The 55,475-nt window shown below is 67.3% G+C and carries 57 protein-coding genes and 1 tRNA gene (1 of these 58 running past the window's edge); 30 read left to right on the top strand and 28 right to left on the bottom strand.

Translation table 11 applies throughout. The features are described 5' to 3' along the window. On the bottom strand, positions 1-1,864 hold the 5' portion of the coding sequence (gene tkt, locus LIG30_RS01665; RefSeq protein WP_038709200.1) for a transketolase. It extends 158 nt beyond the left edge of the window; 1,864 of the gene's 2,022 nt are visible here — the first part of the coding sequence; it begins with the start codon at positions 1,862-1,864; the stop codon falls past the left edge of the window. A 257-nt stretch (positions 1,865-2,121) separates the two neighbouring features. Here tkt and speE point away from each other — a divergent pair, with 257 nt between their 5' ends. From speE to LIG30_RS01650, 3 genes are read left to right on the top strand one after another with little or no spacing between them, the layout of a single operon-like run. After that, on the top strand, positions 2,122-2,979 hold the full coding sequence (gene speE, locus LIG30_RS01660) for a polyamine aminopropyltransferase (RefSeq protein ID WP_038709102.1): 858 nt from the start codon (positions 2,122-2,124) through the stop codon (positions 2,977-2,979). Positions 2,980-3,036: 57 nt separating this feature from the next. Beyond that, a complete protein-coding gene (locus LIG30_RS01655) occupies positions 3,037-3,450 on the top strand; it encodes a VOC family protein (protein ID WP_038709100.1) in 414 nt (137 codons plus the stop codon). Beyond that, positions 3,447-4,214, top strand: coding sequence for a 16S rRNA (uracil(1498)-N(3))-methyltransferase (locus LIG30_RS01650; RefSeq protein ID WP_038709098.1), 768 nt, complete (start codon positions 3,447-3,449; stop codon positions 4,212-4,214). Before LIG30_RS01655 ends, LIG30_RS01650 begins: the two co-directional genes overlap by 4 nt. A 136-nt stretch (positions 4,215-4,350) precedes the next feature. On the opposite strand, the gene LIG30_RS01645 is transcribed toward LIG30_RS01650, so the two are convergent. The 3 genes from LIG30_RS01645 to LIG30_RS01635 form a co-directional block, all read right to left on the bottom strand. Next, positions 4,351-4,914, bottom strand: a complete 564-nt coding sequence (locus tag LIG30_RS01645) for a barstar family protein (RefSeq protein WP_038709198.1) — start codon at positions 4,912-4,914, stop codon at positions 4,351-4,353. A gap of 16 nt (positions 4,915-4,930) precedes the next feature. Continuing rightward, positions 4,931-5,362: a ribonuclease gene (locus tag LIG30_RS01640; RefSeq protein WP_038709096.1), complete on the bottom strand. Its 432-nt coding sequence runs from the start codon at positions 5,360-5,362 to the stop codon at positions 4,931-4,933. Between the two features lie 328 nt (positions 5,363-5,690). Beyond that, complete coding sequence (locus LIG30_RS01635; RefSeq protein ID WP_038709095.1) at positions 5,691-7,991, bottom strand: NADP-dependent malic enzyme; 2,301 nt, start codon at positions 7,989-7,991, stop codon at positions 5,691-5,693. 140 nt (positions 7,992-8,131) lie between these two features. Between LIG30_RS01635 and thiL the strand changes: the two genes are divergently transcribed. The 3 genes from thiL to LIG30_RS01620 are packed head-to-tail and all read left to right on the top strand — an operon-like array spanning position 8,132 to position 10,232. Further along, positions 8,132-9,169, top strand: a complete 1,038-nt coding sequence (thiL, locus tag LIG30_RS01630) for a thiamine-phosphate kinase (protein WP_152985965.1) — start codon at positions 8,132-8,134, stop codon at positions 9,167-9,169. Continuing rightward, positions 9,159-9,701, top strand: coding sequence for a phosphatidylglycerophosphatase A family protein (locus LIG30_RS01625; protein ID WP_038709093.1), 543 nt, complete (start codon positions 9,159-9,161; stop codon positions 9,699-9,701). The genes thiL and LIG30_RS01625 overlap by 11 nt, the downstream gene beginning before the upstream one ends. Positions 9,702-9,731: 30 nt before the next feature. Further along, complete coding sequence (locus tag LIG30_RS01620; RefSeq protein WP_038709091.1) at positions 9,732-10,232, top strand: CinA family protein; 501 nt, start codon at positions 9,732-9,734, stop codon at positions 10,230-10,232. A gap of 48 nt (positions 10,233-10,280) precedes the next feature. On the opposite strand, the gene LIG30_RS01615 is transcribed toward LIG30_RS01620, so the two are convergent. Beyond that, positions 10,281-11,339 carry a hypothetical protein gene (locus LIG30_RS01615; protein WP_038709090.1) on the bottom strand — a complete coding sequence of 353 codons (1,059 nt, stop codon included), beginning with the start codon at positions 11,337-11,339 and terminating at the stop codon, positions 10,281-10,283. 146 nt (positions 11,340-11,485) lie between these two features. On the opposite strand from LIG30_RS01615, the gene LIG30_RS26910 reads away from it, so the two are divergent. Further along, positions 11,486-11,716 carry a hypothetical protein gene (locus LIG30_RS26910; protein WP_162491943.1) on the top strand — a complete coding sequence of 77 codons (231 nt, stop codon included), beginning with the start codon at positions 11,486-11,488 and terminating at the stop codon, positions 11,714-11,716. Here LIG30_RS26910 and pyrF read toward each other — a convergent pair. From pyrF to mpl, 6 genes are all read right to left on the bottom strand, one after another. Continuing rightward, entirely contained in the window at positions 11,700-12,527 is an 828-nt protein-coding gene (pyrF, locus tag LIG30_RS01610) for an orotidine-5'-phosphate decarboxylase (protein ID WP_038709087.1), read from the bottom strand. The two genes, LIG30_RS26910 and pyrF, sit on opposite strands and share 17 nt — an antisense overlap. 81 nt (positions 12,528-12,608) lie before the next feature. After that, positions 12,609-13,373, bottom strand: a complete 765-nt coding sequence (gene mtgA, locus LIG30_RS01605) for a monofunctional biosynthetic peptidoglycan transglycosylase (RefSeq protein ID WP_038709086.1) — start codon at positions 13,371-13,373, stop codon at positions 12,609-12,611. 19 nt (positions 13,374-13,392) lie between these two features. Beyond that, positions 13,393-14,259, bottom strand: coding sequence for a shikimate dehydrogenase (aroE, locus tag LIG30_RS01600; RefSeq protein WP_038709084.1), 867 nt, complete (start codon positions 14,257-14,259; stop codon positions 13,393-13,395). Beyond that, positions 14,256-16,343: a ribonuclease catalytic domain-containing protein gene (locus LIG30_RS01595; protein ID WP_038709082.1), complete on the bottom strand. Its 2,088-nt coding sequence runs from the start codon at positions 16,341-16,343 to the stop codon at positions 14,256-14,258. The genes aroE and LIG30_RS01595 overlap by 4 nt, the downstream gene beginning before the upstream one ends. A gap of 87 nt (positions 16,344-16,430) precedes the next feature. After that, positions 16,431-17,000: a YqiA/YcfP family alpha/beta fold hydrolase gene (locus LIG30_RS01590; protein ID WP_038709080.1), complete on the bottom strand. Its 570-nt coding sequence runs from the start codon at positions 16,998-17,000 to the stop codon at positions 16,431-16,433. Next, positions 16,997-18,550, bottom strand: a complete 1,554-nt coding sequence (gene mpl, locus LIG30_RS01585) for a UDP-N-acetylmuramate:L-alanyl-gamma-D-glutamyl-meso-diaminopimelate ligase (RefSeq protein ID WP_442856834.1) — start codon at positions 18,548-18,550, stop codon at positions 16,997-16,999. Before mpl ends, LIG30_RS01590 begins: the two co-directional genes overlap by 4 nt. A gap of 36 nt (positions 18,551-18,586) precedes the next feature. Here mpl and LIG30_RS01580 point away from each other — a divergent pair, with 36 nt between their 5' ends. From LIG30_RS01580 to LIG30_RS01530, 10 genes are all read left to right on the top strand, one after another. Continuing rightward, complete coding sequence (locus tag LIG30_RS01580; RefSeq protein WP_038709194.1) at positions 18,587-19,231, top strand: hypothetical protein; 645 nt, start codon at positions 18,587-18,589, stop codon at positions 19,229-19,231. 7 nt (positions 19,232-19,238) lie between these two features. Then, positions 19,239-19,787, top strand: coding sequence for a TlpA family protein disulfide reductase (locus LIG30_RS01575; RefSeq protein ID WP_038709192.1), 549 nt, complete (start codon positions 19,239-19,241; stop codon positions 19,785-19,787). Positions 19,788-19,981: 194 nt separating this feature from the next. After that, positions 19,982-20,434: a type II 3-dehydroquinate dehydratase gene (aroQ, locus tag LIG30_RS01570; RefSeq protein WP_038709079.1), complete on the top strand. Its 453-nt coding sequence runs from the start codon at positions 19,982-19,984 to the stop codon at positions 20,432-20,434. Positions 20,435-20,499: 65 nt separating this feature from the next. Beyond that, the gene (gene accB, locus LIG30_RS01565) at positions 20,500-20,979 is read left to right on the top strand and encodes an acetyl-CoA carboxylase biotin carboxyl carrier protein (RefSeq protein WP_038709077.1); all 480 of its coding nucleotides are present in this window, start codon (positions 20,500-20,502) and stop codon (positions 20,977-20,979) included. Between the two features lie 85 nt (positions 20,980-21,064). Then, positions 21,065-22,432 carry an acetyl-CoA carboxylase biotin carboxylase subunit gene (gene accC / locus LIG30_RS01560; protein ID WP_038709076.1) on the top strand — a complete coding sequence of 456 codons (1,368 nt, stop codon included), beginning with the start codon at positions 21,065-21,067 and terminating at the stop codon, positions 22,430-22,432. Between the two features lie 3 nt (positions 22,433-22,435). Further along, complete coding sequence (gene prmA / locus LIG30_RS01555; protein WP_038709075.1) at positions 22,436-23,338, top strand: 50S ribosomal protein L11 methyltransferase; 903 nt, start codon at positions 22,436-22,438, stop codon at positions 23,336-23,338. Between the two features lie 45 nt (positions 23,339-23,383). Beyond that, positions 23,384-24,913 carry a DUF3426 domain-containing protein gene (locus LIG30_RS24810; protein ID WP_038709074.1) on the top strand — a complete coding sequence of 510 codons (1,530 nt, stop codon included), beginning with the start codon at positions 23,384-23,386 and terminating at the stop codon, positions 24,911-24,913. Between the two features lie 74 nt (positions 24,914-24,987). After that, positions 24,988-25,491, top strand: coding sequence for a thiol peroxidase (gene tpx, locus LIG30_RS01540; RefSeq protein WP_038709073.1), 504 nt, complete (start codon positions 24,988-24,990; stop codon positions 25,489-25,491). A gap of 85 nt (positions 25,492-25,576) precedes the next feature. After that, positions 25,577-26,515 carry a carbohydrate kinase family protein gene (locus LIG30_RS01535; protein WP_038709071.1) on the top strand — a complete coding sequence of 313 codons (939 nt, stop codon included), beginning with the start codon at positions 25,577-25,579 and terminating at the stop codon, positions 26,513-26,515. Positions 26,516-26,534: 19 nt separating this feature from the next. Further along, positions 26,535-27,008 carry a glycine zipper 2TM domain-containing protein gene (locus LIG30_RS01530; protein ID WP_038709070.1) on the top strand — a complete coding sequence of 158 codons (474 nt, stop codon included), beginning with the start codon at positions 26,535-26,537 and terminating at the stop codon, positions 27,006-27,008. A gap of 187 nt (positions 27,009-27,195) precedes the next feature. On the opposite strand, the gene LIG30_RS01525 is transcribed toward LIG30_RS01530, so the two are convergent. The 7 genes from LIG30_RS01525 to LIG30_RS01500 form a co-directional block, all read right to left on the bottom strand. Then, positions 27,196-27,999, bottom strand: a complete 804-nt coding sequence (locus LIG30_RS01525) for a histone H1-like DNA-binding protein (protein WP_038709069.1) — start codon at positions 27,997-27,999, stop codon at positions 27,196-27,198. Positions 28,000-28,027: 28 nt separating this feature from the next. Then, complete coding sequence (locus LIG30_RS24805; protein ID WP_083493847.1) at positions 28,028-28,354, bottom strand: hypothetical protein; 327 nt, start codon at positions 28,352-28,354, stop codon at positions 28,028-28,030. Between the two features lie 82 nt (positions 28,355-28,436). Continuing rightward, positions 28,437-29,648, bottom strand: coding sequence for a ribonucleotide-diphosphate reductase subunit beta (locus tag LIG30_RS01520; RefSeq protein ID WP_038709066.1), 1,212 nt, complete (start codon positions 29,646-29,648; stop codon positions 28,437-28,439). 363 nt (positions 29,649-30,011) lie between these two features. Then, complete coding sequence (locus LIG30_RS01515) at positions 30,012-32,984, bottom strand: ribonucleoside-diphosphate reductase subunit alpha (RefSeq protein ID WP_038709065.1); 2,973 nt, start codon at positions 32,982-32,984, stop codon at positions 30,012-30,014. Positions 32,985-33,430: 446 nt separating this feature from the next. After that, positions 33,431-34,021: a 1,6-anhydro-N-acetylmuramyl-L-alanine amidase AmpD gene (gene ampD / locus LIG30_RS01510; protein WP_038709064.1), complete on the bottom strand. Its 591-nt coding sequence runs from the start codon at positions 34,019-34,021 to the stop codon at positions 33,431-33,433. Further along, complete coding sequence (locus tag LIG30_RS01505; protein WP_038709063.1) at positions 34,021-34,326, bottom strand: PP0621 family protein; 306 nt, start codon at positions 34,324-34,326, stop codon at positions 34,021-34,023. Before LIG30_RS01505 ends, ampD begins: the two co-directional genes overlap by 1 nt. A 13-nt stretch (positions 34,327-34,339) precedes the next feature. Next, positions 34,340-35,242, bottom strand: a complete 903-nt coding sequence (locus LIG30_RS01500) for a cytochrome C assembly family protein (RefSeq protein ID WP_038709062.1) — start codon at positions 35,240-35,242, stop codon at positions 34,340-34,342. Between the two features lie 87 nt (positions 35,243-35,329). Between LIG30_RS01500 and ffh the strand changes: the two genes are divergently transcribed. Both ffh and LIG30_RS01490 read left to right on the top strand, forming a co-directional pair. Beyond that, the gene (ffh, locus tag LIG30_RS01495) at positions 35,330-36,697 is read left to right on the top strand and encodes a signal recognition particle protein (RefSeq protein ID WP_038709061.1); all 1,368 of its coding nucleotides are present in this window, start codon (positions 35,330-35,332) and stop codon (positions 36,695-36,697) included. A gap of 93 nt (positions 36,698-36,790) precedes the next feature. Then, on the top strand, positions 36,791-37,342 hold the full coding sequence (locus tag LIG30_RS01490; protein ID WP_038709060.1) for a hypoxanthine-guanine phosphoribosyltransferase: 552 nt from the start codon (positions 36,791-36,793) through the stop codon (positions 37,340-37,342). 77 nt (positions 37,343-37,419) lie between these two features. Here the strand turns inward: LIG30_RS01490 and LIG30_RS01485 are convergent, their stop codons facing one another. Then, positions 37,420-38,022, bottom strand: a complete 603-nt coding sequence (locus tag LIG30_RS01485) for a MarC family protein (RefSeq protein ID WP_038709058.1) — start codon at positions 38,020-38,022, stop codon at positions 37,420-37,422. Positions 38,023-38,046: 24 nt separating this feature from the next. Continuing rightward, positions 38,047-39,783: a proline--tRNA ligase gene (locus LIG30_RS01480; RefSeq protein WP_038709057.1), complete on the bottom strand. Its 1,737-nt coding sequence runs from the start codon at positions 39,781-39,783 to the stop codon at positions 38,047-38,049. A gap of 219 nt (positions 39,784-40,002) precedes the next feature. On the opposite strand from LIG30_RS01480, the gene LIG30_RS01475 reads away from it, so the two are divergent. Both LIG30_RS01475 and LIG30_RS01470 read left to right on the top strand, forming a co-directional pair. Next, on the top strand, positions 40,003-40,650 hold the full coding sequence (locus tag LIG30_RS01475; RefSeq protein WP_038709056.1) for an RNA pyrophosphohydrolase: 648 nt from the start codon (positions 40,003-40,005) through the stop codon (positions 40,648-40,650). 64 nt (positions 40,651-40,714) lie between these two features. Next, positions 40,715-41,275, top strand: coding sequence for a CNP1-like family protein (locus LIG30_RS01470; RefSeq protein ID WP_200929626.1), 561 nt, complete (start codon positions 40,715-40,717; stop codon positions 41,273-41,275). Between the two features lie 82 nt (positions 41,276-41,357). Here the strand turns inward: LIG30_RS01470 and proB are convergent, their stop codons facing one another. From proB to rplU, 4 genes are all read right to left on the bottom strand, one after another. Further along, positions 41,358-42,476 (bottom strand): glutamate 5-kinase, encoded by a 1,119-nt coding sequence (gene proB, locus LIG30_RS01465; RefSeq protein ID WP_038709052.1) that lies wholly within the window; start codon positions 42,474-42,476, stop codon positions 41,358-41,360. A gap of 77 nt (positions 42,477-42,553) precedes the next feature. Beyond that, on the bottom strand, positions 42,554-43,669 hold the full coding sequence (obgE, locus tag LIG30_RS01460) for a GTPase ObgE (RefSeq protein WP_038709051.1): 1,116 nt from the start codon (positions 43,667-43,669) through the stop codon (positions 42,554-42,556). 175 nt (positions 43,670-43,844) lie between these two features. Next, a complete protein-coding gene (gene rpmA, locus LIG30_RS01455) occupies positions 43,845-44,108 on the bottom strand; it encodes a 50S ribosomal protein L27 (RefSeq protein ID WP_038709050.1) in 264 nt (87 codons plus the stop codon). A gap of 24 nt (positions 44,109-44,132) precedes the next feature. Beyond that, the gene (gene rplU, locus LIG30_RS01450) at positions 44,133-44,444 is read right to left on the bottom strand and encodes a 50S ribosomal protein L21 (RefSeq protein ID WP_006025184.1); all 312 of its coding nucleotides are present in this window, start codon (positions 44,442-44,444) and stop codon (positions 44,133-44,135) included. Between the two features lie 210 nt (positions 44,445-44,654). Between rplU and LIG30_RS01445 the strand changes: the two genes are divergently transcribed. The 9 genes from LIG30_RS01445 (at position 44,655) to LIG30_RS01405 (ending at position 52,545) form a co-directional block, all read left to right on the top strand. Further along, positions 44,655-45,647, top strand: coding sequence for a polyprenyl synthetase family protein (locus LIG30_RS01445; RefSeq protein WP_038709190.1), 993 nt, complete (start codon positions 44,655-44,657; stop codon positions 45,645-45,647). Positions 45,648-45,827: 180 nt separating this feature from the next. After that, a tRNA-Pro gene (locus LIG30_RS01440) sits at positions 45,828-45,904 on the top strand. A gap of 140 nt (positions 45,905-46,044) precedes the next feature. Then, positions 46,045-47,337, top strand: coding sequence for an HlyC/CorC family transporter (locus tag LIG30_RS01435; RefSeq protein ID WP_038709048.1), 1,293 nt, complete (start codon positions 46,045-46,047; stop codon positions 47,335-47,337). A gap of 83 nt (positions 47,338-47,420) precedes the next feature. Continuing rightward, positions 47,421-48,674: a GspE/PulE family protein gene (locus LIG30_RS01430; RefSeq protein ID WP_038709046.1), complete on the top strand. Its 1,254-nt coding sequence runs from the start codon at positions 47,421-47,423 to the stop codon at positions 48,672-48,674. Beyond that, positions 48,671-49,882 carry a type II secretion system F family protein gene (locus LIG30_RS01425; protein ID WP_038709045.1) on the top strand — a complete coding sequence of 404 codons (1,212 nt, stop codon included), beginning with the start codon at positions 48,671-48,673 and terminating at the stop codon, positions 49,880-49,882. The genes LIG30_RS01430 and LIG30_RS01425 overlap by 4 nt, the downstream gene beginning before the upstream one ends. A 45-nt stretch (positions 49,883-49,927) precedes the next feature. Next, a complete protein-coding gene (locus LIG30_RS01420) occupies positions 49,928-50,836 on the top strand; it encodes a prepilin peptidase (RefSeq protein ID WP_038709043.1) in 909 nt (302 codons plus the stop codon). Between the two features lie 3 nt (positions 50,837-50,839). Continuing rightward, on the top strand, positions 50,840-51,448 hold the full coding sequence (gene coaE, locus LIG30_RS01415) for a dephospho-CoA kinase (protein WP_038709042.1): 609 nt from the start codon (positions 50,840-50,842) through the stop codon (positions 51,446-51,448). A 118-nt stretch (positions 51,449-51,566) separates the two neighbouring features. Next, positions 51,567-52,322, top strand: coding sequence for a cell division protein ZapD (gene zapD, locus LIG30_RS01410; protein ID WP_038709040.1), 756 nt, complete (start codon positions 51,567-51,569; stop codon positions 52,320-52,322). 25 nt (positions 52,323-52,347) lie between these two features. Beyond that, the gene (locus LIG30_RS01405; RefSeq protein WP_038709038.1) at positions 52,348-52,545 is read left to right on the top strand and encodes a DNA gyrase inhibitor YacG; all 198 of its coding nucleotides are present in this window, start codon (positions 52,348-52,350) and stop codon (positions 52,543-52,545) included. Positions 52,546-52,637: 92 nt separating this feature from the next. Here LIG30_RS01405 and LIG30_RS01400 read toward each other — a convergent pair whose 3' ends face one another. The 4 genes from LIG30_RS01400 to LIG30_RS27580 all read right to left on the bottom strand — a co-directional run. Then, positions 52,638-53,084, bottom strand: coding sequence for an NUDIX domain-containing protein (locus LIG30_RS01400; RefSeq protein ID WP_038709036.1), 447 nt, complete (start codon positions 53,082-53,084; stop codon positions 52,638-52,640). After that, complete coding sequence (locus tag LIG30_RS01395; RefSeq protein WP_038709034.1) at positions 53,081-53,950, bottom strand: ATP-binding protein; 870 nt, start codon at positions 53,948-53,950, stop codon at positions 53,081-53,083. Before LIG30_RS01395 ends, LIG30_RS01400 begins: the two co-directional genes overlap by 4 nt. Positions 53,951-53,969: 19 nt before the next feature. Next, positions 53,970-55,211: a bifunctional glutamate N-acetyltransferase/amino-acid acetyltransferase ArgJ gene (gene argJ / locus LIG30_RS01390; protein WP_038709032.1), complete on the bottom strand. Its 1,242-nt coding sequence runs from the start codon at positions 55,209-55,211 to the stop codon at positions 53,970-53,972. A 144-nt stretch (positions 55,212-55,355) separates the two neighbouring features. After that, positions 55,356-55,475, bottom strand: a 120-nt coding sequence (locus LIG30_RS27580) for an SEC-C metal-binding domain-containing protein (protein WP_152985963.1), incomplete at its 5' end; no start/stop codon positions are given.

Genomic DNA, 55,475 nt, shown 5'->3' with positions numbered 1-55,475 from the left:
CCTCGATCGCGATGCGGCGCACGCCGTGCGGCAGCACGCGCTCGCGGTATTCGGCATCCTGACGGTCGAACACCGTCGTCGCCGGCATCGACACCACGCGCGCCGCGATGCCCTGCCGCGCGAGCGGCTCGACCGCCTTCATCGCCAGCTCGACTTCCGAGCCGGTCGCGATCAGGATGATCTTGCGCGCGACGATTTCCTCGTCCCAGTCGCGCAACACGTAGCCACCCTTCTCGATGTTCGCGATCTGCGTGTCGGTGCGCTCGTTGAACTGCAGGTTCTGGCGGCTGAAGATCAGGCTCGACGGGCCTTGATGCGCGACCGCGTAGGTCCATGCGACCGCCGTCTCGACCGTGTCGGCCGGACGCCAGACATCGTGGCCCGGAATCAGGCGCAGGCTCGCGACGTGCTCGATCGACTGGTGCGTCGGGCCGTCCTCGCCGAGGCCGATCGAATCGTGCGTGAACACGAAGATCGACGGCACCTTCATCAGCGCCGCGACGCGCAGCGCGTTGCGGCTGTAGTCGGAGAACGTCAGGAACGTGCCGCCGAACGGCTTGTAGCCGCCGTGCAGCACGAGGCCGTTGATCGCGGCGCTCATGCCGAATTCGCGCACGCCGTAGTTGATGTGGTTGCCCCACTGGATGCCGTTCTCGCCGGCGCGCACCGGCTTCGATGCCTTCCAGTTGGTCAGGTTCGAGCCGGTCAGGTCGGCGGAGCCGCCGAGCAGTTCCGGCAGCACGGCGGCGAGGCCTTCGATCGCCTGCTGCGACGCCTTGCGGGTCGCGACCGTTTCGCCGCGCGCATTCGCGCCGGCGACGATCGCCGCGGCCTTCCCGGCCCAGTCGGCCGGCAGCTTGCCCGCCATGCGGCGCTCGAATTCGGCGGCTTCCTGCGGATACTTCGCGCGATACTGGCCGAACACCGCGTTCCAGTCGGATTCGCGGCGCGTGCCGGCTTCCTTCGCATCCCACGCCGCATAGACTTCCTGCGGAATCACGAACGGCTCCCACTTCCAGCCGAGCGCCTCGCGCGTCTTCGCGATTTCTTCCGCGCCGAGCGGCGAGCCGTGCACGTCATGGCCGCCCGCCTTCGTCGCGGCGCCTTCGCCGATGCGCGTCTTGCAGCAGATCAGCGTCGGCTTGTCCGACAGCTTCGCCTTCGCGATCGCCGCGTCGACCGCGTCGACGTCATGGCCGTTCACGTCAGGGATCACGTTCCAGCCGTACGACTCGAAGCGCTTCGGCGTGTCATCGTGGAACCAGTTGACGACGTCGCCGTCGATCGAGATGCCGTTGTCGTCGTACAGCGCGATCAGCTTGTTCAGCTTCAGCGTGCCGGCGAACGAGCAGGCTTCGTGCGAGATGCCTTCCATCAGGCAGCCGTCGCCGAGGAACACATAGGTATGGTGATCAACGATCTTCGCGTCGTCGCGGTTGAACTCGGCGGCCATCAGCGCTTCGCCGAGCGCCATGCCGACAGCGTTGGCAAGACCCTGGCCGAGCGGGCCCGTCGTCGTCTCGACACCCGCCGTGATGCCGTATTCCGGGTGGCCCGGCGTCTTCGAGTGCAGTTGGCGGAAGTTCTTCAGCTCGCCGATCGGCAGGTCGTAGCCGGTCAGGTGCAGCAGCGCGTACAGCAGCATCGAGCCGTGGCCGTTCGACAGCACGAAGCGGTCGCGGTCCGCCCAGTGCGGGTTCGCCGGATTGTGCTTGAGGTGGCGCGACCAGAGTGCGACCCCGATTTCAGCCATGCCCATCGGCATGCCGGGGTGACCGGAGTTCGCTTGCTGGACGGCGTCCATCGCGAGCGCGCGGATCGCATTGGCCATCAGGGTGGGGGTGGAAGGAGACGAAGTCGTCATGTCGAGTCCGGTGAACGAGTCGAAAAACGGGGCACGGGCGGCATCCGGAAGCTCGGGGCCAGCCGCCCCCGGCGCGCGGTGCGGCGCCTGGAGCACGCGAAGCGGACGGAGCCAACGGACGGGGCTGCAAAGCCGGTCATTTTAACAGATGGCCCGGGAATCCCCCCGGCGATGGTGCGCGCGGGCTCGGTTTCCCGTCTCGCTTCACGCCCTCTATAATTGGAAGGTTCGAATAGCCCGCCCGGCGCGGCCTTCCCGTGAGCACCACGCTTCTCTTCCACCCGACGCCCGACTCCGCCTACGGCTTCCCGCACGCGCGGCGGCTCGCGCACGTCGCGTCGCCCCATCAGGAGATCGAAGTGTGGGAGACGCCGCAGCTCGGCCGCCTCTTCACGCTCGACGGCCGGCCGATGACCTCGGTCGGCGACGAATACATCTATCACGAGTGCATGACGCATCCCGCCGCGCTCGCGCACCCGTCGCCCAGGAAGGCGCTGGTGCTCGGCGGCGGCGACGGCGGCGCGGCGCGCCAGCTGCTCAAGCATGCGTGCATCGAGCGCATCGTCGTCGCTGAGCTGGACGATCAGGTCATCGGCATGGCGCGCCGCTATCTCGACGACGTGCACCAGGGCGCGCTCGACGATCCGCGCGTCGAAGTCGTGATCGGCGACGCCGCGCACTACGTGGCGTCGACCGTCGAGCACTTCGATCTCGTCGTGTTCGACCTCACGCCGCCGGACTCGCCGGCCGCCGGACTCTACACGCGCGACTTCTATCTGCGCCTGAAGCGAATCCTGACGCCGCGCGGCGCGATCTCGATGCACCTCGGCTCGCCGGTCTTCCATGCCGCTCGCATCGCCGCGCTGCTCGACGACCTGCGCGCATGCTTCGCGGTCGTCGATCCGCTGTCCGCGCACGTGCCGCTGTACGGCTCCATGTGGCTGATGGCGATCGCGAGCGACACGCTCGACGCAGCCGCGCTGTTCGCGCACGACGTCGAGGAGCGGCTCGCCGACCGCGGGATCGAAGGGCTGCGCTACTACGACGCCCGGCTGCATCCGGCCCTCTTCACGCTGCCGCGCGCGCTGCGCGATACACTTGGCGTTCGTCGTTAGGGGCGGTTCGCCATGCGCGAACCGTCTCTTGCATTCCGCCTCGCAGGGAGACTCCTGATGACCGACCCACGTCCGGCCAACGTGCCTTGGTTGACACCTTATCTGGCCGTGCGCAATGCGCGCGCTTCAATCGATTTCTTCAAGGCCGCCTTCGGCTTCGCGTTGCGCGACGTGCTCGACGAGGACGGCGCAATCATGCATGTCGAGATGACCTACCGAGAACACCTGATCGTGATGTTCGCGCCCGAGGGCGCGTTCGGCTCGACCGCATTGACGCCGAAAAGCGCGTTCATGACCGCGCCGCAATCCTTCTATCTGTACGTGGACGACGTCGACGCGACGTACCGGCGCGCGCTCGACGCCGGCGCGAAGTCGCTGACCGCGCCGGACCAGTTCTGGGGCGACCGCTTCGCGCAGGTCGAGGACCTCGACGGCTACCGCTGGGCGCTCGCACGCCGTCTCGACGCATGAGCGCTGCGACCACGACCGCGGCCGTGCCGCGCTTTTTCGTCGACGCCGCGCTGCGCGTGGATGGCGTCGTCATGCTGCCGCCCGACGTCACGCGTCACGTGCAGGTCCTGCGGCTGCAACCCGGCGACGCGCTTGCGCTGTTCGACGGCACGGGCGGCCAGTACCGCGCGCGGCTCGCCGAGCTCGACAAGCGCAGCGCGACCGCACAGGTCGATGCGTTCGAGCCCGCCGAGGCGGAGCCTCCGTACCGCATCGCCCTCGCGCAGGGCATCGCCGGCGGCGACAAGATGGACTGGGTGATCGAGAAGGCCGTCGAGCTCGGCGTCGCGGCGATCGCGCCGCTGTCGACCGCGCGCGGCGTGGTGCGGCTGTCCGGCGAGCGCGCGGACAAGCGCGTCGCGCATTGGCGCGGCATCGTGCGCGCGTCGTGCGAACAGTGCGGGCGCAACCGCGTGCCCGACGTCGCGCCGGTGCGCGGCTTCGACGCATGGCTCGACGCGCTGCCGGATACGCCGGCCGACGGCGAGCTTCGGCTGTTGCTGTCGCCGCGCGCGAGCATCGCGTTCGCGTCGCTGCCCGACACGCCGCCCGCCGCGCCGGTCACGCTGCTGATCGGACCGGAAGGCGGCTTGTCGCCCGACGAGGAAAACGCGGCGCGCACGCGCGGCTTCACCGCCATGTCGCTCGGGCCGCGCGTGCTGCGCACCGAGACAGCGGGCGCCGCGGTGCTCGCCGCGCTGGCGGCGCGCTGGGGCGGGTGGTAAGCGCCGCCGCTTGCGCGGCTCGATAAAGGGCCGGAATCGGCGTGGGGCGATGCGTCGCCCCCGTCTCGCATGCCCGATTCGCGCGCGCAAAAAAGCCCGCTCGAAGGCGGGCTGACTTGCGGCCGGAAACGCGCGCTTACGCGAACGAGTAGAACACCCGGAACGCGATCTTGCGCTCGGCCCAGAACTCGGCCGCCTCGCGAAACACGTCGAGCAGCGTCTCACGGCCTTCCTTGTCGAACTTCTGCGCGATCGGCAGGCCTTCGAGCACGATCACGAAGCCGGGCTGCACGCCGGCCTTGTGCACGAGATCGGTCAGACAGTCGAACAACGCGTCGTAGTTCTTCCCGAAATGCTTCGGGAACAGGAACGACGTCGCGATCGTCTCCAGCACTTCCTGCTTCGATTGCGCGGCACCGCAATACGCATACAGGAAATGCTGGCCGAGCCGGCTGGCTTCGTCGGCGAGATCCTGCACGCGGAACGCGCGGATCGACTGCACGAGATTCGGTCGCAAGGTCGTGAAAAGGCTCATAGGCTCCTCGTTCGGTGAAAGCCCGGGGCTGGCTTCCTGCGCCGGCGCGTCGCCGGCTTGCGCCGCCATGCGCATCTGCATGACACGCTGAAACAGGTTGCCGTCGCCGGCGGCGAACAGATCCGCCGCCGACGACATGTCGTGCGCGTAGATGGAGTCGCTCATGCCGTTCATCCCGAAGTCATTCAACAATACGTTTAAAACTGGCGTAGTGGTCGCCGGTGTAATAACAGTTGTCGGTCCGGCGCAGCAGGCCGCCGCAGACGATCCGGCGGGCACCGCGGTTGCGCGCGCGCGGCGTCGGCACCGTGTATTCATGGTAATAGCCGCGCCGCGCCTTCGGCAGGATCCGCTCGCGGTTGCCGAACACGATGCCGTCCTTCTCGTATGGGTAGGGGCCACCGGCGGTGATCAGGCCGAGCGTGGTCACGGCTTCGCGCGGGAGCCGGGCGGACGGGATCGTGTCGATCGGTGCGGCGGCCACGTCGGCCGTGGCGGCTTCCCTTGCGCAGGCGGCGGAAACCAGACTGCCCGTCGGCATGCCGACGTTACCCATCGCGACGATCGCGAAGACGGACGCGAGCGCGCCGTTGCGGAGCCACTTGCGTGCCATAAGCCTGGGTTCCCGCTGTTAAATCAAGTAGTTGACGACCAGTAAAGGCGTAAGCGTAGCGCTATTGTCCGCGCGAATCAATGTTCGTTTGGGAGTTGAAAGCCGAGCAGGACATCGAATCAGGAATTTTTACCGTATTCTCGCTATTTTTATCTTTTGTAGGATAAAATGACTCCGGCATCGCTCGATTGGCAAGTCTCTGCCTCCTTGCCACGCTCTCAACCCGGAGTGGAGGGATGCTGCAGTTGTTTGCGGGCCGCGCGCGAGCGCATTTCCCGGTGGCGTGCCCTTGCGGGCACGCCTTTTTTCTTTCTGCCGGCTATTTCGCTCAACGCACCGCGTTCACGTCGGCAACCAGCAGCGCAGCCATGTTGACGATCCGGCGCACGGTCGCCGATTCGGTCAGCACGTGCACCGGCTTCGCCGCGCCGAGCAGGATCGGCCCGATCGCGATGTTGTTGCCCGCGGCCGTCTTCAGCAGGTTGTACGCGATGTTCGCCGCGTCGATGTTCGGCAGGATCAGCAGGTTCGCCTCGCCTTCCAGCGTCGATTCCGGCAGGATTTCCTTGCGCAGCGCCGCGTCGAGCGCGACATCGCCGTGCATCTCGCCGTCCACCTTCAGATCCGGCGCGCGTTCCTGCAGGATCGCGAGCGTATCGCGCATCTTCTGCGCCGACGGCGCGTTGCTCGTGCCGAAGTTCGAATGCGACAGCAGCGCCACCTTCGGCTCGATGCCGAAGCGCCGCACTTCCTCCGCCGCCATGATCGTGATCTCGGCGAGCTGCTCCGGGGTCGGATCGACGTTCACGTGTGTGTCGACGAGGAAGATCTGGCGGCCGGGCAGCACGAGGCCGTTCATCGCCGCATAGACGCTGCAGCCGGCGCGCTTGCCGATCACCTGGTCGATGAAGTGCAGGTGGCGGTGCGTCGTGCTGATCGTCCCGCAGATCATGCCGTCCGCTTCGCCCTTCTTCACCAGCATCGAGCCGATCAGCGTCGTGCGGCGGCGCATCTCGACGCGCGCGAGCTGCTCGCTGATGCCCCTGCGGGCCATCATCTTGTAATAGGTCTGCCAGAAATCGCGATAGCGCTCGTCGTGCTCGGTGTTAACGATCGTGAAATCGACGCCCGGCGTGAGGCGCAGGCCGTAGCGCTGGATGCGGTGCTCGATCACGGCCGGGCGGCCGATCAGGATCGGCGTCGCGAGCTTTTCGTCGACGACGATCTGCACCGCGCGCAGCACGCGCTCTTCCTCGCCTTCCGCGAACACGACGCGCTTCTTCCCGGCCGCGACGCTGCGCGCGAGCTGGAAGATCGGCTTCATCGTCGTGCCGCTGTGGTAGACGAACTGCTGCAGATGCTGCTGGTAGGCGTCCATGTCCTCGATCGGGCGCGTCGCGACGCCGCCGTCCATCGCGGCCTGCGCGACGGCCGGCGCGATCTTGACGATGAGGCGCGGGTCGAACGGCTTCGGAATCAGGTATTCGGGCCCGAACGACAGATCCTGGATGCCGTAGGCGGTCGCGACGATGTCGCTCTGCTCCTGCTGCGCCAGCTCGGCGATCGCGTTGACGGCGGCGATCTCCATTTCACGGGTGATCGTCGTCGCACCGGCGTCGAGCGCGCCGCGGAAGATGAACGGGAAGCACAGGACGTTGTTGACCTGGTTCGGATAGTCGGTGCGGCCGGTCGCGAGGATCGCGTCGGGGCGCACTTCGAGCGCCAGCTCCGGCAGGATTTCCGGGGTCGGGTTCGCGAGCGCGAGGATCAGTGGGCGCGGGCCCATCACCTTGACCATCTCCTGCTTCAGCACGCCAGCGGCCGACAGGCCGAGGAAGATGTCCGCGCCGTCGATCACCTCGGCGAGCGTGCGGGCGTCGGTTTCACGCGCGAAGCGCTCCTTGTCCGGGTCCATCAGCTCGGTGCGGCCCTTGTAGACGACGCCGGCCAGGTCGGTCACGGTGATGTTCTCGAGCGGCAGGCCGATGTCGACCAGCAGGTCGAGACAGGCGAGCGCCGCGGCGCCCGCGCCGGACGAGACGAGCTTGACCTCCTTGATGTCCTTGCCGACCACCTTCAGGCCGTTCGTGACCGCCGCCGCGACGACGATCGCGGTGCCGTGCTGGTCGTCGTGGAAGACCGGGATCTTCATCCGCTTGCGGCACTCGCGCTCGACGATGAAGCAGTCCGGCGCCTTGATGTCCTCGAGGTTGATGCCGCCGAAGGTCGGCTCGAGCGCGGCGATCACGTCGACGAGCTTGTGCGGGTCCGACTCGTTCAGCTCGATGTCGAACACGTCGATGCCGGCGAACTTCTTGAACAGCACCGCCTTGCCCTCCATCACCGGCTTCGACGCGAGCGGGCCAATGTTGCCGAGGCCCAGCACCGCGGTGCCGTTGGTCACGACGCCGACGAGGTTGCTGCGTGCGGTGAAGCGGGCTGCGTTGAGCGGGTTCTCGACGATCTCTTCGCACGCGAACGCGACGCCCGGCGAGTACGCGAGCGCGAGGTCGCGCTGGTTGATCATCTGCTTGGTCGGCGCGATGGCAACCTTCCCCGGGGTCGGGAATTCGTGATAGTCGAGCGCGGCTTCGCGCAGTTTGGCTTTGGAGGATTGGGAGCTGGACATGTGTCTCGTGACGTGCGGATTAGAATAACGAGTCGGTGCATTGTAGCGCCAATCCTTGCCCCCCAACCTGCGCTTCGGGTACGGCCGTTGTCACAAAAACGCAGCGAACGACGCCGGAATCAGGCGCTTCGCCCCGTACAATGCCGTCAAATCAACCGCTTCCCCGGATCTTGTCAGCCGTGCCAGCCGCCCTCTCGGAGTTTTCACTGATCGACCGCTTCTTCGCCGGCCGCGCGGCGCGCGCCGCGAGCGCCGCCACGCTCGGGATCGGCGACGATTGCGCGCTGATCGCGCCGCGCCAGGGCAAGCTGCTCGCCATTTCGACCGACATGCTGGTCGAGGGCCGCCATTTCTTCCCCGACGTCGCGCCCGGCGCGCTCGGGCACAAGGCGCTCGCGGTCAACCTGTCCGACCTCGCGGCGATGGGCGCCGAGCCGCGCGCGTTCACGCTCGCGTGCGCGCTGCCGCGCGCCGACGAGGCGTGGCTCGAGGCGTTCAGCGACGGCATGTTCGCGCTCGCCGAGCGCTTCGGCTGCGCGCTGATCGGCGGCGACACGACGAGCGGGCCGCTCAACCTGTGCATCACCGTGCTCGGCGAGGTCGCGCCCGACGCCGTGCTGCGGCGCGATGCCGCACGCGACGGCGACGACGTCTGGGTGTCCGGGACGCTCGGCGACGCGCGCGCCGGGCTCGGCGTCGCGCGCGGCGAATGGACGGCCGGCCCGGACGAGGCGGCCGCGTTCAAGACCGCGCTCGAGCGCCCCGAGCCGCGCATCGCGCTCGGACGCGCGCTCGCGGGGGTCGCGCACGCGGCGCTCGACATTTCGGACGGCCTCGCGGGCGATCTGCAGCACATCCTCGAACGCTCGCGGGTGTGCGCCGAGGTCGACGCCGACGCGGTGCCCCGCTCGACCGCGCTCGCGACGCTGCCGCCCGACGTGCAGCGGCGCTGCGCGCTCGCCGGCGGCGACGACTACGAACTGTGCTTCACGGCGCCCGCCGCCGCGCGCGCCGCGATCGACGCGGCAGGCGCCGCGGCGGGCGTCGCGGTCACGCGAATCGGTACAATACGCGGCTTGTCCGCGCCGTCGGAGCGGCCCGCAATCGCGTGGCGCGATGCCGCCGGCGCGCCGCTTCCCCTCACGTTGCACGGCTTCGACCATTTCCATGCAGACTGACCCGACGCCCCCGCGCGCCCCGGCCGACGACGCCGCGCCGCGCGCTCCGCAGCGCGCCACCGTGCGCTTCATGTTCTCGCACCCGGTGCACATCGTGTCGCTCGGGTTCGGCAGCGGCCTCGCGCCGTTCATGCCCGGCACGTTCGGCACGCTGTTCGGCTGGCTCACGTTCGTCGCGCTCAACCGCTACCTGACCGTGCCCCAATGGTGGGTGGTGATCGCGGCCGGCTTCGTCGCCGGCATCTGGATGACGGGCTTCACCGCGAAGAAGATGGGCATCGCCGATCCGGGCCCGGCCGTCTGGGACGAGATCGTCGCGATCTGGCTCGTGCTGCTGTTCGTCACGCCGGCGACCTTCACCGGACAGCTCGCGGCGTTCCTGGTCTTCCGCTTCTTCGACATGGTCAAGCCGCCGCCGATCCGCTATTTCGACCGCAACCTGAAAGGCGGCTTCGGCATCATGTTCGACGACCTGATCGCCGCGTTCATGACGCTGCTCGTCATCGCGCTGTGGCATGCGTTCGCCGGGTGACGCCCTTTCGACCTTCCGATCCGTATTCGCATGGCAACCGATTCCGTCGTCCATCAGCTTGCGATCCGCGCAGGCAACAAGCTGCGTGACGAGCACCTGATGCTCGCCACCGCCGAATCCTGCACCGGCGGCATGATCGCCGCCGCGATCACCGACATTTCCGGCAGCAGCCAGTGGTTCGAGCGCGGCTTCGTCACGTACTCGAACCAGGCCAAGAGCGAGATGATCGGCGTGCCTGCCGAGTTGATCGACAAGCACGGCGCCGTCAGCGAGCCGGTCGCGCGCGCGATGGCCGAAGGGGCGCTGCGCAACAGCCGCGCGCAGGTCGCGCTCGCCGTCACCGGCATCGCCGGGCCCGCCGGCGGCAGCGAGAAGAAGCCGGTCGGCACCGTGTCGTTCGCGTGGAGCAACCGGCTCCATACCGACATCGAGACCGTCGTGTTCAAGGGCGACCGCGAACAGATCCGCACGCAGGCGACCACGCATGCGCTGCGCGGACTGCTGAAGCTGCTCGACGAACACGAGCGCTGACGCGCGAGGGCGGCCGCCGCCCGCCGGACGATGGGCCACCGGCGCCGCTCACTGAATCGCGTCGGGCTTCACGACGATCCAGTTCCGGTCCGCCGTCACCGGCTGGCCAAGCGCCCTCTGGCGCTCGGCGGACGCGTCCGACCACGCGCGGATCTGCGTCATCTGCGCGTCCTTCTTGTCGACCCACACGCGCAGGCCGCCGCGCGCGACATCGGTCGCGTTCAACAGCATGTAGCCGTCCGACATCGGCGTGTCGCCGGCGACCAGTACCGGCTTTTTCCACTGATCGATCCAGCCGACGATCGAGCCGAGCTTGCCTTCGTACCACGTCATCGGGTTCATCAGGAATGGTGTGACCACGAGCGCGCGGTTCGCCGATTCGTCGTATCGGCCGGCCCGGATCTGCAGACGCGACGTCGTCAGCGCGCCTGTCGCGGGGTTACGCAGCAGCGTTGTCACGCCGATCACGTTTTCCGGCTTCACGTTGTAGCCGTACTTCGGGTCGGCCAGCACGAGCCGCGCAAGCTCCTCGTGCGCGGCCGTCATCACGTAGACGTCGATACCGTGCTCGTGCAGCGCGTTGTACAGCTCCTGCATCCCCTTGAAGACACGCGGCGGGTTCACCATGCCGTCGACCACCGCGCCGCGCCGCCAGTATCGGACGGGAACCGGCTTGCCGTCGGCGAGCATTGCATCGACGTGCGTCTTCAGCTCGGCGAGCGTGAAGCCCGCGAACGCCTGCGCGATCCACGGGTAGCAGACGAGGTCGTCGATCTCGCAGAGCCGGTAGTAGTAGCTCGTCAGCGATTCCCGGTAGTCCGGCGCGTCGTGGAACGGGATCACCCTGAGCGACGGGTCGAGCGTCTCGCGCGTCAGCACGCCCCGGTTTTCCAGATACGGCAGCAGCGCCTCCTCGAGGTCGTAGCGATACGTCGTGTTATCGGCGTCGAACACCGCATAGTCGCCGCGATGCGCATGCGCGGCGATCATCTCGTTCAACGCCTTCGCGCTGTCGGCCGGCCAGTGCGCGAGCTCCGCCGCGTGGGCGAACGCCGCGCACAGGAAAGCGACAAGCGCGGTCAGGATACGCCGGGGCTGCATCGGCATCGCGTCGCTCCTTTTTGTCAGCATGACGAAAGACAAATGACAACCGGCAGCATCGCGCGTTTGGCGCGCGGCCGTGCAGTGCGGAAACGACGGGAATTTGTCCGGATGCGTCAGCGCCTGCGAGGTGACTCAGGCGAGCCGTGGCGATGGCGATGGCGATGGCGATGGCGATGGCGATGGCGATGGCGATGGCGATGGCGATGGCGATGCGCGCGCGGCGCGCCGCAAGCTGGCCCGGCCGTCGAAGGCCGGTTCCGGAGATCGACGGATGGCGCCCCGGCGAAACAAGACGCTCCGGCATCAGCAGAAACAGCGTGCGAACCGGGACGGCGGCACGCCCGCGCCGCCCCGGCTCCCCGCTCAGCGATACGCGTTGATCGTGTCGCGGGTTTTTTGCGCGGCGAGCGCCGCGGCTTCGGCGAAATCCTCGCCACGGCTCGCGTACAGGATCGCGCGCGACGAGTTGATCATCATCCCGGCGCCGTCGGCCGTGCGGCCGGCAGTGACGGTCGCCTGCACGTCGCCGCCCTGCGCGCCGATGCCCGGAATCAGCAGCGGCATGTCGCCGACGATGCCGCGCACGATCTCGATTTCCTTCGGGAACGTCGCACCGACCACGAGGCCGAGCTGGCCGTTCTTCGCGTTCCACTTGTTTGCCGCGAGGTCCGCGACGACCTGGTACAGCGGGCGGCCGCCGGTTTCGAGGAACTGCAGGTCGGAGCCGCCGGGATTCGACGTGCGGCACAGCACGATCACGCCCTTGCCGTCGTGCTCGAAATACGGCTCGACCGAATCGAAGCCCATGTACGGGTTCACCGTCACTGCGTCCGCACGATAGCGCTCGAACGCTTCGCGCGCGTATTGCTCGGCGGTGCTGCCGATGTCGCCGCGCTTCGCGTCGAGGATCACCGGCAGGCCCGGATGCTGCAGATGGATGTGCGCGATCAGGCGCTCGAGCTGATCTTCCGCGCGATGCGCGGCAAAGTACGCGATCTGCGGCTTGAACGCGCTCGCATACGGGGCGGTCGCGTCGACGATCTGCCGGCAGAATTCGAAGATCGCGTCGGGCTGGCCGTCGAACTGGGCGGGAAAGCGCGTCGGCTCGGGATCGAGACCGACGCACAGCAGCGAATTCGTGCGCTGCCATGCGGCGCGCAGCGATTCGATGAAAGTAAGCGGGGAAGACATGGCGGATACTCGCGTCAATCCGTTGGTAGACCGCGTATTTTACCTGCGTCGGACGACGCGAAGCACGGCGATGCCGCCGGGCTATTCGGATTGCGGCAACGCCGCCGCGCCCATCCGCCGCGCGATGATCGCCGCGCGCTGCGCCTGGTACGCGGTGCCGCGATGCGCGTCGAAATAGCGCGGCTTCGGCAGCATCACCGCGAGCCGCGCCGATTGCCACGCGCCTAGCCGGCCGGCGGGAATCCGGTAGTAATGGCGTGCGGCGGCCTCGGCGCCGTACACGCCCTGCCCCCATTCGACGGAATTCAGATAGATCTCGAAAATCCGCTCCTTGTCGAGCAGCGTCTCGAGCATCCACGTGATGATCAGTTCCTGCCCCTTGCGGATATAGCTCTTCTCGCGCGACAGGAACAGGTTGCGCGCGAGTTGCTGCGTGATCGTCGAGCCGCCCGCGACGATGCGGCCCTTCGCCTTGTTCTTTTCCCACGCCTGCAGGATCGCGTCGACCTCGTAGCCGTTGTTGGTCGCGAAGGTCGAGTCTTCCGACGCGATGATCGCGCGCTTCAGGTTGCGCGAGATCTGGTCGTACGGCACCCATTGATGCTGGATCGGCGTCACGAACAGCCCCGCCGGCGACGCCGTTCCACGCGCCTCGCGCGCCAGACGCCACGCATCGGTGCGCATGAACGCCGTCGAACCCGGATTCACGACCGTCCAGAGGCCGATCTGCACGAAATAGAACAACTGCGTCGCCAGCCACGCGCCGGCGAACACCAGCCCCGCATAGACGACCCACCGGGTCGGACCGGCTGCGCGCACGCGCTGCGAACCGCTCAATGCCGCCATTCCCGCCGTCTCGCCGCGCTCAGTGCGCGGCCAGCGCCTGACGCAGCGCGGCCAGCACCGGCGCGCCGTCCGGCCGCACGCCGCGCCACACGTAGAACGACTCCACGGCCTGCTCGACCAGCATGCCGAGCCCGTCCGCGGCGCGTGCGCCGAGCGACGCCGCATGCTGCATGAACACGGTCGGCTGCGCGCCGTACATCATGTCGTACGCGAGCGTGTGCGGACCGAACGCCGCCGGGTTGCATTCCGGCAGCGCCGCATCGAGGCTGCCCGCGGTCGCATTGACGATCACGTCGTAAGGCTCCGCGCGCACCGTCTCCGGCCCGCCGCCCGACAGCGTGCAGCCGGCATCGTGCGCCGCCTGCGTGAACTGGCCGACGAGCGCCTCCGCCTTGCTGGCGGTGCGATTGACGATCGTGATCGACAGCGGCGCGCGGTCGAGCATCGGCAGCACGACGCCGCGCGCCGCGCCGCCCGCGCCGAGCAGCAGGATGCGCGCGCCGGCGAGACGCACGCCGAGGTTGGCCTCGATATCGCTGACGAGGCCGACGCCGTCGGTGTTGTCGCCGTAGATGCGGCCGTCGGCATCGAAACGCAGCGTGTTGACCGCGCCGGCCGCCGCCGCGCGCGGCGACAGCGTGTCGGCGAGCGCGTGCGCCTCCAGCTTGAACGGCACGGTCACGTTCGCGCCGCGTCCGCCTTCGGCGATGAAGGCGCGCACCTCGCGCTCGAAGCCGTCGAGCGCCGCGAGCCGGTGCTCGTAGACGATCGGCTCGCCCGTCTGCGCGGCAAACTGCGCGTGGATGAACGGCGACTTGCTGTGCGCCACCGGATTGCCGAACACCGCATAGCGGTCGGGCTCGCTCGTCGGCCGGGCCGGGTTCATGATGCGCGCTCCTCCTCGTTGTCGTTGTTGGCCGCCGCTTCGCCGTCCGGCTCCGCTTCGCCCGGCACGTCCGCTTCCGCGAGCGCTTCAGCCTCCGATTCGGCCGATGCGTCGCCCGCGTCGAGCAGCACCTCGTCGCCGGCTTCGGTGTCCTCCTCCTCGCCGGCTTCGCCGCTCGTCACGGCCGGCGCGTCCAGCACGTTCAGCAGCCGCACCGACGCCTCGATCGTCAGCTCGTCGATCGACATCACGTCGAGCAGCACGCGCGTGCCGCGCGCATGGACGCCGAGCGCCGGCACGTGCAGCAGCAGCGGCACCTCCTCGAGGCGCACGAGATCGCCCTTCACGACGGTCGCGACGACCTGCCGCCTGCCCTCCTGGCGAAGCCACCGCAGGCACCAGAAATATTCCATCCGGCGCTGGTAGTCTGCATACGCGGAATAGGTGTCGTCGAAGCCCTGCACGACCGCGTACAGATCCGCGTCCTTCGGCTTGAACGGCGCGGCGAGCTTCGCGGTGACGCCGTGCTGCACGCACGCGAGCAGCTGCCACTGGTTGACGAGGTCGACGTAGCGGCGCAGCGGCGACGTGCTCCATGCGTATTGCGGGACGCCGAGCCCTTCGTGCGGCGCGGCCGTCGTCTGCATGCGCGTGCGCTTCGGGCCGGGCGTGCCGAAGCCGCGCTGCGAGCGGTAGATGCCCGGCACCGTGTGGTCGTGCAGGAACGCGCCCCAGGTGGCGTTCGACAGGATCGCCAGCTCGGAGACGATCAGGTCGAGCGGCGAGCCGCGCCGGCGCGGCGTGATCGACACGTGCTCGCCGTCGACGTAGAAGTTGTAATCGGTGTTGCGCTGCACTTCGCGCTTGAGGCCGTAGCCGGCGCGCGCCTGCTGGCGCTTTTCGAACAGCGCCTGCGCGAGCGGCCAGAGCACCGCGATGTCGTCCTTGTGCGGATAGTCGCCGCTGCCGGCGGCGAGCGTCTCCTCGGTGACGAGTTCATCGAGCGTGTTGTGGCGCAGGTTGTTCTTGACGAACACGTACTCGGCGCGCGTCTCGTTCGCGACGATGTCCTGCGTCTCGCGATTGATGATGATGTACAGCGACAGCGCCGGGCGGTAATCGCCCTCCTTCAGCGTGAACGCGTCGACGACGTTGTCCGGCAGCATCGTGATCTTGTCGCCGGGCATGTAGACGGTCGACAGGCGCGCGCGCGCGATCGCGTCGATCGCGTCGCCGCGCGCGATGCCGAGCGCGGGCGCCGCGATGTGGACGCCGATCCGCACCCGGCCGTCGGCGAGATGCTGGACCGAGAACGCATCGTCGATTTCGGTCGTCGTGACGTCGTCGATCGAGAACGCCTCGACATCGGCGCGCGGCAGATCCTCCGGCAGCGCGCCGACGTCGACGGCCGGAAAGCCGGTGCCGTGCGGGAAGAACTCGGCGAGGAAGCGCGCCTCGTGCAGCGCGCGCGCCGACGCGATGCCGCCGCACTCGAGCATCAGCCGCGCGGGCGATTCGCCACGCGCGCCGGCCGCTGCCTCGAGCGCCTTGTATTCGATCGAATTCTTGTCGGGCCGCGTCAGCAGCGACAGCGCCTTGCCGTTGAACGCCTCCGGCAACCGGCCAGCCTTCAGCTCTTCCTCGTACTGCGCCTGGACGAGCGCCTGCTGGCGCTTGCGCTCGAGCGACGCGAGCGCCATCTTGAGCTGCTCTTCCGGCGCGCGCTGGTATTGCCCGCGCCCCTTGCGGCGGAAATACACCGGCGAGCCGTGCAGGCGCAGCACGAGCGCCGCGCGCTCGACGGGGCCGTACGACGCGCCGAAGTATTCGGCGGCCAGCGCCGTGTACGCGAATTCCTCGGCCGGCGCGCACTCCCACAGGAAATCCAGATCGATCTGCTGCGCGGCCTCGTCGGCCTGCTGCATCAGCTCGCTCGCGGCGGGCTTCTCGAATTCGATCAGCACGTCCTTCGCGCGCACCTTCGCGCGCCGCCCGCCGGGCAACTCGACCTGAAACGCGTCGCCCTGGCGCGACAGCACGCTGCCTGCCTTGAAACTACCCGATTCCTCGAAGAAAACGTTCACTCAATACTCTCGTTCAGACTGCCGGGCGCCGCCGCCGTCGACGGACGGCGCCGCATGATGATGGGTGTTCGATGGCCTGCGGCCGCTTTACGTCGGATTCCCGTCGCAAAATGCAAAAACGTCGTCGACATAGTCGCCAAACTCGCTGATCCCGTGATCGCTGCCTTCGATCACGCGGGTCTTCGCGCCGGGGTAATGGGCGAGCATCTCGCGATAGTCGAGCACTTCGTCGCCCGTCGCCGCGAACAGATAGTAGCGCTCGGGACGCGTGATCGCCGGCACGGCGAGCGCGTTCAGCTCGTCCAGGTGATGCGGCTCGACGATGATCGTGCCGCCGCCGTGCCACAGCGGCTGCTCGCCGAGATGGTGTTTCAGGTCGCGCTGCGGATGGGTGGCCGGATTCAGCACGACCGCCTTCCAGCCGTGCTTCTCCGCGAGCCACGTCGCGTAGTAGCCGCCGAGCGAGCTGCCGATCACCGTCACGTCGCGCACGCCCGCCACTTCGGCTTCGGCCGCGGCGACCGCCGCGAGCGGCGAGACCGACAGCGACGGACAGCGCCATTCGTCCGCGCGGCCCAGCCCGGCGAGGCGCGCGGCCAGCGTGCGCGACTTGAATGACTGCGGCGACGAGCGGAAGCCGTGCAGATAAAGGATCACGCGTGGCTCCCGCCGCCGGCGTCGAGCGCGTCGAGCAGCTTCTGATGCACGCCGCCGAAGCCGCCGTTGCTCATCACGAGCACGTGGTCGCCCGGCCGCGCCGCGGCGGCGACCGCCTTCACCAGCAGATGCAGGTCGTCGTACGCATGCGCCTTCGCACCGAGCGGCGCAAGCGCGTCGGCCAGGTTCCAGCCGAGCGCGTCGCGTCCGGCCGGCGAGCCGTAGCCGAACACCTGATCGGCGTCGGCCAGGCTCGCCGGCAGTTGCGCCTTCATCACGCCGAGCTTCATCGTGTTTGAGCGCGGCTCGAGCACCGCGAGGATGCGGGTGTTTTGCCGGCCGATACGCGAGCGAAGGCCGGCGATCGTGGTTTCGATCGCGGTCGGGTGGTGCGCGAAATCGTCGTAGACCGTCACGCCGCACACGCTGCCGCGCACTTCCATGCGGCGCTTCACGTTGCGGAACGACGCGAGCGACGCGGCGGCCTGCGCCGGCGGCACGCCGACGTGCCGCGCGGCGGCAATCGCGGCGAGCGCGTTCATGCGGTTGTGCTCGCCCTGCACCTGCCACGCGACCTCGCCGAAACGCTCGCCGCGCCAGTACACCGCGAAGCGCTCGTCGACCGGCACGCCGTCCTCGGCGGGCAGCGCCTGCCAGCCGCCGTCGACGCCGAAGCGCTCGACCTCGCTCCAGCAGCCGCGCGCGAGCACGCGCTCGAGTGCGTCTTCGCGGCCGTTCGTGACGAGCCGCCCGACGCCCGGCACCGTACGCACCAGATGATGGAATTGCGTCTCGATCGCGGCAAGATCCGGGAAGATGTCGGCGTGATCGAATTCGAGGTTGTTCAGCACCGCGGTCCGCGGCCGGTAATGGACGAACTTCGAGCGCTTGTCGAAGAACGCGGTGTCGTATTCGTCCGCCTCGATCACGAAGAAGCTCGAATCGGTGAGCCGCGCGGACACGCCGAAGTTGAGCGGCACGCCGCCGATCAGGAAGCCGGGGTTCAGGCCGGCGTCCTCGAGCAGCCACGCGAGCATCGACGACGTCGTCGTCTTGCCGTGCGTGCCGGCGACCGCGAGCACCCACTTGCCGGCCAGCACATGCTCGCCGAGCCATTGCGGCCCCGACACGTAAGGCAGGCCGCGATCCAGGATCGCCTCCATCAGCGGGTTGCCGCGCGACACGACGTTGCCGATCACGAACAGGTCCGGCTTCAGGTCGACCTGCTCGGCGCCGTAACCTTCGATCAGCTTGATGCCCTGCGCCTCGAGCTGCGTGCTCATCGGCGGATAGACGCCCGCGTCGCAGCCGGTGACCGTATGCCCCGCCGCGCGCGCGAGAACGGCCAGACCGCCCATGAAGGTGCCGCAGATGCCGAGAATATGGATGTGCATAGGATGAATGCTTTCGCGCCGCCGGGCGCCGTCGATTCGGGTAGAGGAAAGCCGCGCGGCAACGCGCCGTGCAACCCGCGCGGACGGCGCTCGTCGCCGCGACACAAAGGACGCTATTGTAACTGACGGCCCGCCCGGGCCGTGGCGCGGCGCGATCAGCGCGGCGCCACGATCGAGTATGATTGCCGCATCATGTCTCGCAAACCCCTAGTCGATCCGCGGCGCGTCCGCGAGGAAATTGCCCAGGCCGCCGCCCGCCTCGTCGCCGAGGACGGCATGGACTATGCCGGCGCGAAGCGCAAGGCCGCGCGCCAGTTGCTCGGCGATTCGCGCGTGGCCGGCGAATGGCTGCCGGATAACGACCTGATCGAAGAAGAACTGCGCGAATACCTCGCGCTGTTCCAGAGCGACACGCAGCCCGCCGAGCTGCGCCGCCTGCGCGAAGTCGCGCTCGACTGGATGCGCCGGCTCGCCGATTTCAATCCGTACGTGACGGGCGCGGTGCTCAACGGCACCGCGAACGCGCACTCCGACATCCACCTGCAGACGTTCACGGACAACCAGAAGGAAGTCGCGATCTACCTGCTGAACCAGAACGTCCAGTACGACGTGTCGGAAACCCGGCACTTCGGGGGCCGCGGCGACGTCGAAACGCTGAGCTTCCTCTGGCGCGGCCAGCGCGGCGCCGAGCCGGTCGGCATCCACGTCACGCTGTATCCGAGCGACGACCTGCGCGGCTCGGTCAAGGCCGACGCCCGCGGGCGGCTCGCACGCGCCGACGCGGCAGCGCTGCGCGCGCTGGTCGACGCCGACGCCCCCTCTTCCGAACCCAATTGATTCGATGATGAACATGAAACGCATGCTGGCGGGCGTTGCCGTCTCGGTGGTAGCCGTGATCGGCGGCATCACCGCCGGGCACTGGATCACCGCCCCCCGCACGAGCGCGCCCCCCGAAACGGCGCCCGCAACCGGCAACCCGGTCGACGCGCTGTGGGCGGCAAGCATGACGGACGTCGACGGCAAGCCGCACGCGCTGGCGTCGTTCAAGGGCCAGAAGGTCGTCGTCAACTTCTGGGCGTCGTGGTGCGGCCCGTGCGTCGAGGAAATGCCGGAACTCGTCGCGCTCTCGCACGAATACGGGAAAAAAGGCATCCGCTTTGTCGGGATCGGTGTCGATTCCGAACAGAACGTGAAAACATTCCTGCAGAAGGTAAAGGTCGACTACCCGATTTTCATCAGCGGGTATGCCGGCGCCGATCTGGCCCGCAATTTCGGAAACACGGCGGGCGCGCTGCCGTTTACGGTCGTCATCGACGAAACGGGCAAGATCCGGGAAACAAAATTAGGCCAGATCCATCCGGCGGAGCTGAAAAGGACGCTCGACGCGCTTTGACGCGCGTCGCGAGCGTGTTGCACGTTGCCGGCGATTTGGGTTGCGATCGCCGCAATTTCGCGTGAATTCGCCGATACTTTTCCCGGGTGCCGGCAATTTTTACCGATGTCGCGCGCAAGGCTGCTTGGCAAAACTAGACAAATTTCTCTAAACAGCGCTAAAGTTCGCGCAATTCCGCAGAAATAGAAGCGACCATGACACGATTGCTGGTGCTGCACGGCCCCAACCTGAACCTTCTCGGCACCCGGGAACCGGAGGTGTACGGCCACGTCACGCTGGCGCAGATCGATCAGGCGCTTGCCGCGCGGGCGCAGGAAGCGGGTGTCGAACTGACGTCGTTCCAGAGCAACCACGAAGGCGCGCTCGTCGACCGCATCCAGGCCGCGCGGGATGAACAGACCAATTTCATTCTGATCAATCCGGCCGCGTATACGCATACGAGCGTCGCGATCCGGGACGCACTCGCTGGCGTCGGCATCCCGTTCGTCGAGATTCACCTGTCGAACGTGCACCGCCGCGAAGCGTTCAGGCACCACTCCTACTTTTCCGACCAGGCCGAAGGCGTCATCTGCGGGCTTGGCTGGAAAGGTTATCTGTACGCGCTCGAATACGCGCTCGACAAGCTGCAAGGCGCGTCGCGCGGCTGATTTTCACGATCTGGATTCAGCGCCGGCTCCAACCGGCGCTTTCACGTATTGAAGGGGAATTCCCGATGGATCTTCGTAAGCTGAAAACTCTGATCGACCTCGTCTCCGAATCGGGCATCTCCGAGCTCGAAGTGACTGAAGGCGAAGGCAAGGTGCGCATCGTCAAGAACGCGCCGCCGGTCTACGTGCAGCCGACGGGCGGGTATGCCCCGCAATTCGGCGCGCCCGCGCAGACGGTGGCGCTGCCGACCGACGCCGCCGCGCCCGCAGCGGCCGCCGGTGCCGCCACGCCCGCTGCCGCCGTGCCGCAGGGCCACGTCGTGACGTCGCCGATGGTCGGCACGTTCTACCGCGCGCCGTCGCCGGGCGCGGATCCGTTCGCGCAGGTCGGCGATACGGTCAAGGAAGGCCAGACGCTGTGCATCATCGAAGCGATGAAGCTCCTCAACGAGATCGAATCGGACAAGGCCGGCGTCATCAAGGAAATCCTCGTCGAGAACGGCCAGGCCGTCGAATACGGCCAACCGCTGTTCGTGATCGGCTAAAGCTTGCCGCGCGGCACGCTCGCCGCGCGCAGCCGATCCTCCTCAGGCGCGTTGCGCGCGCCCCTCGACGAGACGAATACTCGCTATGTTTGAAAAAATCCTCATTGCCAACCGCGGTGAAATCGCGCTGCGGATCCAGCGCGCGTGCCGCGAGCTGGGCGTCAAGACGGTGGTCGTCTACTCGGAAGCCGACAAGGAAGCCAAGTACGTGCGCCTCGCCGACGAAGCCGTCTGCATCGGCCCCGCACCGTCGAACCTCAGCTACCTGAACATGCCGGCGCTGATCAGCGCCGCGGAAGTCACCGATGCCGAGGCGATCCACCCCGGCTACGGCTTCCTGTCGGAGAACGCCGACTTCGCCGAGCGCGTCGAGCAGTCGGGCTTCACGTTCATCGGCCCGCGTCCCGAAACGATCCGCCTGATGGGCGACAAGGTCACCGCGAAGCAGACCATGATCAAGACCGGCGTGCCGTGCGTGCCGGGCTCGGAGGGCGCGCTGCCGGACGATCCGAAGGAGATCGTGAAGATTGCCCGCGCGGTCGGCTATCCGGTCATCATCAAGGCGGCGGGCGGCGGTGGCGGGCGCGGGATGCGCGTCGTGCACACCGAGGCGGCCCTCGTCAACGCGGTCAACATGACCCGCGAGGAAGCCGGCCGTGCGTTCGGCAATCCGCAGGTCTACATGGAGAAGTTCCTCGAGAACCCGCGCCACATCGAGATCCAGATCCTGTCCGACGCGCACAAGAACGCGCTGTGGCTCGGCGAGCGCGACTGCTCGATGCAGCGCCGCCACCAGAAGGTGATCGAGGAAGCGCCGGCGCCGGGCATCGCGCGCCGCCTGATCGAACGCATCGGCGACCGCTGCGCGGACGCGTGCAAGAAGATGGGCTACCTCGGCGCGGGCACGTTCGAATTCCTGTATGAGAACGGCGAGTTCTACTTCATCGAGATGAACACGCGTGTGCAGGTCGAGCACCCGGTGTCGGAACTGATCACGGGCGTCGACATCGTGCAGGAGCAGATCCGCATCGCGGCCGGCGAGAAGCTCACGCTGCGCCAGCGCGACATCCAGTTCCGCGGACATGCGATCGAATGCCGGATCAACGCCGAAGATCCGTTCAAGTTCACGCCGTCGCCGGGCCGGATCACGTCCTGGCATACGCCGGGCGGCCCGGGCGTGCGTGTCGATTCGCACGCATACAATGGTTATTTCGTGCCGCCGAACTATGATTCGATGATCGGCAAGCTGATCACCTACGGCGCGACGCGCGACCAGGCGATCAGCCGGATGCGGATCGCGCTGTCGGAAATGGTGGTCGAAGGCATCCTGACCAACATCCCGCTGCACCGCGAGCTGATGCTCGACTCGAAGTTCGTCGAGGGCGGCACCAGCATCCATTACCTCGAAAACCGGCTCGCGCAGAAGCAGCAGGTCGCACCGGAAGAAGCGTAAAGCATGAGCTATCGCGAACTCGTCGTCGAACTGGACCGGCAACACGCCGAGGCCCTGTCCGACGCACTGCTCGAACTCGGCGCGCTGTCGGTGTCCGTTGAGGACGCCGATGCCGACACGCCCGACGAACAGCCGCTTTTCGGCGAACCCGGCCTCACGCCGGAACGCTCCGCCTGGCAGCACTCGCGCGTGATCGCGCTGCTGTCGCCCGGGCAGGAGCCTGCCGTGCTGCTGGCGGCGGCCGCCAACGACATCGGCCTCGGCGAAGCGCCGTCGTTCGACGTTCGCGAAGTCGAGGAGCAGGACTGGGTGCGTCTCACGCAATCCCAGTTCGAGCCGATCCCGATCGGCGAACGGATCTGGGTCGTGCCGTCGTGGCACGACGCGCCCGATCCCGACGCGCTGGTGCTGGAGCTCGATCCCGGCCTCGCGTTCGGCACCGGCAGCCACCCGACGACGCGCCTGTGCATGGAGTGGCTCGAGCAGTCGGTGAAGCCCGGCCAGTCGGTGCTCGATTACGGCTGCGGCTCGGGGATTCTCGCGATCCTCGCGAAGAAATGCGGGGCGAACCCCGTCGTCGGCATCGACATCGATCCGCAGGCGGTCGAATCGGCCCGGCAGAACAGCGAACGCAACCACGCGGACGTCACCTATGGCCTGCCGGACGATTGCCCGGCCGGCGAATTCGACATCGTCGTCGCCAACATCCTGTCGAACCCGTTGAAGCTGATGGCGTCGATGCTCACGTCGAAGGTCAGGCCGGGCGGACGCATCGCGCTGTCCGGCGTGCTCGCGCGCCAGGCGGACGAAGTGGCGGCCGTGTACGCGCCCTATGTCGACATTTCGGTGTGGCGCGAACACGAAGGATGGGTCTGCCTTGCCGGAACCCGGCGGGAAAGCCATTAGAATAGCGCTGTCCATCACTCTGGCCTGCTGGCCGCCCGGTTCACCATGCTCCTCGCGACGCGCTGCCCTCATTGCGAAACCGTGTTCCGGCTGCGGCAGGAACAGCTTGCACTACGCAACGGGCTGGTGCGTTGCGGGCATTGCCAGAAGGTCTTCAACGCGACGGAGTCGCTCGTCGACGAGCACGCGCCGCCCGCGGTAGAGGCGCCTGCGGCTCCGGCGCCTGAGGCTGTCGAAACTCCTTCGGCTGTCGAAGCGCCTGCGACCGTCGAAACTCCGGCGGCTGTCAAAGCGCCTGCGGCTGCCGAAGCTCCAGCGGTTGTCGAAACGTCTGTCGCTGCCGAAATTCCGGCGGCTGTCGAAACGCCAGCGGCCGCCGAAACTCCGACAGTTGCCGAAACGCCTGCGGCCGCCGAAACTCCCGCGCCTGTCGAAGCTCCGGCCGTTGTCGAAGCGCCTGCGGTCGTCGAAACTCCGGCCGTTGTCGAAGCGCCTGCGGTCGTCGAAGCTCACGCACCAGCAGAAACTCACGCAACTGCCGACGCGCACGCCCCCGTCGAAGCCGCCGATACGCCTACCCCGCACGCCACCGTCCCTCGGCTGTTCGTTAGCGACGGGCCTGGCCAACCGGCCGCCCACGCGGACTTCACGCCGGGCGACTGGGACATGTGGGCGCCGTGGCTCGACGGCAGCGTCGATCCTTCGCTGCAACACAGCGGCCGTAACGTCAGCGCCGAACCGCTCATCTCCGTTTCACTGCCGGAGCATGGCGCGACGCCCGCGAGCCATGCGGAAGACGCAGGTTCGACGCCTACGCCGACGCCGCCCGCCGTCGCCGCATCGCCGGAACCTGCCGAGGCGCCCGAGGCGCGCATCCAGTCCGCGCCGCCGGCGCACGACGCGCCAGAGCCGACGCCTGTCGAGCCGACGCTTTCCGAGCCGACGCTTTCCGATTCCACCGCCACGCTCGCGCACGACGACGCGCACGAACCGAGCCTCGCCGCCGCACCTGCCGAACCCTTCGCAGCCGCCCCGGCCGACGACGATCACGCACACTTCGCGGTGACGCGGGAGGCGCGCGCGCCACGGCGGCGCAGCCTGCTCGGCGGCTTCATCGGCGGACTGATCGCCGCCGCGCTCGCGGTCGTGCTCGTCACGCAAATCGCATGGTGGCAACGCGAAAGCGTGATGGTCAACTGGCCGGTCACGCAGGAATGGTTCCAGCACGCTTGCGCGCCGCTCCGCTGCACCATCGCACCGCCGCGCGCGATCGACGGGCTGCGCCTCAATGCGTCGGACTTGCGCCAGCTCGACGGGCCGCACGTGCTTGAACTGAAGGCGCCGCTGACGAACCGCTACCGCATCGCGCTCGCCTACCCGTCGATCGAGCTGACGCTGCTCGACGAAGCCAATCACGTCACGGTTCGCCGCGTGCTCGCCCCGCGCGATTACGTCGCGCCGGGCACGCCGATCGCCGCCGGCCTGCCGGCCGGCGCGACGCAGACCATGATCGTCCGCCTCGATACGAACGGCGCGCCCGCGTCGAATTTCCGCGTCCAGATCTTTTATCCGTGACGCACCGCGACGCGCACGCGCGCGTCCGCCCTCAACCCGCGCGCCCATGCGGCGCGCCTCATCGGAGCAGGAACATGAGCAAAGTTACGCTGGGTGGCAACCCGATCGATGTCGCCGGCACGTTCCCGGCCGTCGGCGCGCAAGCCGCCGACTTCAAGCTGGTCGGCAAGGATCTCGCCGATCTCTCGCTCGCCAGCTTCGCCGGCAAGCGCAAGGTACTGAACATCGTGCCGAGCCTCGACACGCCGACCTGCGCGACGTCGACCCGCAAGTTCAACGAAGCCGCCTCGGCCCTCGACAACACCGTCGTGATCGTCGTGTCGGGCGACCTGCCGTTCGCCGCGACGCGCTTTTGCACGACCGAAGGCCTCGCGAACGTCGTGACCGCGTCGACCTTCCGCACCGGCCGCGCATTTGCGAACGCATACGGCGTCGACGTGACGAGCGGCCCGCTGAACGGCCTGACCGCGCGCGCCGTCGTCGTGCTCGACGCAGCGGACAAGGTCCTGCACGCGCAGCTCGTCGGCGAAATCAAGGACGAGCCGAACTACGACGCCGCGCTCGCCGCCCTCAAGTAATCCCCCCCGGCTGCCCGATGCGATCGCGCCGTGCGCGACGGCATCGGGCGCCGGCATCCTCACGCTCTCTACAGGAACGCATGCCTTGGCTACGCTGATCTGCGGCTCGCTCGCCTACGACAACATCATGACCTTCGAGGGTCGCTTTCGCGAGCACATCCTGCCCGACCAGGTCCACCTCATCAACCTGAGCTTTCTCGTGCCGACGATGCGCCGCGACTTCGGCGGCTGCGCGGGCAACATCGCTTATGCGCTGCGCCTGCTCGGCGGCGATGCGCGCATCATGGCGACGCTCGGCGCGCTCGACGCGGACCGCTATCTCGAGCGCCTCGACACGCTCGGCCTGTCGAAGGAGTGCGTGCGCGTGCTGCCGGACATGCACAGCGCGCAGGCCATGATCACGACCGACCTGGACAACAACCAGATCACCGCGTTCCACCCCGGCGCGATGATGCAATCGCACCTGAACCGCGCGGACGAAGTCCCCGGCGTGAAGCTCGGCATCGTCGCGCCGGACGGCTTCGACGGCATGGTGCAGCACGCCGAGCAATTCGCGCACGCGGGCGTGCCGTTCATCTTCGATCCGGGCCAGGGCCTGCCGCTCTTCGACGGCGCGACACTGCGCCGCATCATTGAACTTGCCACCTACGTCGCGGTCAACGATTACGAAGGCAAGCTCGTCAGCGACAAGACGGGCTGGTCCGAACAGGACATCGCGAGCCGGGTCCAGGCGCTGATCGTCACACGCGGCGAGCACGGCGCGACCATACTTCACAAGAATGGCGAAGAACAGATTCCCGCCGTCCGTGCCGAGCGTGTCCTCGATCCGACCGGCTGCGGCGACGCCTTCCGCGGCGGCCTGCTGTACGGTATCGAGCACGGTCTCGACTGGGCAACCACGGGGCGCCTGGCGAGCCTGATGGGCTCGATCAAGATCGCGCACCAGGGGCCGCAAACCTACTCGCTGACCCGCGCCGACATCGACGCACGCTTCGAGGCGGCGTTCGGCTACGGTCTCAAATGATCATTATCGGAGAGCACATATGATGATGAAAAAAACGCTCACGCTCGGGGCCATGCTCACCGCTACGCTGACGCTGGCAGGCTGCTTCACGCCACCGGGCTCGGCAGACGTCTATAGCGTCGGCCAGGCGCAGCGCGAACAGACCGTGCGGATGGGCACGGTCGAAAGCGTGCGTGCGGTCCGCATCCAGTCCGACGGCGGCGGCGCCGCACTCGGCACGCTGGGCGGCGGCGCGCTCGGCGCGGTCGCCGGCAGCGCGATCGGCGGCGGCCGGGGTTCCGTGCTGACCGCGATCGCGGGCGGCATCGCCGGTGCGGTCGCAGGCAACGCGATCGGCGAAAACATGAGCACCGCGAACGGCGTGGAAATCACCGTGCGCCTCGATAACGGCGATCTGCGCTCGATCACCCAGGCGGCAAGCGGCGAGGCGTTCCGCGCCGGCGAACGTGTGCGGCTGCTGTCGAGCGGCGGCGTCACGCGCGTCACGCACTGATCCGTATCCTCAGCACGCGGCGCAAGCCGCGGTCGAACGCATGTGCGAAGCTGCACATGCGTTTTTTTTCGCCGGTCGCGCGGGCGAAAAAAAATCCCGCCACCTGAGCCCGGTGGCGGGATCGATTCATCGCACTACGCCATCCGCGGACACTGCATGAGTGTCCGGGCCGCGCGGCCATCCGTGATTACGGACGGTTGCTGGTGGTCGGGAACGGCCATGCCGCTGCCGGGTTGAGCGCCGTCTTCACGCCCGACGTCGGCGCAGCGACCGAAGCCGTCGACGCCGTCGTCGCCGGTGCCGCCTTCTTCACGACAACCTTCTTCGGCGCAGCGGCCTTCTTCGCGGGCGCTGCCTTCGCCTCGGGAGCGGCCGTCTTCGCGGGCGCAGCAGCCGTCTTCGCGGCAGCCTTCTTGGCCGGCGCTGCCTTCTTTGCAGGAGCGGCCTTCTTCGCGGGCGCAGCGGCCGTCTTCGCGGCAGCCTTCTTCGCCGGCGCCGCTGCCTTCTTCGCGACAGCCTTCTTCGCCGGTGCAGCCGCCTTCTTCGCGACGACCTTCTTTGCCGGCGCCGCCGCCTTCTTCGCGACGGCCTTCTTTGCCGCGACCTTCTTCGCCGGTGCCGCCTTCTTCGCGGCGACCGTCTTCACCGCGACTTTCTTTGCAGCGACCTTCTTTGCAGCGACTTTCTTCACCGCAACCTTCTTCGCAGCGACCTTCTTCGCCGGTGCCGCCTTCTTCGCGGCAACCTTCTTCACTGCAACCTTCTTTGCAGCGACTTTCTTCACCGCAACCTTCTTTGCCGCGACCTTCTTCGCCGGTGCCGCCTTCTTCGCGGCAACCTTCTTCACCGCAACCTTCTTCGCAGCAACCTTCTTCACTGCAGCGACCTTCTTCACTGCAGCGGCCTTCTTCGCCGGAGCGGCAGCCTTCTTCGCAACGGTCTTCGTCGCCGCCGCCTTCTTCGCAGCCGGTTTCTTCTTGGCAAGTGCCATGTTGTTCTCCTTCAGGTTCAGATGAGAGTCAGTTCAAACTACACCCTTCGTCAAAACCCGCTTCCCGCGGACGCTGTTCGGAGCGCGCGCTGCGAAGCGGGCTATTCATCGGCGTACGCGGACACCACACGCTTACGCTAATGAATACGGTATGGCGCGCGTGGCCCTGAGGCCTCGCGCGCCAAATCAAGTCGGCGGCCGGCGCGCCACGCGCCGCCGCCCCTAATCGCTTGATCGGGCAGGCGGCCACATGGCCGTCCGCCCTTTCCGGAGGGAAGTTTGCCCATCCCACTGAAGGGTTCGCAAAGTGCCTGTCGTGTTGTTGGGCCGTTAAGGCACCGGGCATGCTTTGCATCAGGCGTTCTTGCTCCTAAACCTTGAGCCGGGGCACTCCGCCGCCGGCTTCTCCATCGTCGTCACTCGGTGACGTGCCCGGGTCATTCCCAGGACAGCGCGCCACCCGTTTGATACTCGATCACGCGCGTCTCGAAGAAGTTGCGCTCCTTCTTCAGGTCGATCATCTCGCTCATCCACGGGAACGGGTTTTCCTCGTTCGGGAACAGCGCATCGAGGCCGATCTGCTGGCAGCGGCGGTTGCTGATGAAGCGCAGATAGCTCTTGAACATCGACGCGTTCAGGCCCAGCACGCCGCGCGGCATCGTGTCCTCGGCATAGCGGTATTCGAGATCGACGGCCTGCTTGAACAGCTCGCGGATCTCGGCGCGGAATTCCGGCGTCCACAGATGCGGGTTTTCGAGCTTGATCTGGTTGATCAGGTCGATCCCGAAGTTGCAGTGCATCGACTCGTCGCGCAGGATGTACTGATATTGCTCCGCAGCACCCGTCATCTTGTTCTGACGGCCGAGCGCGAGGATCTGCGTGAAGCCGACATAGAAGAACAGGCCTTCCATGATGCACGCGAACACGATCAGCGACTTCAGCAGCTTCTGGTCCGCCTCGAGCGTGCCGGTCTTGAAGGCCGGATCGGTCAGCGTGTGGATGAACGGGATCAGGAATTCGTCCTTCGCGCGGATCGACGCCACCTCGTGGTACGCGTTGAAGATCTCGCCTTCGTCGAGGCCGAGCGATTCGACGATGTACTGGTACGCGTGGGTGTGGATTGCCTCTTCGAACGCCTGGCGCAGCAGGAACTGCCGGCACTCCGGCGCCGTGATGTGGCGGTAGGTGCCCAGCACGATGTTGTTCGCGGCGAGCGAGTCGGCGGTCACGAAGAAGCCGAGGTTGCGCTTGACGATGCGGCGCTCGTCTTCGGTCAGGCCGTTCGGGTCCTTCCACAGCGCGATGTCGCGGGACATGTTGATTTCCTGCGGCATCCAGTGGTTCGCACAACCGGCCAGATACTTTTCCCACGCCCACTTGTACTTGAACGGAACCAGCTGATTGACATCGGTCTGGCCGTTGATGATGCGCTTGTCGGCGACATTGACCCGCGCTTCGGAACCTGCGGCCGGAGCGGCCGGTGCATGCGGTGCGACCGCGAGATCACCTTCGAAAATGTCGCGAACCTGAGGAGCGGCAGGCGACGCGGCCTGCATTCCGACAGCCATTCCAGCGGGGGTGCGCATCGCGTTGTGCTGCGCTCCGCTCGCGGGAGTTACGGCAGTCTTCTCGTCATCCCAGTTGAGCATAAATTGTCACCATCAATTTAGAACGGTTTGTACCATCTTTTCCTGTGCGATAAAAGGGCTCGCTCGGGAAAAATCCTTTTTTCGATTTGCGTTGCGACCTCGATACAACACTTTGAGCAACGCATCGTCGTTGATGCCGCGCGCGACGTGTGTCGCGCCTGTATCGCGAGGTGCGCCCCGCGCATCGAACGTGGATCGAAACGCAATGCCGTCGGGGCGGTTTCGATCGTTTGCCACTGCCTGCAACGCGTGTGCTGCGTTACAGATTCCTTATCATTTTTTTAGTAGAGAGCGGCGCGCACTTCAACCTTTATCGATTGTCGCGCGCGCCGCCCCGAGCCTTGCCGGATCAGGTGCGCCGGATTACTGGCAGGCTTCGCACTCTTCGAAGCCCGGGTCGCCCGGACGCATCGTGCACACCGGGCCGTCCGCCTCGATCGGCGCCGCGTTCAGCGCACCCGACGGCGCTTCGCCGCCTGCCGCGCCGAAGCTGCCCGCCGCACCCTGCGCGCCGCCGCTCACGCCACCGCCCGTCGGCACCGCGTTCAGCGCGCCGTGCGCGACCGTCGATTTCTCGACGTGCGTCGCCGCCATCGTGCGCAGGTAGTAGGTCGTCTTCAGGCCGCGCAGCCACGCGAGCTTGTAGACCTCGTCGAGCTTCTTGCCCGACGCGCCCGCCATGTAGATGTTCAGTGACTGTGCCTGGTCGATCCACTTCTGACGGCGCGACGCCGCCTCGACCAGCCACTTCGGATCGACTTCGAACGCGGTCGCGTAGATCGCGCGCAGGTCGGCCGGGATGCGATCGATGCGCGACAGCATGCCGTCGAAGTACTTCAGGTCGGCGACCATCACTTCGTCCCACAGGCCGCGCTCCTTCAGGTCGCGCACCAGGTACTCGTTGACCACCGTGAATTCGCCCGACAGGTTCGACTTCACGTACAGGTTCTGGAAGGTCGGCTCGATGCACGCCGACACGCCGATGATGTTCGAGATCGTCGCCGTCGGCGCGATCGCGACGCAGTTCGAGTTGCGCATGCCGTGCTCGGCGATCCGCGAACGCAGCGACGTCCAGTCGAGCGACTCGGACGTGTCGACTTCGACGTAGCCGCCACGCGCTTCCGTCAGCAGCTTCAGCGTGTCCTGCGGGAGCAGGCCGCGATCCCACAGCGAGCCGCGGTAGCTCGAGTAGCGGCCGCGCTCCTGGGCCAGCTCGGTCGACGCGTAGTACGCGTAGTAGCAGACCGCTTCCATCGAGCGGTCGGCGAACTCGACCGCCGCTTCCGACGCGTAAGGCGTGCGCAGCAGGTGCAGGCAGTCCTGGAAGCCCATGATGCCCATGCCGACCGGACGGTGCTTCAGGTTCGAGTTACGCGCCTTGGCGACCGCGTAGTAGTTGATGTCGATCACGTTGTCGAGCATGCGCATCGCGACGCCGATCGTGCGCTTGAGCTTGTCGTGGTCGAGCGCGTAGCTGCCGTCGGCCTGCTTCGTCAGGTGCGCGACGAGGTTCACCGAGCCCAGGTTGCAGACCGCGATTTCGCTGTCGCTCGTGTTCAGCGTGATTTCCGTGCACAGGTTCGACGAGTGGACGACGCCGACGTGCTGCTGCGGCGAACGCACGTTGCACGGATCCTTGAACGTGATCCACGGGTGGCCGGTTTCGAACAGCATGCCGAGCATCTTGCGCCAGAGTTGCTGCGCCGGGATCTTCTTGAACAGCTTGATCTCGCCGCGCGCGACCTTGTCCTCGTAAGCCGTGTAGGCCGCCTCGAACTCCGCGCCGAACTTGTCGTGCAGGTCCGGGCAGGTCGACGGCGAGAACAGCGTCCAGTCCGTGCCTTCCATCACGCGCTTCATGAACAGGTCGGGAATCCAGTTCGCCGTGTTCATGTCGTGCGTGCGGCGGCGGTCGTCGCCGGTGTTCTTGCGCAGCTCGAGGAATTCCTCGATGTCGAGGTGCCAGGTTTCCAGGTACGCGCACACCGCGCCCTTGCGCTTGCCGCCCTGGTTGACCGCGACCGCGGTGTCGTTGACGACCTTCAGGAACGGCACGACGCCCTGCGACTTGCCGTTCGTGCCCTTGATATGCGAGCCGAGCGCGCGCACGCGCGTCCAGTCGTTGCCGAGACCGCCGGCGAACTTCGACAGCAGCGCGTTTTCCTTCAGCGCTTCATAGATGCCGTCGAGATCGTCCGCGACCGTCGTCAGGTAGCACGACGACAGCTGCGAGCGGCGCGTGCCCGAGTTGAACAGCGTCGGCGTCGAGCTCATGAAATCGAAACTCGACAGCACGTTGTAAAACTCGATCGCGCGGGCTTCGCGGTCGGCCTCGTTCAGCGCGAGGCCCATCGCGACACGCATGAAGAACGCCTGCGGCATTTCGATGCGGGTGCCGTCGATGTGCAGGAAGTAGCGGTCATACAGCGTCTGCAGGCCGAGATAGCCGAACTGCAGGTCGCGGCTCGCGTCGAGCGCTTCGCCGAGGCGCGTCAGGTCGAACTGCAGCAGCTTGTCGTCGAGCAGCTCGACTTCGACGCCGCGCTTCAGGAACTGCGGGAAATATTCGGCGTAGCGTGCCGGCATGTCGGCCTGTGCGACTTCCTCGCCGAGGATTTCGCGGCGGATCGTGTGCAGCAGGATGCGGGCCGTGACCTGGCTGTATGCCGGGTCCTTCTCGATCATCGTGCGCGCGGCGAGGATGGTCGAGTCGTAGACCTGGCTCATCGGCACGCCGTCGTACAGGTTCTTCACCGTCTCGGCGACGATCGGCTCCGGGTTGACCGCAGCGCCGAGGCCCTCGCAGGCCGACACGACGAGCGTACGCAGCGCGTTCATGTCGAGCGGACGGGTGACGCCGTTGTCGACCACGTTGATGCCGCCGCCCGCTTCGACCACCGGGGTTTCCTCGCCCGAATGGAGGCGCTCGAGGTGACGCTTCTCACGGTACAGCACGTACGCACGCGCGACGTTGTGCTCGCCGCCGCGCATCAGCGCGAGTTCGACCTGATCCTGGATGTCTTCGATATGGAAGGTGCCGCCGTTCGGACGGCTGCGCAGGAGCGCGCGCACCACGTTCTGCGTCAGCTGCTCGACCTGTTCGCGCACACGTGCCGACGCCGCGCCCTGCCCGCCATTCACCGCCAGGAAAGCCTTGGTCACGGCGATCGCGATCTTCGACGGCTCGAACGCCACCACGCTGCCGTTGCGGCGGATCACCTTGTAGTCGGCGAACGTTGCCTGCGGCGCAAGCGCCGGCGCGCCTTGTGCAGCCCCGCCGAGAGGGCCGCTCGATGCGCTCTCGAATTGGGACGTCGCATTGTCGGTGGTTTGCATGTGCAAAGCTCCTGGTGTTGGATGGTGCGGAGAAAACCGCGGATTAAGACGAACGCCGCGCAACGCGGTGCGCGAGCGGTAAGACGCGAGCGGGAAGCCGGGCCAATCCTGGCCATTGCGATACACGCGATTCGAGTACGTTCTTCGTCATGCGTATCGCGCCCCGGCAGGTCCTGCAGCGCTGATCGCGGCGCGCCGAACCGCCCGGCCGGCGCGCCGCCCTGAGAACACTGTATGCCGGCGTCGCCCGCCGGCCGGTGCCGCCGGGTCGCCCCGGCCAAACACACTACATCTAGTGCAAAACCGCTGAATCGGCACCAAGTATAGTGGAGCGCCGAGCCCTATCCAACAAAAAAATTTGAGCCCGGGCCCTTGACATCGCGCGCGCTCAGGCACGGCAAGGCCCCGGTGGAGAAAAAAATCTCGCGTGCCGAAAAGGGGCGCGGTCAGTGCTGGCGATAGGGAAAGTATTCGGCGGGGAAACCGGCATCGCCCGCGAAGCGCCGCCAGTCGAAGTGCGGGCCGGGATCGGTCTTGCGGCCTGGCGCGATGTCGGCGTGACCGGCGACCGCGTCGACCGGATAGCGGCCAGCGAGCGAGCGCGCCAACGCGGAGAGCGTCGCGTACTGGGCGGCCTCGAACGGCACGTCGTCCGCACCTTCGAGCTCGATGCCGATCGAGAAATCGTTGCAGCGCGGCCGGCCGAAGAAATCGGACACGCCGGCGTGCCACGCGCGCGCGTCGCACGACACGAACTGCACGAGCTCGCCGTCGCGGCGGACCAGGAAATGCGCGGAGACGCGCACGCCGCGCAGGTGGGCCTGGTAATACGGATGCGCGTCGTAATCGAGCCGGTTCTGGAACAGCGCCTCGATCGCGTCGCCGCCGAACTCGCCGGGCGGCAGGCTGATGTTGTGCACGACGACGAGCGTCGGCACCGCGCCGTCCGGACGCGCCTCGTGATTCGGCGACGGCACGTGGCGCGCCTCGCGCACCCAGCCGCCGGCGTCGATCGTGAGAAGCGGCGAGCCGCGCATCACGCGCCGCGGCCGTTCGCGCGCGCGGCGTGGCGCTGCGCGTGCTCGACGCTGCAGAAATACTCGCCGCCGGCGAGCACCGCATCGCCCTTCGGCGCATGCACGCCGCACTCGGCGCAGCGCACCATCGGTTCGGCGAGCGTCTGCGCGTTTCGCGCGGCGCCGGCGCCGTAGCCCGGCGCGCCGCCGGCCGCCGGGTCGCTGCCGCGCGCCTGCGCCTGCGCCTGCGCCTGCGCCTGGCGCAGCTTGCGCGCCACCCAGGAGCTGGCGAAGAACAGGAGAATCAGGAGGAGAATCTGTCGCATCGGAATCTGTCGGTCAAACCACGGAACGGTGCAGCAGCACCTCGAGCACGAACCGGCTGCCGACATAGGCCAGCAGCAGCGCGACGAACGACACGAGCACCCAGCGCGCGGCGCCACGGCCCCGCCAGCCCGACATCTTGTGCGCGACCAGCATGCCGCCGAACATCAGCCACGACAGGATCGCGAAGACAGTCTTGTGATCGAACGTGAGCGCGCGCGCGGCGACCTGCTCGCTGAACAGGATGCCGGACACGAGCGTCAGCGTGAGCAGCACGAAGCCCGCGCCGATCAGGCGGAACAGCAGCTTTTCGAGCGTGAGGAGCGGCGGCAGCGTTTCGAGCCAGCTTGCGATCCAGCCCGTCGAGCCGTCGCGGCCGGCGTGCCGCAGCGATTGCAGGCGGCGCTCGACCATCAGCATCAGGACCGCGTGCAGCGCCGCGATCGCGAACAGGCCATACGCGACGTTCGCGATCAGGAAATGCAGCTTGAACATCGGCGCGGCCGCATACGGCAGCACGCGCACGCCGCCGAACGCGAGCGGCAGGAGCGACGCGCCGCACGCGAGCGGCAGCACGAGCAGGCGCAGGCTGTCGAGCCGGAAGAAGAAACTCTCGATCCAGTAGATGCCGGCGCCGAGCCAGAACATCGCCGACAGCGCGAACGCGAAGCCGAACACCATCGAATCTTGCGGGAAGATCGTCATGTGCAGCAGCACGCCATGCGTGACGAGCGCGGCGAACAGCAGCGCGCGCCCTGCGCCGCTCATGCCGGACGCCACCGGAGACGGCATCGGCACCGGCATCGGCGGCACGCTGGCGACGAGCGGGGAACCCGCGCCCTGGCGGTGCGCGCGCCACGCGGCGACGGAAAGGCCGCCGTACAGGATCGCAGTGAGGGCATACAGTACAATATCCATGTTCGAAGTTTACACTAGGCCCCCTTCCCGCGACGGCTCGCTTTCTTGTCCGATCGCGTCTTCGGGCCCCACTGTCCATCGCTCCCCATGCTCGACAATCTCACTCAACGGATGGCGCGCGTCGTCAAGACGCTGCGCGGCGAGGCCCGGCTCACCGAGGCGAACACGCAGGAGATGCTCCGCGAGGTGCGTCTCGCGCTGCTGGAGGCCGACGTCGCGCTGCCCGTCGTCCGCGAATTCATCGCGAAGGTCAAGGAAAAGGCCCTCGGCGAGGACGTGATCGCCAGCCTGTCGCCGGGTCAGGCGCTCGTCGGCGTCGTGCAGCGCGAACTGACCGCGGTGATCGGCGGCGACTACGAAGGCAAGGCCGCCGAGTTGAACCTCGCGGTCACGCCGCCCGCGATCATCCTGATGGCGGGCCTGCAGGGCGCGGGCAAGACCACCACCGTCGGCAAGCTCGCGAAGCTGTTGCGCGAGAAGTACAAGAAGAAGGTGCTGACGGTCTCGTGCGACGTCTACCGCCCCGCGGCGATCATGCAGCTGAAAACGGTGAGCGAACAGGTCGGCGCCGATTTCTTCCCGTCGACACCGGACCAGAAGCCGGTCGACATCGCGCTCGCCGCGGTCGACTGGGCGAAGCGCCACTACCATGACGTGCTGCTCGTCGACACGGCCGGCCGCCTCGGCATCGACGAGGCGATGATGCAGGAGATCGCCGCGCTGCACGGCGCGCTCAAGCCCGCCGAAACCCTGTTCGTCGTCGACGCGATGCTCGGCCAGGATGCGGTCAACACCGCGAAGGCGTTCAACGACGCGCTGCCGCTGACCGGCGTCGTGCTGACCAAGCTCGACGGCGACTCGCGCGGCGGCGCCGCGCTGTCGGTGCGTCACATCACCGGCAAGCCGATCAAGTTCGTCGGCGTCGCGGAAAAGCTCGACGGCCTCGAAGTCTTCCATCCGGACCGGATGGCGAACCGGATCCTCGGCATGGGCGACATCCTCGCGCTCGTCGAGGAGGCGCAGCGCGGCGTCGACGTGCAGGCCGCGCAGAAGCTCGCCGACAAGGTCAAGAAAGGCGGCGACTTCGACCTGAACGACTTCCGCGCGCAGATCTCGCAGATGAAGAACATGGGCGGGCTGTCGTCGCTGATGGACAAGCTGCCCGCGCAGTTCCAGCAGGCGGCCGCAGGCGCCGACATGAGCCAGGCGGAAAAGCAGATGCGCCGGATGGAAGGCATCATCAACTCGATGACGCCGGCCGAGCGCGCGAAACCGGACATCATCAAGGCGACGCGCAAGCGCCGCATCGCCACCGGCGCGGGCGTGCAGGTGCAGGAGGTCAACCGGATGCTGAACCAGTACGACCAGATGCGCACGATGATGAAGAAGCTGAAGGGCGGCAACATGCAGAAAATGATGCGCGGCCTGAAGGGCATGATGCCCGGCATGCGCTGAGTCCCGGTGCGGCCTGCGCGCGGGTTTGTGCCGTAGCGCGCGCCGCCCGTCCCGCTTCATCCTTATTTGTATACCGACCGTTCGCCAGACCCCATGAATCGCGAAGAAGCCCTCCACATTTTTCAACACTCCGAGGAGATCGTCCCGGAGGACGCGGTCAACGCGTCGATCGCCAAGATGGCCGACGCGATCCGCGCCGAGATCGGCGACGCATTCCCGCTCGTTCTTTCGGTGATGGGCGGTGCCGCGGTGTTTACCGGCATGCTGCTGCCGCACCTCGATTTCCCGCTGGAATTCGACTACATCCACCTGACCCGCTACCGCAACACGACGCAGGGCAGCCCGGAGATGCACTGGCGCGTCGCGCCGCGCGAGTCGGTGAAGGATCGCGTCGTGCTCGTGCTCGACGACATCCTCGACGAAGGCGAAACGATGGCCGCGATCCGCGACCGTATCCTCGAAATGGGCGCGAAGCGCTTCCTGTCCGCGGTGCTGTGCGAAAAGACGCTCACCAAGGCGAAACCGCTGCATCCGGACTTCTGCGGCTTCGCCGTGCCGGACCGCTACGTGTTCGGCTGCGGGATGGACGCGAAAGGCTACTGGCGCAACCTGCCGACGATCCGCGCGCTCACGGCCGGCGCCTGACGCCCGCTCGCGCCAGAAAAAAAAGCGGCACCCGGGGTTCATTCCGGGTGCCGCTTTTTCGTTTGGGCCGACGCGCGCTATAGCTGGTGAACGAAGACGCGGATGCCGCCCAGCATCATCTCCACCGAAATCGCGACGAGCACGAGGCCCATCAGCCGCTCGAACGCCGCGACGGTCCGTTCGCCGAGCCACTGCTGAATCCGCTCGGCCAGCACGAGCGTCCCCGCGCAGACGAGCATCGTGATCGTCAGCGCACCCACCCATTCGAGCGTCTTGCCCGGCGCCTGCGACGTGAGGAGCATCACCGTCGCCAATGCCGACGGCCCGGCGAGCGCCGGGATCGCGAGCGGCACGATGAACGGCTCGCCGCCCGCGCGCGGATCGTTGCCGAGCGCGCCATCAGGATGCGGAAAGATCATCCGCAGCGCGATCAGGAACAGCACGATGCCGCCGCCGATGCGCAGCGACAGGTCGGTCAGGCTCATCATCCGCAGGAAGCGGTCGCCGATCACCATGAAGAACAGCAGGATCACGAACGCGATCGCCACCTCCCGCAGGATCAGCTTCACGCGCCGCTCACGCGGCACATCCCGCAGCGCGGAGATGAACAGCGGGATGTTGCCGAGCGGATCGGTGATCAGCACGAGGAGAACCGTTGCCGATACGAAGTTGTACTCCAACGCGACCTCCGTCCGTGAGCCGGCTTAGTGGGCGAGTGCCGCGCGAACCTTCTCCACCACCGTCGCGGCGGCAGCGTCGGCCGGCAGCAACGTCGCTTCGGTGTCGCGGCGGCCCTGGTACTCGATCTTGCCGTCCTTCAGGCCGCGCTCGCCGATCACGAGGCGATGCGGCACGCCGATCAGCTCCCAGTCGGCGAACATCACGCCCGGACGCTCGCCGCGATCGTCGAGGATCACGTCGATGCCCGCGGCCGCGAGTTCCGCGTACAGCTTGTCCGCCGCCTCACGGACCGCGTCGCTGCGGTCGTAGCCCATCGGGCACAGCACGACCTCGAACGGCGCGATCGATTCCGGCCAGATGATGCCCTTGGCGTCGAAGTTCTGCTCGATCGCGGCGCCGAGGATCCGCGTGACGCCGATCCCGTAGCAGCCCATCATCATCGGCTGCGGCTTGCCCGCCTCGTCGAGGAAGGTTGCGCCCATCGCTTCCGAGTACTTGGTGCCGAGCTGGAACACGTGGCCGACCTCGATCCCGCGGCAGATGTCGAGCACGCCCTTGCCGTCCGGCGACGGGTCGCCCTTCTGCACGTTGCGCAGGTCGGCGACGACCGGCTCCGGCAGGTCGCGGCCCCAGTTCACGCCGGCGATGTGGTAGTCGACCTCGTTCGCGCCGACGACGAAGTCGCTCATGTTCGCGACCGTGCTGTCGGCGATCACCTTCACCGGCTTCTTCGTGTTGACCGGGCCGAGATAGCCCGGCGGCGTGCCGAACGTCTCGACGATTTCCTGCTCGGTCGCGAAGCGGTGATTCTTGAGGCCCGGCAGCTTCGACGCCTTGACCTCGTTCAGGTCGTGGTCGCCGCGCAGCATCAGCAGCCAGATGGTCGGCTCGGCGCCTTCGTTGTCGGTCGCGAGCACGATCGACTTGATCGTGCGCGCGAGCGGAATGCCCATCAGCTCGGCCACTGCCTCGCACTTCGCCTTGCCCGGCGTCGCGACCTTCTGCATCGGCTCCGCGGGCGCCGCGCGCCCGGCGACCAGCGGCAGCGCCTCGGCCGCCTCGATGTTCGCCGCGAAATCGGAGGTCGGGCAGTAGGCGATCGCGTCCTCGCCGGTGTCGGCGATCACGTGGAACTCATGCGAGAAGTTGCCGCCGATCGAGCCGCTGTCGGCCGCCACCGGACGGAACTCGAGACCGAGACGCGTGAAGATGCGCACGTATGCGTCGTACATCTTGCGATACGACTCGCGCAGGCCGTCGGCATCCTTGTCGAACGAGTACGCGTCCTTCATGATGAACTCGCGGCCGCGCATCACGCCGAAGCGCGGGCGGATCTCGTCGCGGAACTTCGTCTGGATCTGGTAGAAGTTCACCGGCATCTGCCGGTAGCTCTTGATCTGGTTGCGCGCGATGTCGGTGATGACTTCCTCGTGCGTCGGCCCGATCACGAACTCGTTGCTCTTGCGGTCCTTGAAGCGCAGAAGCTCGGGGCCGTACTGCTCCCAGCGGCCCGACTCCAGCCACAGCTCGGCCGGCTGCACCGCCGGCATCAGCAGCTCGATGGCGCCCGCCCGGTTCATTTCCTCGCGCACGATCGCCTCGACCTTGCGAATCGAGCGCAGGCCGATCGGCAGATAGTTGTAGATGCCGCCGGCGATGCGGCGGATCATGCCCGCGCGCACCATCAGCTTGTGGCTGACGATCTCTGCGTCGGCGGGCGCTTCTTTCAGAGTGCCGATAAAGAAACGGGAAGCTTTCATGCGGACGGTTCCAAAAACGGCGCCCCTCGCGCGGGGCGCCCGAAAAAGATTCAAGTGAAAAAGCTGCGCGCGGCGACAGGCAATCGCGCAGATGACCTGGCAGACAAATCAGGGACGCCTCAACTGGCGCGCCCGCTCGCGGATTCGCTCCGTTACGGTGCGCAGCGCCCGTTATCTGTTTATAATCAAAGCAATTTTAAAGGATTCGAAGGTGGTTGTATGCTGGATCGTGAAGGCTTTCGCCCGAACGTCGGCATCATCCTCTTGAACGCGCGCAACGAGGTGTTTTGGGGCAAGCGGCTCCGCGAGCATTCCTGGCAGTTTCCGCAAGGGGGCATCAAGTACGGCGAGACCCCCGTGCAGGCAATGTACCGGGAGTTGCACGAGGAAACCGGCCTGCAGCCGGAACACGTCAAGGTAATCGGCCGCACCCGCGACTGGTTGCGTTACGAGGTGCCAGACAAGTTCATCAAGCGCGAAGTACGCGGTCATTACCGCGGCCAGAAACAAATCTGGTTCCTGCTGCGGATGGTCGGACGCGATTGCGACATTTGCTTGCGCGCGACCGACCACCCGGAGTTCGATGCGTGGCGCTGGAACGAGTATTGGGTGCCGCTCGAAGCGGTGATCGAGTTCAAGCGGGATGTCTATCAGTTGGCGCTGACCGAACTGTCGCGTTTCCTGCGCCGTCCGGCGCAGCGGGCCGACAGGCCGCGTAGCCCGCGAGCACCGCGCTATCCGCGCGTCGTGGACACGCAGCTGCGGCAGACGCTGACGGTTGTCGACACATCGGTCGTCTGCTCCGAGGTCGAGGTGGAAGCGAGCACGCTCGACGAATCGCCTCCGCGACTGGGCCTCGGCGAATGACGAGTAGCACTGCATGACCGGGCGCGGCCTTGTTGCCGCGCCCTTTTTTTACGAGGAATGCATATTGAAAGCGATTGCTCTCGCGGCCGCGTCGATCGCCGCGGCGGCCGTGCTGGCCGGCTGCGCGCACTCGAACACACCGTCCACCAACAAGGATGACAGCGCGTTCGTGTATCTGCTGGACCGGCAGCCGGAATGGAAGGAAAACACCGTCAACGCGCTGCCGCCGCTGCCGCAAGCGGGCGACCTGCTGCCGTTCGACGTTTCGCAGAACACGCCGCTCAAGTTCTTCGTCGACGCGAAATCGCTCGAAGTCGGGGCCGACGGCGTGGTGCGCTACACGGTCGTCGTCACGAGCCCGGCCGGCGCGCGCAACGTGATCTACGAAGGCGTCCGCTGCGACACCTACGAATGGCGCCAGTACGCGGGCCTCAACGAGGATCACGACGGCTGGGACCGCACGGTCGAGAACGACTGGCGACGCATCGAGAACGGCGAGCTGAACGCGTACCACTCGGCGCTTTACCAGGACTACTTCTGCGCGAACAAGATGCCGATGGCCAAGACGAAAGTGATCATCGAGAACATCAAGTATCGCCGCACCGCGGTGGGCCAGCAGCGCTGATACGGCCGGTCACGCGCTGTCGCAAACGAAAAGCCCGCGTCGCCGCGGGCTTTTCTGCTTGACCTGCACGCGGCATCGCCCGTCACACGAGCACGAGGTTGTCCCGGTGGATCACTTCCGGCTCCATCATGTAGCCGAGCACCGTTTCGATCTCGCCGCTCGGCTTGCGCTGGATCAGCTTCGTCTCCGCGCTGCTGTAGTTGGTGAGGCCGCGCGCCACTTCGCGCCCGTCCGGGCCGACGCAGGCGATCACCTCGCCGCGCGCGAACACGCCCCGCACGTCGACGATGCCGATCGGCAGCAGGCTCTTGCCGCCCGCCGTCAGCTTCTCGACCGCCCCGGCGTCGATCACGACGTGCCCGCGCACCTGCAGGTGATCCGCCATCCACTGCTTGCGCGCGGCCATCCGGGCCGTGCGCGCGATCAGCTGCGTGCCGATCGCCTCGCCGGACGCGAGACGCACGAGCACGTCGGGCTCGCGCCCGCTCGCAATCACGGTGTTTGCGCCGCTGTGGGCCGCGCGCTTGGCCGCGAGGATCTTTGTCAGCATGCCGCCGCGGCCGAGGCTCGAGCCCGCGCCGCCGGCCATCGCCTCCAGCTCCGGCGCGCCCGCGTCGGCTTCCGCGACGAGCGTCGCCGACGGGTCCTTGCGCGGATCGGCCGTAAACAGGCCCGACTGGTCGGTCAGAATGACGAGCGCGTCGCCTTCGATCAGGTTCGCGACGAGCGCGCCGAGCGTGTCGTTGTCGCCGAACTTGATTTCGTCCGTGACGACCGTGTCGTTCTCGTTGATGATCGGCACGACGCCGAGGCGCAACAGGGTGAGCAGCGTCGAGCGCGCGTTCAGGTAGCGCTCGCGATCCGCGAGGTCGGCATGCGTGAGCAGGATCTGCGCGGTGCGGATGTCGTGCTCGGAAAACCGGCTTTCGTACACCTGCGCGAGCCCCATCTGCCCGACTGCGGCCGCGGCCTGCAGCTCGTCGATTTCGCGCGGGCGCTTGCTCCAGCCCAGCCGCTGCATGCCCTCGGCGATCGCGCCCGAGCTGACGAGCACCACTTCCTTGCCTTGAGCGCGCAGCGCCGCGATCTGGGCGGCCCAGCGACCAATTGCCGCATGATCGAGCCCCTTGCCGTCGTTCGTCACGAGGCTGGACCCCACCTTCACCACCAATCGCTTCGAATCCGCGATGATCGAACGCATCGTGCGCTATCTCCTCTATGTGGTGCGCGATTGAATTCCGGCGCCGGACGTGTGCCGTCCGGCGCGATCCGCATCGGTCAGGCGTCCGCTTCCGGCGGGGCTGCCCGGCCATCCGCCGGCGCCTCGTCGCGGAACCGCACGTCCGCCGCGAGATCCTCGGCTTCGGCCGCGCGATGCGCGTCCGAGTGCTGCGTCAGATAATCGTAGATCGCATAGCAGAGGTTTTCACAGCCCTGCCCGGTCAGCGCGGAAATCTCGAACACCGGCCCGTCCCACTCGAAGCGCGCGAGGAAATCGTCGACGCGCGCCGCGCGCTCGTCCTCCGGCACCATGTCGAGCTTGTTCAGCACCAGCCAGCGCGGCTTCTCGTACAACGCCTCGTCGTACTTGCGCAGCTCGCCGACGATCGCCTTCGCCTCCGCGACCGGATCGACGCTCTCGTCGAACGGTGCGAGATCGACGAGATGCAGCAACACGCCGGTACGCTGCAGATGGCGCAGGAACTGGTGACCGAGGCCCGCGCCTTCGGCCGCGCCCTCGATCAGCCCCGGGATATCGGCGATCACGAAGCTCTTGCTCGGCCCGACACGCACGACGCCGAGATTCGGCGCGAGCGTCGTAAACGGATAGTCGGCGATCTTCGGCTTCGCGTTCGACACCGACGAGATGAACGTCGACTTGCCTGCGTTCGGCATGCCGAGCAGCCCGACGTCGGCGAGCACCTTCAGCTCGAGGCGCAGCATGCGCCGCTCGCCCGGCTTGCCGTCCGTCTTCTGGCGCGGCGCACGGTTCGTGCTCGACTTGAAATGCAGGTTGCCGAGGCCGCCCGCGCCGCCCTGCGCGAGGATCACCTTCTGGTCGTGCTCGGTCAGGTCGGCGATCAGCTCGCCGGTATCCATGTCGTTGATGACCGTGCCGACCGGCATACGCAGCGTGATGTCGTCGCCGCCCTTGCCGTAGCAGTCCGAGCCGCGGCCGTTTTCGCCGTTGCGCGCCAGATGCTTCTTCGCGTAACGGTAGTCGATCAGCGTATTGATGTTGCGGTCGGCGATCGCATAAACGCTGCCGCCGCGACCGCCATCGCCGCCATCCGGCCCGCCGAACGGAACGAATTTCTCGCGGCGCATCGACGCGCTGCCATCGCCTCCGTCGCCGGCGATGACCTCGATTCGCGCTTCGTCAATGAACTTCATGCGTTACTCCGCCCAGTATTTCCCGCTATTGTGCCGCGCGCCGCCACGCTTGGCCAACCGGCCGCCCGGCAAGCTTGCCGAACGGCCGGTTGCGCGTGCGCGCGGCCACAAAATAAAAAAGGCCCCGCGCCAAGTGCGGGGCCTTTCCGGCTACGAAGCCCGTGCTTGCCTGAACTCAGGCAGCTGCCGGGACAACGATGACCGTGTGCTTCTTGTCCGCGCCCTTGGTCGCGAACTTCACGTGGCCGTCGACCAGCGCGAACAGCGTGTGGTCCTTGCCCATGCCGACGTTGTCGCCAGCATGCATGCGGGTGCCGCGCTGACGCACGATGATGCCGCCGGCGTTGATCGCCTGGCCGCCGTACACCTTCACGCCGAGACGTTTCGACTCGGAGTCGCGGCCGTTCCGGGAAGAGCCGCCTGCCTTTTTGTGTGCCATCTGATTGCTCCTTAACCGAGGCGCTTACGCGTTGATCGCGTCGATGCGCAGCTCAGTGTAGTTCTGGCGGTGGCCGCCGTGCTTTTGGTAGTGCTTCCGGCGACGCATCTTGAAGATGGTGACCTTGGCATGACGACCGTGCGATACGACGGTTGCCTTGACGGAAGCCCCACTGACCAGCGGCGTACCGAACTTAATCGATTCGCCTTCGCCCACTGCGAGAACCTGGTCGAGCGTGATTTCAGCGTCAATGTCAGCCGGTATCTGTTCTACTTTGAGTTTTTCGCCAACGGCAACCTTGTACTGCTTGCCGCCGGTTTTTATGACCGCGTACATTGTGAACCTCACTCTGGATCTGTTTTTTCCGCACACCACGCACGGAAAACGCGTGATTATACAGAGAGTTAGCGCCGCAGTCAAAGCCGATCGAAAGCGGCCGCGCGGGCGGCGCGCACGGACGGCCCAAAACGCGCCCGTCGCACGCGCGACGGCCCGGCGCACGGCGGATTCGCCTTATAATCCGCGGCATCACCCAATTCCATGATCATGCCGTCCACCGCCACCCCCTCCCTCAGCGCCGCCCATCTGCTCGCCCCGATCGCCAGCGATATGGAGCAGGTGAACCGCGTCATCCGGCAAAGCCTCGCGTCCGACGTGCTGCTGATCAACCAGATCGCCGAGTACATCATCGGCGCGGGCGGCAAGCGGCTGCGTCCCGCGTTGCTGCTGCTCGTCGCGGGCGCGCTCGGCGAGACGTCGCATCAGCGGCACGTGCTCGCCGCCGTCGTCGAATTCATCCACACGGCCACGTTGCTGCACGACGATGTCGTCGACGAGTCCGAACTGCGGCGCGGCCGCCAGACCGCCAACGCGCTGTTCGGCAACGCCGCGAGCGTGCTGGTCGGCGACTATCTCTATTCCCGCTCGTTCGAGATGATGGTCGGCGTCGGCAAGATGCGCGTGATGGAGATCCTGTCGGAAGCGACGACGATCATCTCCGAAGGCGAAGTCCTGCAGCTGCTCAACATGCACGACGCGGACGTCGACGAAGCCCGCTACATGCAGGTGATCCGCTACAAGACGGCGAAGCTGTTCGAGGCGTCGGCCCGCCTGGGCGCGGTGCTCGCCGGCGCCGACGCGCCGACCGAAGCCGCCGCCGCCGAATACGGGCGCCGCATCGGCACCGCGTTCCAGATCATGGACGATTGGCTCGATTACGCCGGCACCGCCGAAGCGATGGGCAAGAACGCCGGCGACGACCTGCGCGAAGGCAAGCCGACGCTGCCGCTGATCTATCTGATCGAGCGCGGCACGCCCGAACAGGCGGCGCTTGCACGCGAGGCGATCGAGCAAGGCGGCACCGACCGCTTCGACACGATCTTCGAGGCCATCACGCGTTCCGGCGCGCTCGATCACACGCTCGAGTGCGCGCGGCAGGAAGCGCAGGCGGCCGCCGCCGCGATCGCGTCGTTCCCGGCTTCCGTGTTCAAGGACAGCCTGCTGGAGCTGTGTTCGTATTCGACGTCGCGGCAGTCTTGAGCGCGAGCCGGGCGAGCATGCCGATCGCGTATCGGCACGCTCGCCGAATGGATCGCCCCGGCTGTCTCGAAATTTTTTTCACTTAGATCTTCCCTTTCTGGAAAAACGTCGGTATAGTTATGTTCTTCGCTGCTGACGCAGCAGTCTTGAAAAAGACCGAAGCGTCGGAAGTGTCCAAATCGGGGTGTAGCTTAGCCTGGTAGAGCGCTACGTTCGGGACGTAGAGGCCGGAGGTTCGAATCCTCTCACCCCGACCAGATTTGTAAAAAACCGTGCACCGAGGTGCACGGTTTTTTTTTGCCCGCGGGCGCGCGACACCCCTCGTCGCGACACGATTGAACCGCCGCCCCTCTGTTATAGTCCCTTCATCCCTGTCCTTCACTGCACTTTCCGACGCGTGGACCAAATTCCCTTATGGGCGCAAATCGGCGCCGTCTTCCTGCTTCTCCTCTGCTCCAGCTTCTTTTCGATTTCCGAGACCGCGATGATGGCGCTCAACCGTCATCGCCTGAAGCATCTCGCCAGCCAGGGCGCGCTCGGCGCGAAGACCACCCAGGGCCTGCTCGGTCGCACCGACCAGCTGCTCAGCGTGATCCTGATCGGCAACAACCTGTTCAACACGATCATCCCGGTGCTCACGACGTCGCTCGCGCTGCACACGTTCGGCCGTGACAGCGTCGTGCTGTCGGTGGCGACCGGCATCGTCGCGTTCCTGATCATCGTGTTCGCCGAAATCACGCCGAAGATCGTCGGCGCGAGCTTCCCCGAGCGCATCGCGCTGCCCGCGAGCCTCGTGATCGCGCCGCTGATGCGCCTGCTCAAGCCGCTCGTGTGGTTCGTCAACGCGCTCGCGAACGGCGTGCTGTGGCTGCTGCGCATCAATACGAAGAATGCGCGCGACCAGCGCCTGTCGGCCGAGGAACTGCGCACCGTCGTGCTCGAATCCGGCAGCTTCATGCCGACCAAGCACCGCAGCATCCTGCTCAACCTGTTCGACCTGGAGAACATCACGGTCGACGACGTGATGGTGCCACGCCGCCAGATCGAGTCGCTGAACTTCAACGCGCCGCTCGAGGACGTGCTGCATCAGCTCGAAACCTGCTATCACAACCGGCTCGTCGTCTACGAGGGCGACATCGACAACGTGCTCGGCGTGCTGCACGTGCGCAAGACACTGACCGCGCTGCACAACCAGGATTTCGACCGCCAGACGCTGCGCACGCTGCTCGCCGAGCCGTACTACGTGCCGTCCGGCACGCCGGTGTTCCAGCAGCTGCAGTATTTCCAGGAGAGCCGCCAGCGCACCGCGCTCGTCGTCAACGAGTACGGCGAGCTCGAAGGCCTCGTGACGCCCGAGGACATCATCGAAGAGCTGATCGGCGAATTCACCACGTCGATGCCCCGCACCGAACACGCCGGCGGCTGGAACGAGAACGGCGAATGCATCGTCGCGGGCAGCATGCCGCTGCGCGAACTGAACCGCTGGCTGCATCTGACGCTGCCGACCGACGGCCCGAAGACGCTCAACGGGCTGATCCTCGAAATCCTCGAGGAGATTCCCGACGGGGACGTCTGCGTGAAGATCGGCGACGTGATGCTCGAGGTGATGCGCAGCGACGACCAGGCGGTGCGTACCGCCAAGCTCTTCAAGCCGCGCGCGCCGCGCTCCGCACGCGCGCTCGCGCGTTAGCCGGACGGCCGACTGCCGGCGCCGCCGCAACCGGGCGACCATCGACGGGTCACGGTTTCAAGGCGGCCCGAGCGCCGGCCCTCATGTCATTCACGCCATCCGCAGGGGCGCCCGCCGCCCCTGAACCCACCGCCGCGCGCCGCGCGATCGACGCCGCCCGGCTCGACGACGCGCCGGCCGTGCGCCTCCTGAGCGACACGCTGAATGCGGCGCGCACGCGCCAGGCGTCCGACATACACGTCGAGCCGTTCGAAGCCGGCTGGCGCATCCGCCTGCGCATCGACGGCGTGCTCCATGAGTACGCGCGCCCGCCCGCGCACCTGCGCGACGCGCTCGTCACCCGCACCAAGGTGCTCGCGCGCATGGACATCGCCGAGCGGCGCGTGCCGCAGGACGGCCGGCTGCGCATCGCGCTCGACGGCGGCGAGCGCGGCGACTACCGCGTCAGCTCGCTGCCCACGCTGTTCGGCGAGAAGCTCGTGCTGCGCCGTCTCGAATCCCTGCCGCCTGGCCTCTCGCTCGCGAACCTCGGCTTCGACGCCGCGCAGGCGCGCATGGTGGAGTCGGCGATCCGCGCGCCGCACGGCCTCGTGCTCGTCACCGGCCCGACCGGCAGCGGCAAGACGCTGTCGCTGTACTGCGCGCTGCAAATGCTCGATCGCGACGCACACAACATCTGCACGGTCGAGGACCCGGCCGAGATCCAGCTCGAAGGCATCAACCAGGTCGGGGTCGCCGAGAAAGCCGGCCTGACTTTCGCGATCGCGCTGCGCGCACTGCTGCGTCAGGACCCGGACATCATCATGGTCGGCGAGATCCGCGACGCGGAAACGGCCGACGTGGCGATCAAGGCCGCGCAAACCGGTCATCTCGTCCTGTCGACGCTGCACACCAACGATGCGCCCGCCGCCATCGCACGACTCCTCGACATCGGCGTCGCGCCGTACAACCTCGCCGCGGCACTCCGTCTCGTCACCGCGCAGCGCCTCTTGCGGCGTCTGTGCGGGCAATGCAAGACGGCCTCCGACGTGCCGCTGCGCGCGATGCGCGAAGCCGGCTGCGACCCGGCCGCGCTCGCGCCGGGCTGGCGCCCGTTCGCCGCCCGCGGCTGCGCCGCGTGCCACGGCATCGGCTATCGCGGCCGCATCGGCATTCACCAGGCGATGCCGGTTTCGCCCGCGCTGCGGGAACGCGTCGTGACGCGCGCCAGTGTTGCCGAGCTCGCGCTGCAGGCCGAACGCGAAGGGGTGCGTAGCTTGCGCGACGCCGCGCTCGACCGGGTGCGGGACGGCACGACGAGTCTCGCGGAAGCGCTGGCCGCGACGCCCGGCGCATGAGCGCGCCGCTGCCGCCGCGCGAGACCCGTTTCCGCTGGCGCGGCCGGCGCCATGACGGCGCGTCGCGCCGCGGCGTCGTGATCGCATTCGACGCAGCCGACGCGCGTGCCGCGCTCAAGCGCGCGGGCATCACCGTGCTGTGGCTTCAGGCGCGCGGCGCGGCGCGCCCGCCCGCTGCGCGCGCGCGGGCCGTCACGCGCTTCACGCAGCAGCTTGCCAGCCTGCTGCAGGCAGGCCTGCCGCTCGCGCCATCGCTCGAGATGCTCGCGCAGGCGGCCGGCCCCGACGGCATGCCGCGCATCGCGGCGGGGCTCGCGCGCGAGATCGTCGCCGGCCAGCGCTTTGCCGCGGCGCTGGCCCGCTATCCCGCGCAATTCGGGCCGCTCTACCGGCAATTGATCGAGGTGGGAGAGACGTCCGGCTCGCTCGGCACGGTACTCGCGCGCGTCGCCGAGAACCGCGAACGCACGGACGCGCTGCGCCGCAAACTGCGCGCGGCGCTCGCCTATCCGGTTGCCGTCGTGCTGTTCGGGTTCGCGATCACGATCGCGCTGATGCTATGGGTCGTGCCGACCTTCCAGCAGATTTTCGACAGCTTCGACGCCGCGCTGCCGGCGCCGACCCGCGCGCTGCTGGCCCTCGCGTCCGCCACATCCGCGTGGGGCGGCCCCTCCATCGTGTGCGCCGCCGTGGCATGCGCGGCCGCACACTATGCGACGCAACGCGCGCCGGCGCTGCGGCTCGCGTTCGCGCGGCGCCTGCTGGGCGTGCCGATTGCAGGCGCTGCGGCGCAGCGGCTCGCGACCGCACGCTGGTGCCGGGCGCTCGCCACCCTGCTCGCGTCCGGCGTACCGCTCGCCGATGCGTTCGCGACGCTCGAACGCACCGCGGGCCACCCGGTATTCGAGCGGGCCACCGCGCGGCTCGCCGCGCGCGTGCTGCGCGGCGAGCGTCTCGCCGATGCGATGCGCGCCGCCGGCTGCTTTCCGGACGACGTCGTCCAGCCGATCGCCGTCGCGGAAGAAACCGGCGCGCTTGACACGATGCTCGCCGACATCGCGGCGCTGTGCGAGCGTCCGCTCGACGCCCATCTCGACACGCTCGCCGCGCTGAGCGAGCCGCTGATCGTGATCGTGCTGGGCGCGCTCGTCGGCGGCCTCGTCGTCGCGATGTACTTGCCCATCCTGCAGCTCGGCAACGTGGTGTAGCATCGCAACCGAGTCTGTCGCCCTTTAGCCCGGTCCGCCGCCAACATGACGCCCGTGTCCCTGCCCATCTACTCCGATCCGTCCGTGAACGCATTGCCCGTGCTGGCGATGCTGCCGCCGGCCGCGCAGTACGTGTTCGCCATCCTGGCGGGGCTGTGCATCGGCAGCTTCATCAACGTGGTCATCCACCGGCTGCCCGTGATGATGAAGCGCGCGTGGGAAGCGGAGATCGCCGAAGCCACCGGCACGCTCCCGGAACCCGGCGACGGCTATCCGGCACGCTACGACCTGTGGCATCCGCGCAGCGCCTGCCCGCATTGCGGCCACGTGCTGCGCGCCTGGGAGAACATCCCGCTCGTCAGCTACGTGCTGCTGCGCGGGCGTTGCCGCCACTGCGGCCATGCGATCGGCGCACGCTACCCGCTCATCGAACTGGCCGGCGCACTGCTCGCCGCGCTCGCGCTCACGGTGTACGGGCCGACCGCCGCCGCACTCGCGGCGTTCGGCCTTTGCGCCGCGCTGCTCGCGATGAGCGCGATCGACATCCAGACCGGCTATCTTCCCGATTCGATGACGCTGCCGCTGCTGTGGGCCGGGCTCGCGATCAACCTGGCCGGCACGTTCGCGTCACTGCGCGCCGCCGTCATCGGCGCGATGGCGGGCTACCTGTTCCTCTGGTCGATCTACTGGCTGTTCAGATGGCTGCGCGGCATCGAGGGCATCGGCTTCGGCGACCTGAAGCTGCTCGCCGCGCTCGGCGCGTGGCTCGGCTGGGCCGCGTTGCCGCAGGTCGTGCTGCTGGCCGCCGTCGCAGGCGCCGCCGTCGGGCTTGCCGCGACCCTGCGCGGCCGCATGCGCTTCGAGGAGCCGATTCCGTTCGGGCCGTTTCTCGCGGCCGGCGGCGCGGCGACGCTCTTTTTCGGGACACCTTTCTATTCCGCGCTCGGAGGCTGACACATGTTCGCAGTAGGGCTCACCGGCGGGATCGGCAGCGGCAAGACGACCGTCGCCGACCTGTTCGCCGCGCGAGGCGCGTCGATCGTCGACACCGACCTGATCGCCCATCGCATCACCGCGCCGGGCGGGCTCGCGATGCCCGGCATCACGCAGGCGTTCGGCGCCGAATACGTCGCGGCCGACGGCTCGCTCGACCGCGCGAAGATGCGCGCGCGGGTCTTCAGCGACGACGCCGCCAAGCGGCGTCTCGAGGCGATCACGCATCCGCTGATCCGCGCGGAAACGGAACGCGAGAGCCGCGCGGCGCAGGGTGCGTATCTGATGTTCGTGGTGCCGCTGCTGGTCGAGTCCGGCAACTGGAAGGCGCGAGTTGATCGCGTGCTCGTGGTGGACTGCGAAGTCGAGACGCAGATTGCCCGCGTGATGCGCCGCAACGGCTTTACGCGCGAGCAGGTCGAGGCCATCGTCGCGCGGCAGGCGTCACGCGACGCGCGCCTCGCGGCCGCCGACGACGTGATCGTCAACGATGCCGCGTCGCACGACACGCTCGCCGCGCAGGTCGATGCGCTGCACCAGCGCTATCTCGGCTACGCGGCCGCGACGCGATAAACGCAGGCCGGCAACCGTGTGCGCGGCGCATGCACGAAATTGGCGCGTTGCTAGGGTAGACGCCGGGCATTAGAATGTCCTGCATTGTTTCATTCCCTTACGCTAGAGGCGAGCGCGCTTGATTCTTTACGAGTATCCGTTCAATGAGCGAATTCGCACGTTGCTGCGCCTCGAGGACCTGTTCGAGCGCTTCGCGTTTTTCCAGGCTCAAGAAGACCCGAGGGAACATCACGTCGCATTGACGACGCTGTTCGAAATCGCCGAGGTCGCGGGCCGCGCAGATCTGAAATCGGATCTGATGAAGGAGCTCGAACGCCAGCGCCAGACGCTTGCGCCCTTTCGCGGCAACCCCGGCATCGAGCAGAACGCGCTCGAAGCCGTGCTCGGCGAAATCGAGCAAACCCTCGCGAATCTCGGCCAGATGCAGGGCAAGACGGGCCAGCACCTGATCGACAACGAATGGCTCGCCAGCATCCGCAGCCGCGCGGTCATTCCGGGCGGCACCTGCAAGTTCGACCTGCCGTCCTATTACGCGTGGCAGCAATGGCCCGCCGAGCAGCGGCGCCAGGACATCGGCAAGTGGAGCGCGCCGCTGCTGCCGCTGCGCGACGCCGCGGTGATCGTTCTGCGCCTCGCGCGCGAGTCGGGCCAGGCGTCGAAGGTGATGGCGATGCAGGGCAGCTACCAGCAGATGCTGTCCGGCCGCAGCTACCAGCTGATGCAGGTGCGCGTCGCGCCCGAGCTGCGCGTGATTCCCGAAGCGAGCGCGAACAAGTACATGCTGTGGGTACGCTTCACGATGCAGGACGGCGACGTGCGGCCGCGTGCAGTGGATATCGACGTGCCGTTCCAGCTGACGCTGTGCAATCTGTAAAGGCCGCAGGCCGGCCCGATTTCGTATGACGACCGTCGTGAAATGTCCGTCTTGCGGCAAGGAAGTCCGCTGGACACCGGAGAATCGCTTCCGCCCGTTCTGCTCCGCCCGTTGCAAGCAGCTCGATCTCGGCGCGTGGGCCGCAGAGAAATACCGGATCGGCGGCAGCGACGATGCGCCGTTGTCGGAAGAGCGCGAGCAGGACGCGCATCGCGACGACTGAGCAGCCGGCGTTCGCGCAGGCCGCTGCGACGCGCGAGCGACCTCGCCGCCGTTGCCTGCGCGGCCCGCCCGATCGCGGCGGGCCGGCAGATCTCAGCGTTGCGCGTCGTCCTTCGCGAGCAGTTCGAGCACCGGCAGCGCCGCGGGCAACAGCGGCGCGACCTCGACCGGCAGATGCTGCCAGACGAACGCCTGCCCTTCCTTGCTGTGCGGCTCGCCCGTCCAGCCCGTCACCATGCAGAAGTAGAGCCGCACGTACGCATGCGGGTAATCGTGTTCCAGCGTGTGCCAGCGATGGCACGCGGTGACGGCGATGCCCAGCTCCTCGTGCAGTTCGCGCGCAAGCGCGTCCTCGACGCTCTCGCCCGCCTCCAGCTTGCCGCCCGGAAACTCCCAGTAGCCCTCGTAGGGCTTGCCGGGCAGGCGTTGCGCGAGCAGATAGCGCCCGTCCGGCTGCACCATGATGCCGACCGCGACCTCGGTCACTTTCCGGCCGTCCGGCGCACGCTGCGCGTGTTGTTCGAGATCCGCGGCGCTCATGCCTGCTCCTTGCGGCCCGACCAGTCGCGCGCGAACTGCCATGCGACGCGACCCGAGCGCGAACCGCGCTCCAGCGCCCACACGAGCGCGTCGCCGCGCGCCTGTTCGATCTCCGCGTCACCGCAGCCGAAGTGACGCAGCCAGTGCGCGACGATCCCGAGATAGTCGTCCTGCTTGAACGGATAGAAGCTCACCCACAGCCCGAATCGCTCGGACAGCGAGATCTTTTCCTCGACGACTTCGCCGGGGTGGATCTCGCCGTCGGGCAGGTGTTTGTAGGTCTCGTTGTCGCTCATGTACTCGGGGAGCAGATGGCGGCGGTTCGACGTCGCGTAGATCAGCACATTGTCCGACTGCGCGGCGACCGAGCCGTCGAGCGCGACCTTCAGCGCCTTGTAGCCGGATTCGCCTTCCTCGAACGACAGGTCGTCGCAAAACACGATGAAGCGCTCCGGCCGCTGCGAGATCAGATCGACGATGTCACCGAGGTCGTGCAGGTCGTCCTTGTCGACTTCGATCAGGCGCAGCCCGTCCTTCGCATGCGCATTCAGGCAGGCCTTGATCAGCGACGACTTGCCGGTGCCGCGTGCGCCGGTCAGCAACACGTTGTTCGCCGGCTTCTTCTGCACGAATTGCCGCGTATTCTGCTCGATCAACGCCTTCTGGCGATCGATGTTGTGCAGATCGGCCAGCGAGATCGGCGACACGGCCTGCACCGGCTGCAGGAAACCCCGCCCTTGACGCTTGCGCCAGCGGAACGCGGTGGCCGCACTCCAGTCGATCGCCGCCGGCGCGGGCGGCAGCATCGATTCGAGGCGGCCGAGCAGTGCTTCGGCGCGCGTCAGAAACTGTTCGAGCTTGTCCATACTCTCGTGCCGCTCCGGATCAGGAACGGTAGTCCGCGTTGATGCTCACGTAATCGTGCGACAGGTCGCACGTCCAGATCGTCGCCTGCGCGTCGCCGCGGCCGAGCAGCACGCGGATCGTGATCTCGCTCTGCTTCATCACGCGCTGGCCGTCCTCTTCCTGGTACTCGGGGTTGCGGCCGCCCGCCTTCGCGACGAGCACGTCGTCGAGATACAGGTCGATCCTGCCCACGTCGAGATCGGTCACGCCGGCATAGCCGATCGCCGCGAGAATGCGGCCCAGATTGGGATCGGACGCGTAGAACGCAGTCTTCACGAGCGGCGAGTGACCGATCGCATACGCGATCTGGCGGCATTCGGCGACGCTCTTGCCGCCCTCGACCTGCACCGTCATGAATTTCGTCGCGCCTTCGCCATCGCGCACGATCAGCTGCGACAGCTCTTGCGCGACCTCGGTCACCGCGTCGCGCAGCGCCGCGTATGCGGGCGAATCGGTCGACGTGATCGCCGGCAGCGTGCTCTTGCCCGATGCGATCAGGATGAATGAGTCGTTGGTCGACGTATCGCCGTCGATCGTGATGCAGTTGAACGAGCGGTCGGCGACTTCCTTGACGAGCGTGTCGAGCACCGGCTGCGCGACCGCCGCGTCGAACGCGAGGAAGCCGAGCATCGTCGCCATGTTCGGCTTGATCATGCCCGCGCCCTTGCTGATGCCGGTCAGCGTGACCGTGTGGCCGTCGACCGTCACGCGGCGCGAGGTCGCCTTCGGCAGCGTGTCGGTCGTCATGATTGCCTGCGCGGCGTCGTACCAGTGCGCCGCCTGGCGGTTCGCGAGCGCGGCCGGCAGGCCGGCCTTCAGGCGCTCGATCGGCAGCGGCTCGAGGATCACGCCCGTCGAGAACGGCAGCACCTGCTCAGGCTGCAGGCCGGCAAGGCGCGCCAGTTCCGCGCAGGTTTCACGCGCGTGCGCGAGGCCCGGCTCGCCGGTGCCGGCATTCGCGTTGCCGGTGTTGACCACCAGCGCGCGGATGCCCGCACCGCCCGCGCGCACCTTCGCCAGATGCTCGCGGCAGACTGTCACGGGCGCGGCGCAGAAGCGGTTCTCGGTGAATACGCCGGCGACGGTCGCGGCCTCGTCGACGGAAATGACCAGCACGTCCTTGCGGTTCGGCTTGCGGATGTTCGCCTCCGCCCAACCGAGCGTGACGCCGGCGACGGGATGCAGTTGGGCGGGATCGATCGACGGAAAATTGACAGCCATGTGGAACACCTGCCGGAAGGAAAATGCCGGCGCACGCCGGCATCGATTGAACGAACCGGCGGCCGCGCACGCAAACCGCCGTATCTCACATCAAAACATCAACGCTACAAACGACGCGGCGCGCTCATCGCGCGCCGCCTGCGATCACGACAGCTTGCCGTGACAGTGCTTGTACTTCTTGCCGCTGCCGCACGGGCATGGATCGTTGCGGCCGACCTTGGACATTTCGCCCCCCGGGCCGCTGTGGCTCATCGCGTCGGCGAC

Origin of the sequence: Burkholderia sp. lig30 (genome assembly GCF_000687455.2) — a bacterium.
Lineage (GTDB): Bacteria > Pseudomonadota > Gammaproteobacteria > Burkholderiales > Burkholderiaceae > Burkholderia.
Note: the sequence above shows the minus strand (reverse complement) of the source record. Positions and strands in the feature narration are given on the sequence as shown.

Bases quoted from the DNA above. Each gene is read 5' to 3' on its own strand.
- LIG30_RS01640 (WP_038709096.1), bottom strand. From the start codon at position 5,362: ATGGCACGCAAGTGGCTCCGCAACGGCGCGCTCGCGTCCGTCTTCGCG.
- LIG30_RS01480 (WP_038709057.1), bottom strand. From the start codon at position 39,783: ATGAAAGCTTCCCGTTTCTTTATCGGCACTCTGAAAGAAGCGCCCGCC.
- LIG30_RS01405 (WP_038709038.1), top strand. From the start codon at position 52,348: ATGACGACCGTCGTGAAATGTCCGTCTTGCGGCAAGGAAGTCCGCTGG.
- LIG30_RS01420 (WP_038709043.1), top strand. From the start codon at position 49,928: ATGACGCCCGTGTCCCTGCCCATCTACTCCGATCCGTCCGTGAACGCA.
- LIG30_RS01425 (WP_038709045.1), top strand. From the start codon at position 48,671: ATGAGCGCGCCGCTGCCGCCGCGCGAGACCCGTTTCCGCTGGCGCGGC.
- LIG30_RS01430 (WP_038709046.1), top strand. From the start codon at position 47,421: ATGTCATTCACGCCATCCGCAGGGGCGCCCGCCGCCCCTGAACCCACC.
- LIG30_RS01620 (WP_038709091.1), top strand. From the start codon at position 9,732: ATGGCAACCGATTCCGTCGTCCATCAGCTTGCGATCCGCGCAGGCAAC.
- tpx (WP_038709073.1), top strand. From the start codon at position 24,988: ATGAGCAAAGTTACGCTGGGTGGCAACCCGATCGATGTCGCCGGCACG.
- LIG30_RS01645 (WP_038709198.1), bottom strand. From the start codon at position 4,914: ATGAGCGACTCCATCTACGCGCACGACATGTCGTCGGCGGCGGATCTG.
- accB (WP_038709077.1), top strand. From the start codon at position 20,500: ATGGATCTTCGTAAGCTGAAAACTCTGATCGACCTCGTCTCCGAATCG.
- LIG30_RS01635 (WP_038709095.1), bottom strand. From the start codon at position 7,991: ATGTCCAGCTCCCAATCCTCCAAAGCCAAACTGCGCGAAGCCGCGCTC.
- LIG30_RS26910 (WP_162491943.1), top strand. From the start codon at position 11,486: ATGGCGATGGCGATGGCGATGGCGATGGCGATGGCGATGGCGATGGCG.
- ampD (WP_038709064.1), bottom strand. From the start codon at position 34,021: ATGCGCGGCTCGCCGCTTCTCACGATCGACGCCGGCGGCTGGGTGCGC.
- rplU (WP_006025184.1), bottom strand. From the start codon at position 44,444: ATGTACGCGGTCATAAAAACCGGCGGCAAGCAGTACAAGGTTGCCGTT.
- ffh (WP_038709061.1), top strand. From the start codon at position 35,330: ATGCTCGACAATCTCACTCAACGGATGGCGCGCGTCGTCAAGACGCTG.
- LIG30_RS24810 (WP_038709074.1), top strand. From the start codon at position 23,384: ATGCTCCTCGCGACGCGCTGCCCTCATTGCGAAACCGTGTTCCGGCTG.
- LIG30_RS01655 (WP_038709100.1), top strand. From the start codon at position 3,037: ATGACCGACCCACGTCCGGCCAACGTGCCTTGGTTGACACCTTATCTG.
- pyrF (WP_038709087.1), bottom strand. From the start codon at position 12,527: ATGTCTTCCCCGCTTACTTTCATCGAATCGCTGCGCGCCGCATGGCAG.
- aroQ (WP_038709079.1), top strand. From the start codon at position 19,982: ATGACACGATTGCTGGTGCTGCACGGCCCCAACCTGAACCTTCTCGGC.
- LIG30_RS01445 (WP_038709190.1), top strand. From the start codon at position 44,655: ATGCCGTCCACCGCCACCCCCTCCCTCAGCGCCGCCCATCTGCTCGCC.
- prmA (WP_038709075.1), top strand. From the start codon at position 22,436: ATGAGCTATCGCGAACTCGTCGTCGAACTGGACCGGCAACACGCCGAG.
- LIG30_RS01530 (WP_038709070.1), top strand. From the start codon at position 26,535: ATGATGATGAAAAAAACGCTCACGCTCGGGGCCATGCTCACCGCTACG.
- mtgA (WP_038709086.1), bottom strand. From the start codon at position 13,373: ATGGCGGCATTGAGCGGTTCGCAGCGCGTGCGCGCAGCCGGTCCGACC.
- obgE (WP_038709051.1), bottom strand. From the start codon at position 43,669: ATGAAGTTCATTGACGAAGCGCGAATCGAGGTCATCGCCGGCGACGGA.
- proB (WP_038709052.1), bottom strand. From the start codon at position 42,476: ATGCGTTCGATCATCGCGGATTCGAAGCGATTGGTGGTGAAGGTGGGG.
- LIG30_RS01515 (WP_038709065.1), bottom strand. From the start codon at position 32,984: ATGCAAACCACCGACAATGCGACGTCCCAATTCGAGAGCGCATCGAGC.
- aroE (WP_038709084.1), bottom strand. From the start codon at position 14,259: ATGAACCCGGCCCGGCCGACGAGCGAGCCCGACCGCTATGCGGTGTTC.
- LIG30_RS01580 (WP_038709194.1), top strand. From the start codon at position 18,587: ATGTCTCGCAAACCCCTAGTCGATCCGCGGCGCGTCCGCGAGGAAATT.
- LIG30_RS01400 (WP_038709036.1), bottom strand. From the start codon at position 53,084: ATGAGCGCCGCGGATCTCGAACAACACGCGCAGCGTGCGCCGGACGGC.
- coaE (WP_038709042.1), top strand. From the start codon at position 50,840: ATGTTCGCAGTAGGGCTCACCGGCGGGATCGGCAGCGGCAAGACGACC.
- LIG30_RS01615 (WP_038709090.1), bottom strand. From the start codon at position 11,339: ATGCCGATGCAGCCCCGGCGTATCCTGACCGCGCTTGTCGCTTTCCTG.
- LIG30_RS01505 (WP_038709063.1), bottom strand. From the start codon at position 34,326: ATGCGACAGATTCTCCTCCTGATTCTCCTGTTCTTCGCCAGCTCCTGG.
- LIG30_RS01500 (WP_038709062.1), bottom strand. From the start codon at position 35,242: ATGGATATTGTACTGTATGCCCTCACTGCGATCCTGTACGGCGGCCTT.
- LIG30_RS24805 (WP_083493847.1), bottom strand. From the start codon at position 28,354: ATGCAAAGCATGCCCGGTGCCTTAACGGCCCAACAACACGACAGGCAC.
- thiL (WP_152985965.1), top strand. From the start codon at position 8,132: ATGCCGTCAAATCAACCGCTTCCCCGGATCTTGTCAGCCGTGCCAGCC.
- LIG30_RS01525 (WP_038709069.1), bottom strand. From the start codon at position 27,999: ATGGCACTTGCCAAGAAGAAACCGGCTGCGAAGAAGGCGGCGGCGACG.
- LIG30_RS01625 (WP_038709093.1), top strand. From the start codon at position 9,159: ATGCAGACTGACCCGACGCCCCCGCGCGCCCCGGCCGACGACGCCGCG.
- argJ (WP_038709032.1), bottom strand. From the start codon at position 55,211: ATGGCTGTCAATTTTCCGTCGATCGATCCCGCCCAACTGCATCCCGTC.
- LIG30_RS01490 (WP_038709060.1), top strand. From the start codon at position 36,791: ATGAATCGCGAAGAAGCCCTCCACATTTTTCAACACTCCGAGGAGATC.
- LIG30_RS01395 (WP_038709034.1), bottom strand. From the start codon at position 53,950: ATGGACAAGCTCGAACAGTTTCTGACGCGCGCCGAAGCACTGCTCGGC.
- accC (WP_038709076.1), top strand. From the start codon at position 21,065: ATGTTTGAAAAAATCCTCATTGCCAACCGCGGTGAAATCGCGCTGCGG.
- LIG30_RS01650 (WP_038709098.1), top strand. From the start codon at position 3,447: ATGAGCGCTGCGACCACGACCGCGGCCGTGCCGCGCTTTTTCGTCGAC.
- LIG30_RS01520 (WP_038709066.1), bottom strand. From the start codon at position 29,648: ATGCTCAACTGGGATGACGAGAAGACTGCCGTAACTCCCGCGAGCGGA.
- rpmA (WP_038709050.1), bottom strand. From the start codon at position 44,108: ATGGCACACAAAAAGGCAGGCGGCTCTTCCCGGAACGGCCGCGACTCC.
- LIG30_RS01575 (WP_038709192.1), top strand. From the start codon at position 19,239: ATGAACATGAAACGCATGCTGGCGGGCGTTGCCGTCTCGGTGGTAGCC.
- LIG30_RS01475 (WP_038709056.1), top strand. From the start codon at position 40,003: ATGCTGGATCGTGAAGGCTTTCGCCCGAACGTCGGCATCATCCTCTTG.